Raw genomic sequence first — 55,655 nt, forward strand, 5'->3', positions numbered from 1 at the left:
GCGGATCAGCACCGCCTCGGACTCCAGGGCGATGCTGTCCGCGTAGGTCTGCGGCAGCACGTCGGCATACGCGGCCCACCAGGCGCGAAGCCCGGAGTCCAAGACCCGGGTCACCTCGGCGATGGTTCCGGCATCGGCGAGCCCGTACGAGGTGAGGAGGGTTGAGACCTCATCGGCCTTGATTTGGTACTGGCCGGTCTCGATACGGCTCATCCGCGTGTTGTCCCAGCCGAGGACGTTCCCGGCCTGGACGAGGGTCAGGCCGGACTCTCTCCGGTAGTGGCGGAGCAAGCCCCCAAGTCGCCGCCTAAGAATCGGCGGTGGTGATTGCACAGTGGCCATGTGGGGATTCTGGCACAACGTTGCGCAACCGCCGAGAGGGGTTTCGGAGAGAACGCCTGTTCCTATGGTTGCGGATTCTCGCCACAATGTTGCGGACTGCATGCAGAAGAGAGCATGGTAGGGGCAAGGTCGTTGAGTGCATCAGATCCCGGTCTGTTGATCACGCACGGCCGCATCCGGGTGTCGTCCCTCATCCCCCGTGGGGGACGCCACCCGTTGCTGACCGACTCTCCGCGAGCAGAGGCGCCGCGATGACTGCACATGCCACCCAGGAACACTCCCCAACAGGCCTCCCTCGGAGCGCAGCTGGATTACCCGGTCCGGCCGGCCACGGTGACTGGGCCCCGGATGCTGGCGGCCGGAGCGTGACCGTCAGGAACCCCGGCCCCCGTGCAGCGGTGCTATACGTGTGCGTGGAGCGTGGGACAGAGACGGAGACCGGGGCGGCGCATCTCGCGGAAACGGAGGGCCGGGGGTTCGCCGAGGCATGCGGCCTGTCGCTCGTGGAGATCGTCACGGACGCGTACGGGGAGCCGGATCCCTGCCGCCGTCAGGGATGGCGGCACATAAGGGAGTTGGCGGTATCCGCCGTGGTCGGCGTGGTGATCACGCGGTGGCCCGTGAGTATCGCTCCGAACGCCGCCCACGACCTCAGGCATCGTGAGGTCCAGTGGCTACAGGATCACGGCGTGCGGGTGCAGTACTCGTGGGCGCCTATGGCCGAGCGGGGTGAGGTCTCGTGACTGCGGGAGCCCGGGCGTCGGCCGGACTCGTCAAGTGGCTTCCGTTGCGGCTGGTGCCGCCGCACGGCCTGGGCCATCCTCTGCCCGAGGGGCCACAACCCGCCAGGCCGTGCCTGCGGACGGTGTGGACATTGCCCGGCCGCTCCGAGCGCAGCCCTCACGAGGCACGCAAGCGGATCACGCGCACATGCCGCGAGTGGCACGTGCCACCTGAGATCACGGACGACCTGGCGCTCATCATCTCCGAACTGGTCACCAACGCGGTCACCCACGCACACGGGGACACGGTGACCGTCGCCCTGGTACTCATCGGACACGAGGTGTGGGTGGCCGTCGTCGACCGGGGTCCGCGTACCCCGTTCGAGGCCCGACACGCGGGCGACGACGACGAGCATGGCCGCGGCCTGTTCCTCGTGAAGGCCCTTGCCAGCCGGTACGAGATCTGTCCCGCTGGAGCCGGCACCGCCGTCACGGTGTGTCTGAACACCTCCTGGCGCGCGGTCACCGGCCCGTGCTCGCACAGCGAGGTCACCCATTCCCACCATGAGCTCACCGAGGACGCGGATGCACCCCGTAGCCACTAGTGACGGCGCCGCCACGACTCGTCTGTCGCACCGCACACAACGCCGGTCGGCCTACCAGTACGACAGGGCCGACCCTGACTCCCCGAGCACGGCCGCTTGCAATGTCGGCGTGACGCTCGCCGGAAGTACGCTGAGTAAGTACAACCCGGATGCCGTGTGCGCGCCCTGCTCACGTACTGGCGCCGCGCCTGCAGTCCCTGACCGTGCGTGGCGGGACGAGCAGGTACAACGAGCCCTGGCCGCTTGGGATTTCGGGGAGTTGATTCACTTACTGCGTCGCCGATCGGGGTTGTCCCAGATGGGGATACGTGCACTCACCGGTCTCACACAGTCGCACATTTCGGACCTTGAGAACGGTCGCAAGCAGTTGGGCGGCCGAGACTCCATCATCGATCTACTCAACGGCCTTGGCCTCCCGTCAGACCTGCGACCGCTACTGCTGACTCCGCTCACGGACCGGGATGAGGCAGCAGTTTCGGACACACTCGACCCCGCGATGCCGTGGACAGCGGACCGTATGGTGACGTCACTGGAAGTTGCTGTCGGAGGTTCCATGAAACGTCGAAGCGTGCTGACCGCCTTGAGCGGAGCCAGCGTCGCCCAATACGTTCTGCAGTCGGCTATCACCCCCCCAAGAGGCACTGGTCGCGGACAGTAGGGACGGAACGCGGGTGACCATCCCTCTGCTTACGTCCCTACAGACCACCACAGACGCGCTGAGGCAACTGGACGCGACCAGTGGCAGCGGAACCCTAGCCAGTACAGCCAGGCAGCACCTCAAGGTCTTGCTCGGGTTGCTGAAGACCGGAACCTACGACGAGCGGACAGGCCGACACCTTGCGGCGGTGACAGCTGATACGGCCATCCAGACCGGGTGGTACACCTTCGATGGCGGCAAGCACGAAGAGGCTCAACGGTTGTTCGTAGGCGCGCTGCGCGCAGCTCACGCGTCAGCAGACTCCAGGCTCCGCGCTGGCGCCCTGTCCTTCCTGGCCATTCACGGCTACTCGGTAGGCGACCCCCGCCAAGCGGTCACTGCCGCCAGGACTGCGCGCCAGGGCATCAGCGACCAGGACGCGCCGACGTTGCAGGCCATGCTCCTTACTCGACAGGCCCGAGGCCATGCTCGGCTCCGCGAGGAACGGCACGCGCTGGCGGCCCTTGACGAAGCGGAGGCCCTGTGCGTAAACGGACCCGGCGAAGACGACCCGCACTGGTTGTACTGGATCAACTCCGGCGAGATCCTCGGCCAACGGGGTAGCTGTTTCCTCGAATTGGACCGTCCGACCGAAGCCGCCAACGCCTTCGCCAGTGCCCGGGGCGCCCTGAGCCACCAGGAAACGCGAACGAGGGCCCAGTTCCTCTCCCGCGCGGCAACAGCGCAGATGCGGGCGGGTGACGCCGACGCAGGCTGCGCCACTGCACAGGAAGTTCTCACCATGGTGGACGGAATCCAGTCCGCTCGCCTCGACGAGCACCTTCGAGCAATGCTGGGTGAGGCGCGCCTGTTCAAGCGTGCCGCACCTACCCGCCCGCTCCTCGACCGGGGCGAAGCGGTCCTCAAAGAGCGAGCTCTCACATGATCTTGGTTCTCTGGGACATCGACCGGACGCTGCTGTACGTCGGTGAGACCGACCGATTGGTGTACCGCGAAGTATTTCGCGACGTGGTCGGCCGTGAGGTGCAGCAACTCCCCGCAAGAGGGACTGGCGTCACGATGCCGCTTGCAGTGCGAGAGCTCCTTTCAGCTAACGGAGTCTCCGAGCCGGAGACCGACAACCTCGCGCGCCTGATCATTGACCGTCTGCCCGGACAGTTGTATCTGCATCGCGAGGCGTTGCGCCGCGATGGTCACCTGATGCCCGGCGCCGTCGAGGCCTTGGCAGCTGTCCGCCAGTCCCAGCTCCTCGTCCCGACGGTCGTCACAGGCAATCTCAAAGCAAGTGCAGAGATCAAACTGTCCGCGTTCTCCCTCACGAACTATGTCGACACGACGGTCGGAGGCTACGCCTCCGACGACTCCCATCGCCCCGCTCTGGTACGGATTGCCCAGACCAAAGCCAAGGCGGTGTACGGCCATACGTTCAACAGCGAGAACACAGTCATCGTCGGTGACTCGCTCCAAGACGTCAGAACCGGACAGGAGGGAGGCGCGAAAGTTGTCGGCGTTGCCTCGGGAACCACGTCGGCTGAGCGTTTGGCATCCGAAGGAGCCGATCACGTCATACCTGATCTCACAGACACAAGACGCCTGGTTGAGCTGATCCACACGACCGTCGGCAACAACTCCTGAGAATTCACCGAACGCCGCAAGCCGAGCGCGGAGCGGGGCAGCACCGTTCATTTCGGGCCAACCGCCGTCGTGTTTGCCGTGCTCGCAACCCGACCTTCCAAGAGCGACCTTGCCATCATGGAAATCGGCTGGAACAAGAGAACGGCGGGCGTTCACGAGCGATCAGGTACGCACTGCCATCGCAGCTCGTGACCTCCGGGAGGAGATCGAGGTCTACCCGCCTACTCGTCCCGCACTTCCGCGATAGCCGGAAGATAGAGTCCCGAGCATGTACCCGGTCAAGCGTTCAAGCCAGCGACTGGACCTTCGCGAACTCTCAGTCGAGGACGTGGACGCCGTGTTCGCGATCTACGGGAGTATCGAGGCCACCACGCACCTGTCGTTCGAGCCGCGCTCCCATGCTGAGGTCGGCGCCATCGTGACCAGGTCCATGGCCTCGGCCGTCGTGACGCCGCGCACGGAGTACGCACTCGCCGTCATCGAGCGGGACTCCACCGAACTGATCGGGTTCGGCCGCATCGCCACGGATCCACACCAGCAGCGCGGAGCCACATTCGGCTTCGCGCTGCGCCCGGATGCCTGGGGCGTCGGCTACGGCATTGAGACCGTGCGTCTCCTGCTTGCCCTGGGCTTCGAGGATCTCGGTTTGCACCGCATCTGGGGCGCACGATCCCCGCTGAACGTGGCTTCGGCGAAAACAATGGCGGCGGCGGGCATGGTGGAAGAAGGCACTATCCGAAGCCACATCAAGAAGGCCGGCCGATGGCGAGACTCGGTCGTGCACTCGATCATCGAGGAGGAGTGGAAGCCCTAGTGTCGGTCAGTCCAAGCCGCTTGACCCGTTTCTCGCAAGGCCCCCAAACGCTGTTCTGCTACGGCACTCTGCGGTTCACCGATGTACTCAAGGCTTTACTGGGCCGGATACCCGACAGGGCTCCGGCATCTGCTCTCGGCTATCGCGCGGCCTCACTGCAAGGTCGCCTCTACCCGGGCCTCATCGTCTCCGGCCCCGGCAACTCCGCGTCCGGACTGGTCCTGACCGATCTCAGCAGCGCCGAGTGGCTCATCCTCGATGCGTTCGAGGACGACCAATACGACCTGCGCGAAATCGCCTTGTCCACAGGCGGGTGGGGATTGGCGTATGTCTGGCCGGGTGGCGACGTCCGGCCTGACGACTGGGACGCCGAGGAGTTCCAGAGCCAGCACCTGGAGGAATACGCCGCCCGCTGCGCCCGACTTGCACCGCGCCTCGCCGCGGGCCTTCCCAAGAACGAGTAGCGCCAGCGCCGTTGTGCGCGAGCCGCGTCCTCGAATGCCCCATTAGTCGCTTCCTGCGCGAGATCCTGACCAATCAGACAGGCCTGCACCTGTGGCTACAACGGGAAGAGCAGCGCGAGCGGACCGAACTGCTGGAAATCCGAGACCTTCCGGACGGGCGGCCGGGCTCCGCTCACGATCGTCAACACACGCCGCCCAGGCATCCGGAGGGCTGGGTCACCTCAGTGGCATTCCTGGGTAGTCATATACCCCTCTGGATACCCTCGTACCCCACCTCTGACAGTCGGGTCGCTGTGCGCTCTTGGGAGCGGGAGGCCAAGATCCCCTCGTGTTGGACAATCGTTGTACGCTCGACTCATGAGTGTGGGGTTCCGGCCCACGGAGGCCGACAACGAGATCATCGACGCGCACCGCCGTCCGGGCGAGGCGACTTCCGATGTGCTGCGGCGGGCGTTGCGCGCTCTCGATCGGCAGCAGTGGGAGACGCAGGCGCGCGAGGACATGGAGCGGATCGCCGCCAGCGGTGAAGATCTTTCCGAAGAGCCCGATGACTGGGGCTATGACGATCAGGGAGAGATCGTCGATCTCCGTGGATCGCATTCGTCGTCGAGTCCTGGCCGACTCGACTCATCCACGAGCTATGCCACGTCGAGGTATCACGTTGGTGTCGTGGCAGAGGTCAAGGGGTCCCCCGTCCAGAGAGAGGTCAAGGGGCCGTCGCGTCCGCCGACCAGTGCACCGCCAGCCGGCTCTCTCATGCACACCTTCGCGGCGGCAGGTAAGGCAGCGTCCGGACCGCTGACGTCTATCAACGCAAATCTTCAGAAAGACATAAGTGGGTACTTGGAGAATCTGTACAGCGGGATCTACTCCGTTGGCCGCTTCAACTTGCAGGCCATGACACTGTATCCAGATCTCTCCTGCCTTGCGATCTCCACGCAGGACTATGCAGACCTCTACAGCGCGGCCGTGGCAGCTGCGTCGGCGAGCGCAACCCCGTCGCACGAGCGCCGTGACGTCACAAGCGCCAGGAGACTGGCACGCCTCCACGCTGCGGCTCGCCGCCGGGCCAGCAAGCGGTGATCCGGGGCTCGGCGTACTACGTCGATTTCGGAGACGCGAAGCGTGGGCATGAGCAGAGGGGTAAGCGGCTCGGCATCGTTCTCAGCGATGTTCCGGAGGACTGGTCGACGGTCGTCGTCGTGCCCACGTCAACGCGTGCTCAGGATGCGGTTTTCCGCCCACGGTTGGTAGTCGCCCGCCGGGAGACCTTGGTGCTCGCGGACCAGATCCGCACGATCGATACAAGATTCGTGATGGGTGATCGGGTCGATCACCTCACCCAGACAGACATGGCTCAGGTCGATTTCGCCGTGGGCCTGGTGTTGAAGCTTCGTGTCGAGATCGACTACTGACCGCGCGGGTAGGCTGGGCGACCAGGGCGGCAGGGTCAGGGGCGTCAGTGTTTGGGCCGCGGTCGTGGGTGGCGTTCACCTCGTACCTCGACGGGATCGAGGCGTACGACATGAGCCAGGCAGGTTGAAGAAGCCCCACCGCATCGCGGTAGTGAGGCTGCCGCTACCTCAGTGCTCGGGATTGCTGATCGTGCCGCTGACGGGCCGCGCCCTGGACGAAGGACGCCGCCAAGCCAGCCCCCAGCCCGACGCCTAGAGCCGTCGCTCCCCGGGTCTCCGCAGGGCCGGAAATCGCCAGAAAGACCGCGATCCCGACGATGCGGTACGTGATCAAGGTGACCGCGACCGGTGGGATGCCGTACCACCATGGTGTGCCTTGTCGGACGTCCACCGTTCCTCCCTCGCCGACCGTGCGTAGTGCGCGACACAGTAGTCATGCGTCTCCTGCGTACCGTCGCCGCCCCGGCCCCGGCAGGCGATCGCTCAGCCTTCACGGTGACTTCGGCGACACAGGCCATGAGCCGTCCGCGAGCGACGCCGCTACGTCGGATGTGCTGTCATGCCGGGCGGACGGGAGCGCGGGCACCGAGGTGAGCCGGGACAGCCCGCTCGCTCAGTGTCCGAGCCGAGCCGACCCGTCATGGGCGCCTGCGGCTGGCCGACGGCTGGGAGGTCGACCTGCCGCTGTGGACGGACGCCGCCGAGTGCGGCCCCTGCCACCCCGGCAACGACTCGCACTGACCGACGGGCACGTCGGGCCCCGGCCGCAGTCGCCCGGGGTCCGACGCACGTGGGGGTGAGATTCCCCGGAACCGGCTCGGCGTCGGGTCCCGCGCGCCAGGATGGTGCGGGTGACGACCACCCCCTCAGACCTCTGGCACCACTACGGGCGCACCCGCGCCGAGCACGACCGGGAGGTTCCCGACACCTTTCGCTGGATCTGGAGCCAGGACAGCGGCCCCGGCCCGGACGTGCTGGGAGGCCTGTCGGGGCAAGTCGTCGGCGACCTCGGCGCGGGCGCCGCCCGCCATGCCGCCCACCTCGTCGTCCACCACAAGGCCGCCCAGGTCGTCGCGGTCGACGCCTCGCCGGGACAGTACGAGATAGCCTCCAGCCTGTTCGGCCACCTCGCGCCACGCCTGCGCATCGTGCCGTGTGACGCCGTGGCGCATCTGAAGACGACGGCCAACACCTACGACGTGCTCTACAGCGTCTTCGGCGCCCTCGACTTCACCGACCCCCGCGAACTGCTGCCGGCGGCGGCCCTCGCCCTGCGGCCAGGCGGTCGGCTGGCGTTTTCCACCCTTGCGCACTACGTGGGCGGCGCTCCCGCGCAGCCGGACGTCGTGTCCGCGCCTGTCCCGGCCAGGACTCCCGAGGGGGAAGTGACCACGATGAGCCGGTGGGTCCTCCAGAAGCACGTCTGGGTGAAGGTCTTGGACGAGGCCGGATTCACCGGGATCAGCGTGGACATGCTGCCGTCGCCCGTCCGGGGACCGCGCACCGCGGACACACTGCTGGTGACCGCAGCACGTCGGCCTTGATCGTTCACCCGCCCCCAGGGCGGGATAGCGACACAGCCCGCCTGACTAGGCTGTAGGCGTGATCGAGTCACGCAGGCTGCCCGGAGACCCCTCCGAACTACGCCTGCGTACCTCCTACGACGACGATCTCCTCGACACTCCGCAGGGCGACACTCTAGAGCGGTGGGATGTTGCCGTCCGTCGCGGCCGTGGGCTGGCGCGCACTGTCCCGGAACCCGCAGTAGAGGATCTGCGAGGGGACGCTGTGTGCGCAGTCGCAGCCCGGGTCTGGATGAGGCGCTCGACCCTGTGGAGGGGTTAGTCGGTCAGGGCTGGTGCCAGCCGTACGGTTCCTTCGGCCACGATCACGGCCGGGCCGCTGAGGGCCATTGTGCCGTCGCTGTGGACGGTCACCTGGAGGCGTCCGCCGCTGCGGGCGGCGATGGCGGAGCGGGCCCGTGCACACGGCCGGCCGGACGCGGCCGAGAGGCTGGTCGACGTGATCCTTTTCGCCGCGTCCGGCTGCCCCCGCCGGGGTTTACAGGTGGCGGGCGGCGGCGCCTTCTACGAGTGTGACGACCTCGGCGAAGGCGTCCGCGTCGCCGCCGTAGGGAATCGACGGAGACCCGTACCGGCAGGTCCGGGAGTACCGGCAACGGCACCCGGAGGGCCATCCGGTGGCGAACCGCATCTGGACGGACGTCCAGGACGTGCCCGAGGAACTTCTTCCCACCAGGTGAGGGCCTTGGCCGCATGGAGGTTGCCTACTGCTCGTATGCCCAGGAGCGGCCGGTCTGCCGGTACTCCTCGACAGGGAGCGGATCGACGCCGGGCTGCATGCGGCTCAGGTACAGCAGTCCGTCGAGGTGGTCGATCTCGTGGGCGATGAGCCGGGCGAGTCCCCGTTCGTACACCGTGGTGGCCTGGGTGCCGTCCAGCGTCGTGGTCTCGACCGTGATGCGCAGGGGCCGGGGGACCATGCCGCGGACGTCGAAGAAGCTCAGGCATCCCTCGTACTGCTCGTCCATGTCGTGGGAGACGTCGGTGACGCGCGGGTTGAGCAGCACGATGGCGCCGGCGCCGTCGGCGGGTGGCTGGACGACGGCGACGGCACGGCCGATGCCGATCTGCGGGGCGGCGATGCCCATGCCCTTGGCGAAGGGGTGGACCTGGGCGATGCGGTCCATGGAGGTGAACAGGGCGTCGAGGGCCTGCTCGGCGGCGTCTCGCTCGGCGGGGAGGTCGAAGGGGCGGGCCGGTTCGGTCAGGATGGGGGCGCCGTGCTGGACGACGCCGAGGTTGCGCATCTGCTCGCTGGGCCGCACCTCGGTCACTTGAACTCCCCTTGATTCACGTTCTGTTCGGGCCGCGCCCGGAATCGCCATTCGAGACGATAGCGAGCGTGCTGGGCCGGGCGGGCGGTCGACCAGGTGAACAGGCGCATGGCGCCCTCCTCCCGCCTGCCGGGGGCACTGGGCAGCGGGGACGCCTCGGCGGTCATCGACGTCTCGGTTCCCCACACCACCGGGTCGAGCGCGGCGGGGAACGCGAGGGTGACTTCCAGGTGCTCGGTCGGCAGCCGTACCGCCCGCTGGAACCAGCGGCCCCACTTGGTGTCGCTAACGGTGTACGCGTACTCGATCCACACCGAGTCGCCGGGGTAGAGCGGGAAGCGGCCCTGGTGGTTGTCGAACAGGAGCCACACCTCCTTGAAGGCGTCCCGGTCGTGCTTGGCGTCCCAGCGCATCGCCTCCCCCCGGCAGGTCGCGGTGAGGGCGAGTTCGTCCCAGGTCAGCGGGTGGGCCCGGTAGTGGGCGTTGGAGCGCTCCGGGTCGCCGGGGTAGCGGTCGACGGAGATGCGGATCAGGTAGCGGGTGATCGGGGCGTCTCCGGTGTTGCGCAGCAGTCGGCGCATGGTCAGCCGGTAGAACTCGCCGTCGTAGTCGAGCCGGGCGGCGTCGTGCTCGACGACGATCGCCGAGCCGGTGGCGTAGGGCTGCTCGGTCCGCCGCGGCGCGGGCGCGGCGGACGCCGCGGTGTTCTGGCGGGCGCGGGCCGCCTCGTACTCGCACCACTTGTGCCAGATCGCCTTGCCCGCGTTCAGCGTCTCGTCCGCGCGGCGGGCGAAGTCCTCGGTCGGCTTGTGCCGGCCGGACTCCACGTGGCTGACGTAGGAGGGGTGGAAGCCCATCTGTTGGGCGAGTGTCTTCTTCGCCAGTCCGCGCACCTCGCGCCAGTAGGCGACCTCGGCGGCGAAGTTCGAGGCGGCCTGTTCCACGGTGGCGGCCTGTTCCACGGTGATCGCGTCCTGCGCGTCCATCAAAGCTCCCGCCCTGCCTGGGTGTTGAGTGCGTGAGTGAACCGTGAGTGAGGACAGTTCACCATTCTGTCGCCATGCCCGCTGCCGGTTTCCTCCCCTTTACCGGCCCGACCCTCGCGGCCGGTGAGAGGGGATGCGCGATGCGCGTGCTGTATCTGCTCAACGTCTCCAACCCGAACCGGCTGTCGGCCGACAGCGGCTTCACGTTCGCCGACCTGCTCGCCCCGGCCCTGACGGACGCCGGGGTCGAGGTGACCGTGGCGGCCCCGGTCCCTGCGGGAGACCGCAGGGTGGGGTTCGAGCCCACCGTGTCGCCGGCCACGAAGTACCGGGCCCGCTTCGACCCCGGCGTGTGCGGCCTGGCGGACCTGGTCCGGCGTACGCGGCCGGAGGTGGTGGTGGCCAATCAGATCGAGACCGCCCCTGCTGTCCGGGCGGCCCTGCTGGAGGCAGGCAGGGACGCGCTGATCGCCGGGTACTGCCACTACCTGCCGTTCTCCTTCACCGACGGCGGGCGGCTGGTGGCGGACCCGTCGCTTGACGACGGCGGGCTCGGGCACAGCGTGATGCTGGCCTTCGCCGCCGGTCTTGCGGCGTGCGACCGCGTGCTGGTGCACTCCTCGACCTCCGCGTCCTGGACGACGGCCGCCGCCGCCCGGATGGGCGTGGAGCTGGCGCAGAAGCTGCACGTCGTGCCCGCCCCCCGCGACGGGCGTCTGGTGCGTGACCCTGCCGAGGCCGCCGCCCCCGAGGGCCGGGCGAGGGCCATCTACGGCCACCGGCTCTATGCGCACTACGGCACCGACCGGTTCGCCGCCCTGGCCCGCCGCCTGGTGACCGAGGCGCCGGTGGAGCTGACCGTGCTCGACCTGTTCGGCACCCGCAGCCCGGAGCGCGTCCGTCTGGACCCGAGTCCCGAACGGCACCGCGATCAGCTCGCCGCCCTCGACGGGGTCACGATCGCCTCCGACCGCGGCGACCGCATCCGCTACCGCGACCTGCTGGCCGGCGCCCACTTCGGGATCGCCCCGTTCCGCGCGGGCTGTCCCTGGTCGATGTCCGTCATCGACTGCCAGGGCATGGGCCTGCCGGTCATCGCCCCGCGCACCGGGTGGCTCGCCGAGCACATCGATGAGGACCTCCTCTTCGACACCGCCGACCAGGCCGTGGCCATCGCGACCCGGCTCGCCACCGACAGCGAGTTCTACCGGGTGCACGCCAAGCTCGCCCACGCCGCCACCGCCGACCTCACCCCCGCCCGTGTGGCGGCCCGCTACCTGGAGGCCCTGCGATGACCGTGCCCTTCGACGCGGTGATGCTGTCCTACGACGAGCCGCGCGCCGACCAGCTGTATGACCGCCTCCAACGGGTGCTCGGCATCCGTGTGAAGCGGCTGCACGGTGTGGAGGGGATGCGCCGGGCCTACCGGCTGGCCGCCGAGGTCGTCGATCGCGAGCAGTTCCTGCTGGCCGACGGCGACTTCGTCCTCGCCTCCGAGTTCGCCCTCCGCGCGGTCGAGCCCCTGGCGGACGGGGTGTCGATGCGGGTGTGGCGGGCCCGCAACCCGCTCAACGGCCTGATCTACGGCTACGGCGGGCTCAAGCTGATCCGCCGCTCGGCGCTGCGGGAACTCGGCGAGGCGGTCGACGTCCTGGCCGCGCTGCCCGGCCGGTGCGAGTTCACCGCCGACATCGCCGGAACCACCCGGATCAACCAGTCCCCGTATCACGCATGGAAGGCGGGCTTCCGGGAGTGCGCGATGCTCTCGCGCGGCAGCGAGTACGGCATGGGCGATGCCGAGACCGCCGAGCGGATCGCCGCGTGGATCGCGGGCGGGGAAGGCGAGTTCGCCGCCTTCGCCGTCGCCGGGGCACGCGAAGGGGTCGCCTTCGCCCATGAAGCGGCCCGTGTCCCGAAGCTGTTCGACCAGCTCAACGACCCTCGATGGCTGTCCGCGCGGTTCACCGCCGTTCACGGCGAACAGGCCATCGCCGGATGAGGGCCCCGGCCGCCCTGGTGCTCATCGAGCCCGGTGCCCACCGGCCGGGCGGACACCGCGACCGGGCCCTGACCGCGCTCGCGGCCGTACACGGCAACGTGGTGGTCATCGCCCCGCACGGCGTCGCGGAGGCGACCCGGGCCGCTCTGGAGGTCGCCGGGGCCCGCGTCACCGGCCCCGCCGGGGCGGCGCCGGCGGTACTGGCAGCGGCCGGGACGTACGCCGCGGCGCTCGCGGCGGCCGGGCGTCGCGCGTTCTCCTCCCGCCGCTGGCCCCGCGCCGTGCGGCGCCTCCCGCACCAGGTCATGGCCCTGTCGCGTTGCCTGACGGAGGCCGCATGCGTCCGTACCGGCCGCCGCCTCACCGGCCCGGCGGCCACGGTGGTGGTGCTCAGCGCCAGCGAGGCCCTGCACGGTGCCGCCGGGCTCCTGGGCGGGCGGCACCTGCGGTTCGTGCACGAGCTGGTCACCACGGAGGACACCGCGCTGCGGGTCCTGGGACGCCTGGCCCGCCGTGGTGAGCGGCGGGTCGTGGTCCTCGCCCCCACCGGCGCCGTACACGACGACCTGGCCCGCCGCTTCCCCCGACTGCCGCTGAAGGTCCGGCCGTTCGCCGTCGCCGACCCGCAGGACCGGCTCACCGACACCGACCGGCAGCGGGCCCGGGAAGCCTTCGGCATCCCGCCCGACGCGGCATCCGTGTGCCTGGTCGGCGGCTGGTGGCCGTACAAGGACCCCGACGTCACCGACGCCGCCCTCGCCCGCCTCGACGCCCCCCTGCACGTGCTCGTCGCAGGGGGCCCGCCCGCTCACGCTCTCCTGAAGAGGTGGGCGGCGCTGCCGCACGTCCGACTGCACGTGTGGCCCGGACCGCTGCCCGAGACGGTGATCCGGGACGTGTACGCCGCCTCCGACGCGGCGCTGGTCGCGCGGCGGCCCGGGGTGGCCAAGGAATCGGGGCTGGTGGTCGACGCCGTACGCCTGGGTGTTCCGCTGATCGTCTCCGACCACGACCCGGTCCTCACCAAGACCCTGGCCGGCCACGGCTGGGTCCGTCTCTTCCCCGCCGGAGACGGTGCCGCCCTGGCCGACATCCTGCGTGACCTCGCCTGGTCCCCGCTGCCCCGTCCCGCCGCGTGCGCGGGCGCCGACCTCGGCGTGCCGACGGCCGCCGCCCAGGCCGTGTTCCTCACCGAGCTGAAGGAGTCGTGCTGATGCCTGACCTGCCCCCGCTGATCGCCGTCGTCGGAGCCGTCGAACCCGCCCTGCTCACCGCCTGGGTCACCCACTACCGCACGCTCGGCATCGAGCGGTTCCACCTCGCCTTCCACTTCCCCGACCACGTCACCCCCGACCAGCGCCACCAGGTGCAGGAGGCCTGCCGGGAACTGGGCATCACGACCGGCCTGGTGAGCTGCGGGCCGTGGCACGAGGACACCAACCCCCGGCTGCGGGACGCCCTGCGCGAGCGCGCCGGCGCCGGGTGGCACCTGCTCGCCGACTCCGACGAACTCCACACCTACCCCGCCCCGCTGGACGAGGTGATCGCCGCGGCGGAGGAGTCGGGGACCGGCACGGTGGGCGGGCTGATGCTCGACCGGGTGACCGCCGACGGCTCCCTGACCGGCTGGGAGCCGGATGTGGGCCTCGACACCGCGTATCCGCTCGGCGCCTTCCTCACGCACCACCTGCTGCGCGGCGACCCCCGCAAGATCGTGCTCGCGCACTCCAGCGTGGCCGTGGCGTCCGGCAACCACCGCGCCGAGAGCCACCGGCCCGCCAACCGGCCGCCCATCGTGGTGCACCACTTCAAGTGGCGCGACGGTGTCCGCCGGGATGCCGAGCGGCGCGCGCAGCACTCGGCAAACGGCACCTGGAAGACCGCCTCACCGGCCCGGCTGGCCGAGGCCCGGCGGCTCCTGGACCACCTTCAGCGCCACGGCGGGCGGATCGCCGTCGGCTCCGCACGCCTGAACTTCCGGCCCGTCTCACTGGCCACCGTGCCCGACTGGTGGACGACGGAGGCCACCCGGCTGGTCGCCACCTGGCGGCCCCCAGCGGGTCAGACCGAGCCGGGCACGACGATGTCCTCGCCCTCGTCGTGAGGGACCTCGAAGCGGGCGTAGAAGTCGTCCAGCGCCGACTCCGTGACCATCAAGGCGTTGGCGTCCTCGCGCTCGTTGCGCTCCTTCAGACGGCGCAGCAACTCACCGCGGGGCACCGGGAAGTACAGCACCCGGGGACGGCCGCCCGCCGCGATGACCAGCTTCTTCCACTCCTCGCGGTCCGAGCGCAGCCACAGCCCGTGATCCAGCACCACATCCCGCCCGGCCGCGACCAGGGCCACCAGTTCCTCGCGGACCTCGGCGACCACCGGCGCCTCCAGCTCGAAGTACCGGCGCTCGGGGTAGTCGACGCCGTAGCGGCCGTGCCGCTCGTGCACCCGCTCGTCCACCGACAGCCGCACCGCCCCGACCGGCTCCAGGTGCCGCTTCGCGTAGGTGGTCTTGCCCGACCCGGTCAGCCCGACCAGGAGATACACCACCGGCCCGGTCTCCTGACCGAGGTCGGCCGCCTCTGCGGACGCCGCCGTCTTCACCCGCGTTCCTCCTCCGTCCGCCGGAATGCTCCCGCGCTCCAGCCTGCCACCCTCTATCCCGCCGCGCGGCCGGATCGGTCACGCCCCTGCCCGGGAGGCCAGCCGTGATCCCCCCGCCCCTGCTGCACGCCCTGCGCGCGTACCTACGGCACCTGCCCGGCGGCCCCGGCACGCCCCAGCTGGCCACCCGGCTGAGCGACTACCTCAAGCACCACCCCCTCACGACGACCGCCCGCACCGTCGACGGCGCGGTCTTCCCCGTGGTGACCAGCGACGTCATCCAGCGCTACCAGTGGCTGTTCGGAGTGTGGGAACCGCACCTGACCGCCTGGATGCGCTCCCGCCTCGCCCCCGGCGACCTGCTGGTCGACGCGGGCGCGCACACCGGCTACTACACGGTGCTGGCCTCCCGCCTCGTCGGACCCGCCGGCCGCGTCGTCGCCATCGAGCCGTCCCCCGTCTTCCACCAGGCCCTGACGGCGAACATCGCCGCCAACGGGTGCGGCGGCAACGTCCGCACCGTCAACGCCGCAGTCTCCGAAACCCCGGGGCGGCTCACCTTCTACCTGGAACGCGACACCAACCTCGGCGGCACCACCGCCGTACGCCCACGCACCGTGGAAGCGACCTTCGAAGCCGACGCGGCACCGCTGCCGACCCTCCTCACAGCGGAGGAACTCGCCGCCGCCCGGCTGATCAAGATCGACGTAGAGGGCGGGGAAGCCGCCGCCGTACGCGGGCTCGTTCCCGTCCTGGACAGTCTGCGGGACGACGCCGAACTGGTCGTTGAGGTCACTCCCCGGACACTGGCCAAACAGGGCCAGACAGTCGACGACGTCCTCGAACCCCTGTGTGACCACGGCTTCCACCTCTACCGACTGGCCAACGACTACGCGGCGGCGAGCTACCCGGCTGCCCTGCGCCGACCCGCGCCGCCAGTCCGCTGGCGCATGCCCGTCACGGAGATGAGCGACCTGGTCTTCTCCCGCCTTGACGCCGAGACGTTGCCGTCGAAGCCCTGATACCAGGACCACACGGCGGCCTACAAGGGGGTCCGCTCCCGAAGCTGCGGAAGTGACAAGTAGCTCTCTGTGTCACCTCTAACCAGGGCCAGAGCAGTTCGACGCTCGGTGGCGTTCCCGGCCGGTTGGAATGCCCGCCGAGCCCGTCCAACTCGCTGACCTGCTCGTTCGTCATGTGACGCCCACCAGAAGGCAGTTCACAGACCTGATTCTCAAAAAATCTTGGAAGACGCCCCCACCGATCTGCTCGCTGGCGACTTGTCCATGGTGAAACGTCGGCCACGAGAGCGAGAGATCCAGATGGGACTGTTGGACATCGCCACGAGCTTCTTCCGTCGCGGCGGAGGATTCTGGGGATACATGACTGAGCGGAACAAGAGCCGCACGGCCATCGAGCTTGAGCGCGAGCGCAACGCCGCCACCGCGAACGTCATCCCGATGCTGAAGCCCGGTGTCGACTTCATGGAGTCCGAAGAGGGGGGGCGCACCAGGGTCATCCGCGTCGCCCCGACTCACCACGACGGTGACTCCCCCAACGGTTCCGGCCCGACCGGGACTTCGCTGGCGGGAGACAGCAACCACACCAGCACACCGGCGTCTCCGCCGGCCCTTGGCCCCGGCGCCAGCACCGGCTCCGCCGTGCTGCCGATTCACCACCTGCACGGTGATCACCCGATGGGTGAGCCACGCCAGTGAATGAGAAGGAACAGTACGACAACGAGGTCATCGACCTGTTCCGTGAGCACAGGGGCACGTTCGAGACCTTCCTCCTCCGCCGGAGGATCCCGCCCCCGGTCGCCGAGGAGATCGTCAATGACATCTTCGTCGCGCTTCGCCTGCATTGGCACCGACTGAGAAATCAAAACGTCCTGGCCTACGCCTACACGATGGCGAAGAACGAGTGCCGCGCGTGGTGGAGACAGGAGGGGAAGTACGAGCAACTCCGCGTTCACGGAGATGTCGACGTCCCTGACGACCGTGACGAATACCAGAAGATCATTAACCGGATCTACCTCGGCCAGGCACTCCAGGAACTGTCACCTCGCGAGCGCGAGGCCATTCAGATCCGCTTCATCAAACAGAAGAGCGTCAAGGAGGCCGCCGACGACATGGGGGTGTCCGGGGGTGCAGTCAAGGGCTACACACGGGACGCCCTGCGGAAGCTTCGGGAGAGGGCCGACGGACAGATCGGCAGGAGTGGGGAGGAGGAGTAGTGAACAAGGACAATGACAAGGAAGCGATTCGCTCCGAGGAAGAGCGCGTCGCGTCGTTCATGCAGGCTCTGCAGAGGATGCACGACGATCCGGCTGAGGTCGCCCGCATCGAGCTGATGATCGAGGAGGCCGAAGCGGGGCTTGCCGATGAAGTCGGAGAAGACCAACCGCTAGTCGTCCACATCCACAACGAAGGTCATCTCGACTTCACGGCTCCCCGTCACGTCGTCGAGCCGCCGCCCGTCGCTGCTGCCTCTGATGACCGATCCGAGCCTTACGCCGAGCCGACAACGAACAGGGGTCTCAGGTCCTCGGCGACTGCCGCATTCCCTCTCGCCCTGATGAGCTTCGTCGTCATCCACTCCATGCAGGAAGGGCGCGCATCTCAGTGGCTCACGGCAGTTCTGTCCGCCGTCTTCATGCTCACGGCCGCGGCTCTCACCCTCATCAGAGCGGTGACCGACCGCGAGATGCAGTCACGCCAGCGGGGCATCTGGAGGGTCCGGGGCAAGACGCGAGCACGAGAACTGAACCGTCAGTAACCGATGACCCTGGCCATGGGCCGCAGCTGAATCGCTGCGGCCCGCAGCCTTGGCCGAAGAAACTGATCATTTAGAGCCTGAACGCGGTGCCCTACCGTCGTCATCCACACCCACCAGCCGAAGGGATCTTCAGCAGACAATTCGTACGGCGTTGTCAGTGGGGGGCGCTACCCTCAGATCCAGCTCAAAAGAGTCGGGAGAGCTCACGCGAGGTGAGCGAGCACTGCTCAGCCTCCTGGACATGGCAGGAGTCTCGCCGGAGGACTTCAAGGACTCCGACCAGCACGAACGACTTCTCCGCGAGCTGGAGAACTCCGGCAACGTCATCTCGGACGAGGTCTTCGAGTACTGGTCGCAGAACACCGAGCTGGAAGTCCAGCTGAAGGTCCTGCCTCCCGAAACCGGGGCCCAGCCGCCCTTCCACGAGGGACCGATCCTCCAGGTCCGCGTCTTCAACCGCCGCCACCGCGCGTCAGTGCCCTTCGACGACCGCTCCCGCGGATTCGTCTGGTTCTTCTCCTTCCTCGCCTACTTCAACGAGCTGGAGGCGGCGGGCACCACCGACCTGATCCTCCTCCTGGACGAGCCGGGACTGTCCCTCCATGGCCGGGCCCAGGAAGACCTACTCCGACTGATCGACGAGCGGCTGGCCCCCAAGCACCAGGTCCTCTACACCACTCACTCCCCGTTCATGGTCGACCCCGACCACCTCCAGAGGGTCCGGACAGTCATCGACATGGAGCGCGGCGGCGCGAAAGTCTCCTCGGAGATCTTCAAGGCCGACGAGGACACCGCCTTCCCGCTGCTGGCGGCGATGGGCGTCGAGATGACCCAGACGCTGTTCGTGGGCGAGCACACCCTGCTCCTCGAAGGCCCAAGTGACCTGATCTACCTCGATGTCCTCACGGATGTCGCCGAGGCGAACGGGTCCACCGGACTCGACCCGCGCTGGGTCAAGACGCCCATCGGTGGCTCCGGCAAGCTGTCCACCTTTGTGACTCTCCTGGGTGCGAACAAGCTGAATGTCGCCGTCCTCGTCGACTCCAGCACCAAGGACGTCGGAGCCGTCCAGCGACTGCGGGACAACGACCAGCTCGCCAAGAACGGACTCGTCGAGATCAGCGAGTTCACCAGCACGGCCGACGCGGACATCGAGGACCTCTTCGACCGGGACTTCTACCTCGAACTCGTCAACCGGGCTTACACCTCCGAGCTCACCAAGCCGATCACGGCCTCCGAGCTCAACGCCAAGGACCCTCGCGTCGTCCGGCAGATCGAGGTGGTGTTCAAGAAGCGAAAGATCGCCAGACGCTTCAACCACTACAGGCCGGCGGGGGTTCTCCTCCGTGAGCAGGCAACCCTTGCCCCGCGCATCGACGCGGCGACGATCGCGCGCGCCGACCAGCTGTTCACGCGACTCAACTCCCTGCTCCCGAAGCGCTGAGTTGAGTCCAGCCTGAGCGTCGCCTTGCCCGGCGTTTTCTCCTCCGAGTTCAACAAGCAGAACTTGACAGGGAATCCGGAGCACAAGGGGCACACGCTGTACTGCGGGCTGACGCTGGAGCACTTCACCGACCGCCGCAAGGTCGCCCGGGCCTCCGCCGCCGGCCGCACCTACACCCGGGACGAGGCGGCTGCCGCCCTCGGGCTGCGTACCGCCGACTTCGACCACCCTCTGCGCGCGGGCCTGCTGACCCACTCGGACACCAGCGTCTCCGCCTGGCACAAGGGGGTCGTCATCCGGCTGTACCGGCAGGCCGACCTCGAGCGGGTGCTGCGCTCCTCCCGGATCGACTGGTCGACCGTCCGCGCGACACCAAAGGGCCACCAGTCCCCACTCGCCCAACTCCCCACGAAGACACAGTGACCGATGTGGCGAACATCGCGTACCTACCGGGGTAGGGCGGCTCTGGGTTTCGCGTACGGAGTCGGTACGGCGGGGGCAGTTCGTTCGTTGGGTGGCTTGTCTGGCGGCTAGCCCATCGCTGATCAAGCAGAAGCTGAGGTCGTCGGGGAAAGTCTTCTCAGTGTTTCCTGCGGCACGACCGTTCCTGCGAACGCCGCGGGTGGCCCCGGCACCGCGTGGTGCCGGGGCCACCTGTTTGGTCCGTCGGGCCACCGGAAGAGGTGCACCGAGGTCCTGAACTTGTCCTCCATGGACTTACAGAGGGTGTCACCGGTGACCAGCGAGCGGCGCAGGTCCTCGGCGAGGGTGATGCACAGCCCGTCGCCCAGGGAGAGCATCCCGCCGTAATGCTGCCGATCGCGAGTCGTGGCCGTTCCTTGTCAGCACATTCTCACCTCTTAAGAGGTGAGACTCTGGGATGAGTGCACCCCGGAGTCGCCGTGCCACGGCGCTCCTGAGGAGGTTGCCTACCGCCCGTACGCCCGAGACCGGCCGGTCTGCCGGTACCTCTCAGATGACGGGCAGGAGGTAGGCGCGGGCGAAGTGGGTGCCGATGACGGCCTCGTGGAGGTGTCCGGCGACAGCGCGGTCACCCTCGACGCCCATCACGACGTGGAGGTGGACGAAGCCGTTGCGGATCTCGCCGCCGCCGGTCATCTCGCCGGGCCGGTCGTACTTGGTGATGTTGTCCTTGAGCGCGTCGCCTTCGGGCATGGTCGAGACGGTGAAGGAATCGACGCCCCCGATCAGGGAGACGATCGCCGCGTCGGTGATGCCCAACTCAGCGGCCTGGCGGTTCAGCTCGGTAACGAGTTCACTGTCGGGGACTTCAATGACGATCACGCGGGACTCCGTCCGATCATGGGGCTCAGCTCCCGCAGCATGACCGAGGAGCACCAACGGGCGCCAGAGTCGCGGGGGTTGAGGGACTCTCTCGCGAAGCGGGTGGCGAGGAAGTCCGCGCGGTGCGCGTACGTGGCGGACGCGGTCCGCGAGAGCTACGGGGCGATGCGCGAACTGCTCGCCGAGTTGAGCTGATCAGGGCGCGTTGCGGGCGGTGCGGGGCGACCCGGACGCGGATCTGCTGGGCGAGGAGGTCGGCCCGCTGTTCCACCTCGGCGGCGTCCGGGCCGGTGACGACGAAGGCGCCCGGCCGCTCGGCGTTGACGCCTGCGGGGTTCATGAGGCCGCCGATCGCTGCACGCCAGCGTACGAATGGCACCCCCCGGCCCCGGTGTCGGGAACCCGGTCAGGGAGGTGAGGTATCCGGCGTACGGGGCACGCTGCCTGTGGTGCAGCACCTGCGCGTTGCTGCCCTCCCTCCGCTACGGTCAGCACCAGCGCGAGGAGACGACCATCGGCCGAAAGGGATCCATGACGACCGCCAGCGGGCTGCCCGCCATCCGTGAATCCGTCCAATGGGCCCTCATGGACGCGCCCGGAGGCTCCCCGGCCCTCGTCGAGCTGGCCGAATCGGCCGTGGAGCACTACGCCCTCAACTACAGCAAACACCCCCCGGCCGTCCTGTTCGACGAAGTCCGGGGCACCCGAAACCTGCTGTCCAACTCCGTCGCAGCCGCTGAGCCCGAGATCGGCCAGAGCCTCCGCCGCCAAGTCGGCTGGCTCTCCGCCCTCCTCGGAAACCTGTGCTTTCACCTGGACGACCGGCCAGGTGCGCGGGCACACCTCACCCTCGCCTCCACCTTCGGCCAGTCCACCCAGGAGCCGGCGCTGACCGCCTGGGCCAGTGGGGCGCTGTCCATGGTTGCTGCCGCGCGACAGGACTGGGACCACGCCCGCGGACACGCCGGTTACGGCCTCCAGCACGCGCCAGCGGGCCTGCGCCGCGCCCAACTCCTCGGCTGGGCCCTCCTTCCCGCACTGGCCGCTCTCGACCGGGCGTCGGAGGCCGATGACGTCATCGCGGAGAGCGACTCGATCATGGCGTCCGGCGTAGAGATGCCCGGCCGCTTCGGATACGACCTCGCAGAGCACCGTCTCCACGTCGCTGAGGCGTACCTGACGCTCGAACGAGGCGACCGGGCCGCCGATGTGGCCCGCCAGTCGGTGGCTGCGGCACCGGAGCAGACCCCCGGCTGGGTGGCTGCCACCCTCGTCCTCGCACTCGCAGAAGCCCGCGACGCCCCTGAACAGGCCGCCACCCGCGCGCTCGGAGTACTCGACCTCATCCCACCACCCCGCCTTCGCGCGACCTCCCGCCATCGCCTGGCGCGACTCGGCCGCCTGCTCGATGGCGCCACGGCCACTCCAGCAGCTGAACTCACCGAGCGCCTGCGAACTCTCCCGGAACCGATCCGCCCTGACGGGACAGCCGCGTAGCCGCCCAGGGTGGTGCAGAAGCCGCACCTCCAGTGCGGGACGCTCTGAGCGAGTTGCCACAGGCGCGGCGCACTTCTCGTGTCTGCCAGTTACGACCTCCGTCGCGCAGTGCCACTGGGTGAGCGAGCTGGCTGCCCCGAGATGACAGCGGGGTGCGCGTGCGGGTGGTCGGCGCCGGTGACGGCGCGCGAACGAGACGTCCGCGAGATGTGCGACTTCCTCTCCCGCCGAGACCAAAAACGCGGAGGGCGCGCCGGACGCACCGCCCTCGTGGCGTACCTGCGCACGGACGTCGCCGACCTTCTCAGCGGCCACTTCCCGACCGAGGACATCCGGCGCAACATGACATCGGCCGCCGCGGAACTGGCTTACCTCGCCGGTTGGACTGCCTTCGACGGGGGCGAACACCCCCTCGCACTGCGCTGGTTGACCGCCGCGACCAATCTCGCGGAAGAGGCCGGCGACGCTCCTCTGGCCGGCCACACGCTGCGCGCCATGGCCCACCAGGCGGTCGACCTCGGGAAACCACAACAGGCTGTGCGGCTCGCCGAAGCGTCGCTCTCCAGACGCCGATACGCCCAGGCCTGCTGGCGAGAACGCTCGCTACTCGGCGTCGTTTACGCCCGAGGCCTGGCCGCCAGCGGCGAGAAGAAGGCCGCTGTCGCCGCCCTGCTCCAGGCCGAACGCGACCTCAACCGCGCCAGTGCCAGCGACGACGAGCCCAACCGCGTGTTTTTCTTCGGCGAAGCCAGCCTCGCGCACGAGACCGCAGCCGCACTGCGTGACCTGGGCGATCTCCCAGGCTCCGAACGGCAGTTCCGCCACAGCGTCCGGACTCGCCGCGGTGAGTTCACCCGAACTCACGCCGTGACCCTCGGATACCTCGGGGCTGTACAGGCTCAGCAAGGCCACCTCGACCTCGCCTGCGAAACCTGGAACCAGGCACTCGATGCCATGGCCGGCGTTCAGTCCGGGCGAGCTCGCGAGACCGTCGTACAGATGCGCCGGGCCTTGTCGCCGTTCCGCGGCCGGGCAGGGAGCCGTGCCGCCGAACTCGACGCAAGGGCGCGGACAGCCCTCGGCGTAGGCTGACGCGGCCAGAACGACGATCGTGGCAGGTGCTGCGACTGCCACCCAGATCAGACGTAAGGGGCCTTCGTGTCCGACGAGTTCATCCAGGTACCGGTGATCGGCCGAGTCGTTGGCGGCCACACCGGCCGTCGCGACGACTTCAAGGGCGGAGTCGAGTCGATCATCCGCCTGAACCCGGAATTCCCCGTGGAGACCTTGAAGGGCGCCACCGAGTTCAGCCACCTTCAGATGGTGTGGCAGTTCAGCGAACGCTCGCCTGAGGACGTCGCGCTCCACGCCCGGAGCCCACGCGACAACCCGGCGTGGCCCGAGACCGGAACCTTCGTTCACCACAATCATCGGCGCCCGGCCGGCCTCGGAGTGTCCTTCCCCAGGCTGTTGCGGATCGAGGGGCTCGACGTACACGTGACCGACCTGGATGCCGATGACGGCACACCCGTCATCGACTTGGTGGTCGTGTTCCGGGAGTTCCTGCCGCGCGGACCAGTCACACAGCCGGCGTGGCCCGGCGAGATGCTCAAGGACTACTGGGCCGATCCCGAGCAGCGACCGTAACTCGAAGTCGTTCAACACGCGCTTCCGCTGGCTGACCGACCTCGACTTGGGACCGCAGGAGTCGTCGGAGGATCTGCTCGACCTGGGCAGCGCGATGCCCGCCGCCGTGTCGAGGTCCCCCAGCCAGAGGTACCGGAGGGCGTAGGCCAGGCTTCGGGCGCGCGCCGGTGGCAGGACGGCTTCGTGGACCAGGACGCCGATTAATTCGGCTGCGTCCGGTTCGAAACGCTCGTGGATGCGGTCAAGCTGCTCGACGACATCCATCGCGAGGACCTGCAGTGCGTCGACTCGGTCGTCGTCGGCTTCGCTGTGCGGGGTGACCTGGATGGGGCTGGCAGTGTTGATGCGCGTGCGCGGGGTCCGGAGCAGACCGTCCAGTGAGTGCGCGTCGTCGTTGTCCTCGCGCATGACCGGGGGGACGTCCGGTGCCGTTCGCCACAGCACGCACTCTCAGCTCGGACCCCTACTCCGCCCCCGGCTGCCAGCAGCTCCTGCACGTCGACCTCGCCGTCCCTTTCCTGCGGCTGGCTGCCCAGTCGTTGGCCCGGGCCAACGACTGGGCAGATCCTGTGCCGTATCCAGGCGGCGAGCCCGGTGCTGGCTCCGTCAGAGGGGGCACAGGCCCCCATACCGGGCCTCCGGGGACCGGTCAGTACGAGTCGGAGGGCCGGTCGGCGGCCCGACTTCCTAGCAGCGCTTGGTCGAGCCGCCGTCGTCGAGGTTGAAGTCCCAGATCCACCCGGAGAGCCCCAAGGGAACGTCCAGCCGGGCGTGTGTCCAGGTGTTGCCTGCGCTGTTCACCACATAGCAGTCGTACTGGAGTTTGCTTGCGGAGTAGACAGTGCCATTGACCGAGCAGTGGGAGCTGGGGCCCTTCCGCAGCGGGGCCGAGGGCGGCAGGGCATTACCGGTGCCGCTGTCCTTGTTCGACCATGAGTGCGTCCTGCACGAGGAGAGCGCACCAGTGGAGGCGGCGCTTGCCACGGGCGCAGTGATGAGTGCGAGGGGTCCGAGGAAGAGCGGAATCGCGATGGCGAGTACGGTCCGGTGTTTTGTGTTCATGTGTCTGTCTCCATGGGCTGGTTCTCGGTTGGTGAATTCAGAGGCGGCCAAGCTGCGGTGCGCGGCGGTGGCCACTCCTGCTCCCCGGTGTGCTGCCTGCCACGGACAGCACACCGGGGAGATTCGGGGCCCGCGCGATCAGCTGGTCGGTGGCTGTGCGAGCCGGGCGGGGCCGAGGATGGCGGGGAGGTGTGTGTGGCCGTTGGAGATGAAGCTCTCAAGGGATTCCAGGTCCCCGGGTGCGGCCAGGCGCAGGGTGGGGAAGCGGTCGAAGAGGGCGGCGAAGGCGATGCGGCCCTCGATGCGCGCGAGTTCGGCGCCGACGCACAGGTGGGGGCCGTGGCCGAAGGCGAGGTGGTCGCGTGCGGTGTCCCGGGTGACGTCGAATGCATCGGCGTTGTGGGGGTGGCGGTCTGGGGCGCGTCCTGCGGCCATGTAGTTGATGACGAGGGCGTCGCCCGGGGCGAAGGTGAGACCGGTGGGTTCGTCGACGATCTCGTGCACGGCGAAGCGCAGGGGAACCGACGCGATCGGCGCCTGGTGACGGAGGGTCTCTTCGACGACCTGTTCCCACCGGATCTCGCCTCTCGTTGCGAGCGCGAGCTGAGCAGGGTGGGTGGCGAGGTTGGTGATGCCGTGGTCGAGGAGGTTGACGGTCGTCTCGTGTCCCGCACTGATCAGGAGGAGGAGGCTGTCGGCGAGTTCCCTTTCCGTCAGCTCGCCGCTGGCGTGCTCGTCGATGAGCAGGGAGGTGACGTCGTCTCCCGGTTCCCGGCGCTTGGTGTCGATCAGCCGCGTGATGAGGCTGTAGACGCGGGCAGGGGCGGCTTCTGCTTCCTCGGGGGGCAGGTTGGTGGCGAAGAGGGCCCCGATCACCTCGCGGAAGGGGTCGTGCAGTTCCTCGGGAACGCCGAGGACGAGGCTGGCAACCCGCAGGGGCAGGAGCCAGGCGAAGTTGGCCCGCAGGTCCACGACCTGGTCCGGACCGGCCGCCTGGAGATCGTCGAGGAGGCTGTGCGGGATGGCCTCGATCTGCGGAATCAGGGCTCGGACGCGGCGTGGGCTGAACGCTGCCTGGAGGGGCCGGCGGAGCCGGTCGTGCTCGGCGCCGTACGCGGTCAGGGCGTTGACGACGCCGACCCATGTGCTCAGTGCCCAGGTGCCGGGGATCTCGCCGTTGATGTAGGGGGGCCAGTGGCGGTGGGCGTCTTTGGAGATGCCGTGGTGGACCAGCAGGCGCTGGATCAGGCCGGGGTCGGTGACCGACCAGGCGGGAACGTCGCCGGGAAGCAGGACGCGGGTGGCCGGGCCGAGGGCACGCAGGGCGGCTGCTTCGCCCTGGAGGTCCGCGCCCTTCAGGTCGAGGCGGTAGGGGCAACCGATGGGAGCGGGCGTGGTGGTCATGCGTCACCTTCCGGGTAGGCCGAGGCGAGTGGCGGGGTGGCGGGGTGGCTGAACGAGACGGGGAGGGCTGGGTACCCGGCCAGGAACGGCCCCGGCAGGGCGGGCACGGCCGCGGGGCGATGGCGGGGGCCAGCTTGGGCAGACGATGGCCGAGGGCGGGTTCGACCGCGATGTCGCCGAAGGCCCGGGCCGTGCCGGGAGCCGGGCCAGCCGCAGGAGCCACCCGCCCGGCCGTTGGAATGGGTGGCCTCTGGGACATCGGATCGCTGGGGGCGGTCACCGTGCGGGGGTGAACTGCACGGAGGCCGACCGGTGTTAGGAGGCGAGGTACTTGCTGGCCACCCAGCCCGCACGGCCCTTGAGCTGGCCGTTGAGCACGGAGACCCGCATCCAGCCGGCGGCAGCCTTGGCCTTGCACTGCACCTCCACGCCGCTGCCCTTCAGGGTCAGACCGAGGGAGGTGTAGCCGGTTCCCGGGCCGGAGCGGAGCTTGAGGTTCGTGGTCGGATATGTCCACCAGTAGCCCGACGGGTAGATCGTCCCGCAGGCGGAGGGGCCGACGACGGTCACCTTGGCCGTGGCCGCCTCGGCGGACCCGGTGAGCGCGGGAACCATCAGTGCGGCCGCGACAGCGCCGACTGCGGCCATGCGTAGGGTCCGGGTGGCCTTCGTGTGCGTAGGGGGCATCGGGGGTTCTCCTCATGGGTGTGGGTGGGGCAGAGGCCTCGCCTGTTCGGCAGGCCCCGGACCAGGCCGTGCGGCCGTGGTCAGGCCGCCGTTGTGAGCGCGCGGGCGATCACGGCGGCGGCCAAGATCAGGGGGATGAGGGCGACGTAGGAAGCCGGTCGGTGCAGGACGGGCTTGCCGAGGGGGATCTGACGCGTGCCGGGCGCGGGAACGGCGGGCTGGAGCTGGCGCAGCTTGCGGTAGGCGATCCCGTTGGACACCAGGGAGAAGGGGGCGCCGACGATCAGGGACACGAGGCTCCACCACCCCTTCCAGAGGGTTGTGGTGGTCATGTCCCGCACCAGGGCGATGCCGCAGAGACCGCAGAACGGCCCGTCGATGTGCTGCCACCTCGCCGCGAGAATGAGGCCGCGGTGCGCTCGGATCGTGACCACCGCGGCGGGCGTCACGCCGCACTGCCTGCACGCCGGCGGCTGACCCGGCCGCGGGTAGACGGAGTACCAGGGCACTGGCGGGGAGCCGGTGTCCGGGGCCTGCGAGGTGTTCTCCGCATACCAGGCCGGCGGGGTGTAGACGGGTTTGAACTCGTCATCGGGTGCGAAGCCGGATTCGGGCTGGCCGGCGGAGGTCATGCGTGGACCTCCGCCGTCGTCTCGGGTTTCACGGTCAGGCGGCGGCGCGGCGGCTGCGCCCCGGAGGTGCTGTGCCGTACGCCGGGGGCGGCCGTGGGATGGCTCGCCGGGTGGCGGGCGATGGACTGCATGGTGCGGTGTTCCTTCCTCCTGGACCGTGGCGCGTGCCGGGGGCGGCTGCGGGTCAGGCCGCGGTGCGGCGGGCGCGGCGGGCGCGGCGGATGCCGGCGGCGAAGTCCCGGGCGGCCGTCGCCGCGGCGGTTGCGGGAGCGGTGGGCTGGGACTGCATGCGGCGGATGACGGCGGATCCGACCACCACGAGGTCGGCGAAGCACGCGACGTGTGCGGCCTGGGCGGGGGTACTGATGCCGATTCCGACCGCGACCGGTCTGCCGGTCGCGGTGCGGATGCGGTGGACCTCGTGCGGCAGGTAGGGGCTGAGCGGGCCCTGGCCGCCGGTGGGGCCGGGGGCGGCGGGCGCGTAGACCATGCCGGAGGTTGCCGCGCCGATCGCGGCCAGGTGAGCGGCGGAGGCGCCTTGCGGGACCAGGGTGATCGTGTGCACGCCCGCCGCCCGGGCCGCCTGCCGCCAGCCGTCGGCGGCGGCCTGGGGCAGGTCGGGTATGAGCACAGCCGAGCCTCCGGCGTCGGAGAACGCGTGCAGGAACGCCCGCGGCCCGTAGCGCTGGATCGGGATCCAGTAGGACATGGCCACCAGCGCGGCGGGGGTGGACGCGGTCAGCTCCGCCACGGCCGTGAAGACGTCGGGCATCCGGAAGCCGCCCGCCAGGGCCTGGGCGGCGGCCTGCCGGATCACCGGACCGTCGAGCGCCGGGTCGGTGTGCGGGATACCGATCTCCAGCACATCGGCGGCCTGGCCCATCAGATGCAGCGCGTCCAGACTGCCCGACCGCGTGGGGTAGCCGACGGGCAGGTACAGGCCCAGGGCCGCCCGGTCCTGGGCCTGGCAGGCGGCCAGCGTGTGGTCCAGGCGGGAGGCGGGCCACAGCGCCGTGGCGCCCTGATGGCGGGCGCTCACGAGGAGGCCCCGCTGTAGAGTCCAGCGGCCTCGATCGAGCGGATGGCCTTGTAGTCCTGGTCGATCGAGCGGAGGTCCTGGGCGGCGAGCATCAGCCGTCCGGGAGAGGTCAGCAGGTCCGTGGTGCGCTGCACGGCCGTGCCCGGGACCAGGGCGCCGACGTACCCCCGCACCGTCGGCAGGGTCAGCAGGGTGCGCAGCAGGTTCTCGTCGAGGGTGCCGTCGTGCGGCGCGATCAGTGACACCTTGGAGACGCAGGAGCGCGGACGGTCGGGCGCCAGGTGGGCGGGCGCGCTGGCGACGACCGCGTGGACGGCGTCGCGGATGTGGTCGCTGCCGGTCGCCTCCCGCATGGCCGCAGGGTCGTAGGAGCCCTCGGGGCGGGCTCCGCTCTCGATGAGTACGGGTCCTCGCCGGGGCACGTACATCAGCTCGGTGTGGGCCGGGCCGTGGACGATGCCCAGCGCGTCGAGGCAGCGCACGGTGTACTCCGCGAGGATGCGCGGGATCAGCCGCGTGCGGTTGAGCAGGTCGAGGCGGTCGTAGACGTGGGAGTCGCCGGTACGGCGGTCGGCCCAGAATTCGGTGACCGTGTGCCGGGGTGTGCCGCCGAGGTCGGGGGCGGAGACGCTGTTGACGACGTACTGCGAGCCCTGGAGCCGCTCCTGGATGACGAGGTGGTCGTTGCTGCCGCCCATCGCGTTGGGTACTTCGTACAGCCGCGTCCAGGCCGCCCGGATCTCCTCGGGGCTGGAGCAGAAGATCACGCCGTCGGACCCGGCGGAGTCGCCCGGTTTGAGGACGACGTCCGGGGTGTCGAGCGTGTGCGCCCAGGACAGGGCGTCCTGGAGGCGGTCGGTGGACAGGCTGCGGGGAGCGTCGATGCCCGCGATGGTCAGCGAGGCTGCCATGGCCCCCTTGTCACGGCGGCGTCCTGTTGTCCGCGGGTCGTTGCCGGGCAGGCCCAGGTGGTGCGCCAGCTGTTCGGCCAGGGGCACGCCGATTTCCGTCCCGGCGACGACGGCGTTCACCCGCAGCTCGCGCAGAGCCCGCACGGTCGCGCCGACGTCCTCCTGGTGCAGGACGACGCTGTGGTAGCCGGCCGGGTCGAGGTGGCCCCGGAACAGGGCGGGCAGCGCCTCGTCCGTGGGGGTGACGGCGACGCAGTCCCATCCCCGGAGGGCGAACTCGGCCTGGTAGTGCCGGCCCGTCCCGTACGGGGCGACCACCGCGGCGCGTGCGGTGCGTGCGGGGGAAGGGGTGGTGCCGGTCGGGGTTCCGGGAAGGCTGATCGAGTCGGTGGGCATCGGGCTGCTCCAAATCTGCTCAACGCATGGGAAAAGGGGGGTGGGCGGTCGGTGTCAGCTGACGCAGGCCGTGCTGCGGCCGGCCGGCGGCCGGTCAGCCCCGGGCCGTCGGGGGACGGCGAGCGCGAGGCCGTACTCCTGGCCCGGTCCGGTGAACCAGTGCGCCAACTCCAGTCCGGCGGCGGCCAGTTCAGCGGCGAGGCCTTCGCGCCGGAACTTGGCCGAGATCTCGGTGCACAGGTCCTCGCCCGCCGAGAAGTCGACGGCCAGATCGAGAGCGCGGATCTTGACCGTCTGATCGACGAGGGATCGCAGCCGCATCTCGATCCACTCGTGAGCGGTGTCGAAGAGCGCCACGTGCTCGAACGCGTCGGGGTCGAAATCGGCGTCCAGCCTGCTGTTGATCACCCGGAGCACGTTCTTGTTGAAATCTGAAGTGAGCCCTGCGGGGTCGTCGTACGCCGCGACCAGGGCCGCTTCGTCCTTGACGAGGTCGGCGCCGAGCAGCAGGGCGTCGCCGGGGGAGAGCAAGGCGCTCAGGCAGGACAGGAACGCGGCGCGCTCGGCGGGAAGGAAATTCCCGATCGTGCTGCCGAGGAACGCCAGCAGCTTCGGTCCGGGGGTGTCGGGCAGGGCCAGGACGCTGGTGAAGTCGGCGACCAGGGCATGCACGGTGAGCCCCGGGCGCTCGACGATCAGCGCCTGCCCGGCCTGGCGCAGGGCGCTCTCGCAGACGTCGACCGGCACATAGGCGTGCAGGCCGGTGAGCGCGTCCAGCAGGTGCCGCGTCTTGGCGGAGTACGCGCCGGATCCCAGCTCGATGAGGGTGCGGGCGCCGGTCCGTAGGGCGATGGCCTCGGCGTGCTGCCGGAGCAGGCCCAGTTCCGCCCGCCACACGGGGTACTCCGGGATCTGCGTGATCGCTTCGAAGATCTCGCTGCCGCGCGCGTCGTAGAACCACGTCGGCGGCAGCGTTTTCGGTGTGCTGGTGAGGCCGTGCAGGACATCGCCGCGCAGGGCGGCGGCCGTCGCGTCGGCGGGCAGGGTGCGGGTGAGACGGAAGGCGTTCACGAAAGGCTCCCTCGGTGCTCGATCGGGTGGGTCAGGGGCGGCGGCTTGCTGCCGACGGTGGGGCGGCGGGTGCTGAGGAGGATGAGGGCCGCGCTCGCGGCGCCGAGCGGGAGCAGCGCCAGGGTCGGGGCCAGGCCTGCGGCGGCGGCGCCCCCCGCGCATCCCATGTCCAGCGCGGCCACCAGCAGCGCGTGCGCCTCGGTCGTGGTCCCGGGCGGGGCGAGATGCCCGGTCACCAGGAACGCGGAAGCGAGCAGCGGCGCCATCACCAGACCGGGCAGGGCGGTGGCGGCCAGCGCGGTGGCAGGGGTGCCCGCCCAGACGATGGGAAGCCACCCCGCGGCGGAGGCGACAGCCAGGACGCTCACGTGCCTGCTCGCCGTGCCGGGCCAGGGGCGGGACCCATAGGCCAGCCCGCCGACGACGGCGCTGGCCGACAGCACCGCCGGGAGCGCCCCCGACAGCCACGGCGCGCCGAACGCGGCTCCACGGTCCACCGAGAGAGGCGTGAGCGCGCCGATCGGGATACCGGCTCCCACCATGGCCAGGTACAGCGCCCGCAGCCGGGGGGAGCGCACCGGACCGAGCCAGTCCGCCCGGCGCTGCTCCGTGCTCCACGACCGCGACGGCGCAGCCGTGACAACCAGTGCAGTACCGGCCATGCCCAGGGCAGCTGTCGTCAGCAGGGCGGCGGACGGGGAGAGCGTCATGGAGATCCCCGCTACAAGGAGAGGACCCAGCACGTAGATCACTTCTTGACTTGCCGCGTCGAGGGCCAGCACGGTCCGCTGGTGCTCGCGGGTCGGCATGCCGTGCGCCGTCCCGAACAGAGCCCGCAGTCCGGACTCCAGCGGCGGCTTGGCCGCCCCGGCGACCGCAACCCCCGCAAGAACCCAGGGCCAGGGCAGTTGGCGGGGCCCCTCGGCCACGACGACGAGAGCTGCTCCGCTCACCATGGCGGCCGTGGCGAACGGGCGCGGCTGTCCGAACCGGTCGACCAGACGGCCGATCAACGGGCCGCCGGCCGCGCTGCCCAGCAGATACACCGCGGCCAGCGTCGCGCTGACCACCGCACCAGACCGGTCGGAGCTGACCAGCACGATCGCGAGCGGTGCCATCGCGTTGGGCATTCGCCCGATGAGCGTCCCCGCCAGCAGACGCGCCGCGCAGGGCACCCGCAGGACATCGCGGTAGCCGACAGGTACCAGGCACTTCGGCGGCTGATCCGTGGAACCGAGGACGGCCACAATGGGGTCGGACGGGGCGCCGGCGACCGGCCGTGAAGTGGGCTGCTGCACAGGTGAACTCCCGAGCGGGCCAAGACGAGGGAATGGTGGTCCGGTGGATCCGGACGGAACGGAAACGGTGAGATGGGGACCCGGCCCGGGTCGGCAGGGCGGTCTGGGGTGCCTGTGGCCAGCCCGGGCCGGGAGCAGAGGGGGCTGCCGATGGGCCCTTAGAAGGATTGATGTCAGGTGAGAAGAGACGCCTGTTTCCGTGCGCGGGCCCGGCGAAGGAACAGGCCGAGCGGTAGACACGCCGCGGCGTCCTGGGCGCCACAGGGCAAGGTGGATAGGCCCACTCCCGGGTGTGGATGGGGGTGGCGGCGCGCCGCTCGGTGGGGGGCGATCACCGAGGAGTGCCACGTGCTCGTCACGGCACGGGAGCCGGGGTGCAGGGCGGTCATGGTGATGGTCGGTCTCTGATTCGGTGATCGGGATGCGGCGGGCGCCGGGCTCGCGGGAGGGCGTCGTGAGGGGGGTCATGCGCTCGTAGTGAGGGCGGCTGCCGTGTGTGTGACGGTGGGAGGCCGGGGAAGTCGGCGGGCGAGTGAGGCCGGGTCGCCGGTGTAGTGCAGGGCCTGCAGGCCGAGTTGCTCGGCGGCTTCGACGTTGTCCAGCCGGTCGTCGACGAACAGGGTTTTCGAGGGGTCGGGCATTCCGGCGGCCTTGAGCGCTGCCTCGTAAGCCCGCTTGTGGGGTTTGTTCACTCCGATGCGGGCGGAGTAGACGGTCTGGCTGAACAAGGTGGCGCACCATTCGGCGTCGTCGAGGGTGTTGGCCAGCGGTTTGGGTGCGTTGGACAGGAGTACGAGACGCAGCCCGGTGGCGTGGGCTGTGTGCAGGAGGTCCAGCACGGCGGGGTCCGTGGCGGTCCACATGTTGGTGTCGGCGTGGCCGAGGGCGGCCAGGAGGGTGCTGCCCACAGGCGCGGTGCGTCCGCTGCGCAGCAGTCCGTTCCAGAACGCCTGGGTCTCGGTGACGCCTTGGTCGTAGAGTTCCCGCCGGTGCCAGAACGCCTGTTGGAAGGCGTGGGTCTCGTGGGGGCGCCATCCCGCGAGTTCGGCGAGCCGGGTCCACTGGGCCGGGCCGGGCTGGCGGCCGATGACCCCGTTGTAGTCGAGGATCACGGCCTCGAGGCCGGCATCGCTGGGGGTGGTGGGCTGGGAAGAGATCAACGGGACTCCAAGGCTCGGTGGGCGACGACAGCGACGGTCGAGGTCAGGACGACGAGCAGGGCCAGCGCTGTGGTCAGGCTGGTGAGCGAGGCGATCGCCCCGATGGCGGCCGGTCCGGCAAGCAGGCCGAGGTAGCCGATGGTGGCGACGGTGCCCACCGCGCGTGGTCCTCCCCGTCCGGCGGCTGTGATGAGGGTCGGCATGGCTGTGGACAGGCCGGCTCCGAGGGCCATCCAGCCGAGCAGGGCGGCCGGGGCGCTGCTGGCGATCAGTGCAGCGCCGAGTCCGGCGGCGGCCAGGGTGGCGCCGGCGCGTACCAGGGCGGGTGCTCCGTAGCGGCCGGTCAGCCGGTCACCGGCGAGCCGGCCCGCGGCCATGGCGGCGCTGTAGAGGGCGTAGGCGGCTGCCGCAGTTGCCTCGGAGCTGTGGAGGGAGTGCAAGTGAACTGCCGACCAGTCGGCGGCGGCACCCTCGGACAGCAGGCACGCAGCGGCCAGGGCACCGAGCAGCCACACCGAGGCGTGGAAGGTCTGCGCCGACTTTTCCTCGTCCGGAACCGCTTCGGGACGCTCGGGTGCGTGGTCGAGAGAGGTTGCCGTTCGTACGGCTGGAACTGCGGTGAAAGCGGCGAGCACCGTGAGGGCACCCACCATCGTGAACAGCACCTCGTGGGACATCCAGGTGGTCACGGCTGCGAGCGCGGCCCCGCACAGAGCACCGATCGAGTAGGCGGCGTGCAGCCCGGACATGATCGACCGCTGGAAGGCGATTTCGCAATGAACGGAAGAGACGTTGCAGCCGACGTCAAGCAGCCCGTGTGCGAGGCCGAAGAAGACGGCCGCCGCGATCAGAGTCGGCAGCGTGCGGCACTGGCCGAGGAGGGCCAGGGCGAGGCCGAAGACGACGGCGGGGACGACCAGCAGTCGGGAGGGACCGTGCCGGTCGGCCAGGTGCCCGCCGAGCTGGAGTCCGGCGACCACGCCTGTAGCGGCGCCGAGAAGAACGAGCGACAGATGGCCCGTCCCAAGGTTGGCCACCCTCTGCACTGAGGGCATCCTCGTGCCCCACACCGCCATGACGAGGCCCATCACGGCGAAGACACCGAGCAGCAGTCGTCGGTCGCGTGTCGGCGGTGCGGACTGCGCGGTCAGAGCGATCGCGGTCATCGACTTGCCCCCGCCGCGGGCTGGGCAGTCGCAAGGGCGAGCCAAGGCTGCGGTGATGCCCACGAGTTGGGCCACGAGGTGCTGTGTCTCATGATCGGTTCTCCGGTTCGGCGGTCAGGAAACGGCATGGACGGCGGTCGCACGGGCGGCCGTGCGGCGATGGGTGAGCCCAGCGAGCGGCAGGCACAGGGCTGCGCCCACGGCGCCGGCGGCAAGGGTGGTGAGTGCGGCGAGTACCCCGCCGCCCGAGGCCAGGGAAGCGGCCGCGAGAACCGGGGCGATGATCACGGCGACAGCGAGTGTGGCTCCCCAGATGCCTGCGTACAGACCGCGGGCGGACTCGGGCGAGATCTTGTTGAGGACGTCGGATGCGGCGATGAAGAAGGCGATCTCGCCGGGGACGGCGGCGGCGACGGCGAGGCTGTAGCCGAGAGTGCTGTCGGCGAGGCCGGCGCTGCCCATACCCGCGCCCAGGACGAGCGAGCTTGCCGCGAGGGTGCCGGTCATGGGCCGTTGTCCGCAGCAACGGCGGCTGAGCCACGGTGTGAGCAGGGGCGTGAGGGCGATCACTGTTCCGGCGTTGGCGACCTGAGTCCATCCGTAGGCACTGGCGGCCAGGCCGTCGTCCTCCATGAGCATCGGAAGCGCGGTGAACATCCCGGCGGCACATGTCAGAGCGAAGACGCTGGCCGCCCACAGCAGCCAAAGCCGCGCATCGCGGGTCACGGCCCGCACGGGCATGCGGCTGGAGGGTGTGGTGGCGAGGGGGGTGTCGGCCGGCAGACGGCGGTGTGCGATGAGGGCGCATGCCGCGCACGCGGCGGCGTTGATCCAGAACAGGATCTGGAAGCCGAAGTGCGCGGCCAGGAAGCCGCCCACCGCTCCCGTGAGGGCCGCGCCGATGTTCACGGCACCGTGACGCCATCCGTTGACCGCGGCGCGCTGCGCGTCGTCGGTGATGAGGTCGGCGATGAGGGCCGACACGACCGGGCGCGCCGCGTCGAAGACTATGCCCGCGATGAGGGACCCGGTGCACACTGCGGCGAAGTCGTGCGCCAGCGCCAGCAGCGGCAGGAGGACGGCGGTGGCCACCATCGCCGTGACGAGGGTCCGGCGTCGGCCGAGGCGGTCGGCAGCCCATCCGGTCAGCAGCTGGCCGAGGAGCCAGCCGACGCCGAAGACGGCGAGGACCTGGCCGACGGTCTCGGTGGTATAGCCCAGGTTCCTGAGGTGGTAACTGAGGAACGGGTAGGCGAAGCCGAAGCTGCGTGCCACGAGCGTGGTGAGGAGCAGAGCCCAGATTGCGGGCGGCCATGGGCGTGTGGTGGGTTGTTTAGGAACCTTGGCGGCCACAGGCAGGGTGGTGGCAGACACAGACGCTCCAGGAAAGTGGGACACAAGACGGTTCAGGCGAGGCGGCCGGCACCGACTGGTTCGGGGCCCGGACTGGATGTGTGTGGGCGTCGTCGTTGCGGACGACGCCCCGCTGAGCAGCTGGCCCGCGCCCGCGCCGGAAGGGCACAGGGGCATCGCCTCTGTGTCGTCTCTCTCGGAGCGTTGTCCCTAGCAGGCGCCGCAGCAGCCGGCTGACCTGTGGCTTCCGGGATCGGTGTCGGATCCGACACCGATCCGCCACCGGAAACGGAATCTCGACACAGCAAACGGGATCCCACAGAAGGCGAGGGGCCGGTCTGTCAGCCGGCCAGCTGGTAAAGGCCGTCGTCGCGCACCCAGCCCTTGGTGCCCTTGGGGATGCCGGACTTGGAGCGCTGGTTGAGCTGGCTGTAGTCCCAGGCGCCGCGGCTGCACAGCACGGTCAGCTTGTCCCCCCGGTACACGTAGCCGCGGCTGGCGTACGCAGTGGACGGGCCGGTGCGGAGGTTCCAGCCGTTCTTGGCAACGGTGGCGGCGAAGTTCGACCAGTTGACGGTGCACTTGCTGTTCTCGCCAGCGGCGTGCGCGGCCGGGGCGGTGGTCGCGGCCAGGCCGACGGTCACCGACAGGGCAAGCATGGCCGTGACGGCAAGCCAAGCGGGAGCACGAAGTCTCATGGGATCCCTCGAATTCATGGAGTGGGGACATGGGTGGCGGGGCGAGAGGCCCCGCCGGGCGCACGGGTCGCTGTCAGTGCGGGACGGTGTCATGGCTGTCCGAGGCGCCGGCAGTTCTATGCGGCCTTCCTCCGGCGTGTGACCGAGGCATGAGTTGTGGTCATCGCATCGCGCCGCAAGGCAATGGATGCAGCGGCGGTGGCTCCGACCTGAATGGCCTCCACGGGAATCAGGCGAAGCGAGTCTGCGTGAGACGCGGCAGTGGAGACTCGCACTCGACTCGCCGAGGAGGCATGAACGGCCGCAACCACACCGCAATCAGCAGAAGAGTCGCGCCCGAACATGTCGCCCGCCTTGCATGGAGTGGACCGAGTGCCTATCGAGATCCATTTAAACACTACTCTCAATGCCATTCAATAGGCAGTCGATTGCTACTCGATGGGCGCCGCTGTGCGGGGCATCTGCAGTACTGGCTGTGACGGCGAGGCCGACCTGGACTTCTTCGCCAAGGTGCGCCTCTTCTGGTGCCTGTCCTCGGTCCGAGGGGTGCGGAGGCTGCCGCGCCCGGGATCCGTCGTGCGTCTACGCGGCGACGGCTCAGGGCAATGTGGCTACTCGCCCGTGGGTCGCGCCGAGCGTGCCTATGATCGAGGCATGCCGTCGCCCCTTCCCACGTCTCTTGCTGTGTCCGACGCCATCACCCACTACCGCCAGCTGCGCGAGCTGACCATCGACGAACTGGCGTATGTGCTCCGGATGCTCGATCACCCGGTCTCGGCCGATGTCCTCGCGGAGATGGAGCGATGCGCTCGCCCCGTGACCGTCGACGACCTCGTCGCGATCTCCTATGCGCTCGACACGACCCCCGCGGTGCTGCTGTCGCACATTCCCATCGACATGCCGGAACCCGAGGGGCCCCTGGCTACCGGGCTCCCCGGCGACGTTGACCAGTCCGAGCTCCGCGCCTGGCTTGAGGGGAAGACCACGCTCGACCGTGCGTCGCGGGTGAGCTGGTGGAAAGAGCGGGTCGCCCGCCTCAGGGTCCGGTCGGCGCACAACGAGGAGCAGCTGCAGGGTGCGTATGCGGAGCTGCGCGAGCTGGGTGACCTGGCGCTCCAGGAGGCGGACGCCCCGCCGGTGCAGCGTCTTCAGTGGCGCATTCAGGACGGCGAGCACGCGCTCAATCAGTCCGAAGTCGCACTGGCACTGACTGAGCATCGACTCGACAACCTCCGGGAAGAGGCCTGACGGGCTGAGTTCTGGCCAGTCGAAGTCGCCTATCCATAGGTGACTTCGACTGGCTCTCTGTGGTTAGGTGGTACATCTGGTACGTCAATCTGAAGCACTGGTAGTGCTCTTGTGAATGCACTTCATAAGTGCTGATGTGCGAGAAGCTGGCTCGGAAGTCGGCCAGGTGGTCCTCAAGGGGGCCAGCTTCGGGTCCCGGGTGTGGTCGGGATCCAGGTCTCGGGGATGCAGCGTGAAACTGTGGAGCTGAGACGCTGGTTCCTGTGAAGAGGGCATCACCTGAACACGCATGACTGAACGAGAGGAAGCGGGGGGCGATCATGACTGAGGAACAACCTCAGTTACCCGAGAAGCCGACACGGGGCCATGCACCAGCTTCACCGGACGTGCCGCCACGACCGCAGGTTTCGCACGTTGTCACGGCCGAGCAGCGGGGCGCTGGGCTCCGGCAGGTGCATCACCGTGAGCCGGCGATGTCCGAGCATCAGGCCGCTGTTCATGCTCGACGGCTTCGGGACCATGGGCTCCGTCAGAGGCACCCGCTACGCCCCCGTCGGGGCGGGCGTGGTACTCCTGGCGCCGCTGTCGGCCGTGATGCTGGCTGCTGCGGTCCTCATCCGGCTGTCGCCGTGTCAGATTCCGCCGACTCCACCAGCCCAGCCTCCACAGAGCTGACCCAAACCGACTTGGGTGCGGTTCCTTTCGAGGGATAGCTGAGCTGGGAAGACGCTGATTGACGTGTGGGCGGTGCCGTCGTACTTCTACCGTGTCGAGGTGGAGGTGGGGCGCCATGGTGTCGTTGCCGGAAGAACTCCAGGCGCGGGAGGCTGCGGCTCGACAGCGAGTCGAAAACCTGCAGGCCGAGGCTGCGGAGTTGGCCGTACGACTGGAGGAGGCACGGGCTGATCTGTCGCGGTGGGAGATCACGCGGGAGACCGTCGCGCAGGTACTGGCGGAGTTGTCGGCCGCGGAGCAAGCACCGGAGGCAGGGGTGCGCGATGCGCCGGAGCCCCGGGAAGCGCCGGCGCCTCACGGCATCGGGGTGATGGCGGTGCCGCCGTGGCGGGAGGGTCTGGTCGTTCAGGTGCTGCCGGATGTGTACCGGGACATCGTGGAGATCGTTGCTGATGCTCCAGGTCCGTTGCGGGCCAAGCAGATCGTGCCGCGGATCGGGCTGGAGGCCACCACGGCGAAGATCGAGGGGACCCGGGGGAAGCTGAAGCGTCTGGTCGAGCGGGGCTGGCTGGACGAGGAGGCGCCGGGACGGTTCACCCTCGCCCGCCACGAGGGGGACGCCGACCACGTCAACTCCCGGTGACCAAGGGGCTCTTCTCCGTAGATTCGAAGGTGCCAACCGAACGAACCGCAAGAAGACCCGAAGAAGAGCCCCAGATGGAACCCTATGACGCCTTATCCCAGCCTGATGGGTATGCCGCCTCCCGTGGTGCCTTCGAACGCCTCGTCTCGACGCTGGCCGGCGCCCCAGCGCGGGGGATGGCCCACGACGAGCTGGAGGAACTGCTCGAACAGCAAGGACGGGAGCTGCTGCGGCAGTTGATGCAGGATCACCTCGACCTGCGGGCGAGGACGGAAGACGCGGCGGCCCGCATCAACGCAGGGCAGCCGGCGGTGCACGGGCCGGAAGGACAGGCGCGGACCTAGCGGGAGAGTAACCACCCCCGCTGGCTGACCTGCGTGTTCGGACCGGTGCGGGTGAACAGGATCGCCTATCGCGGCCGGGGCCTGTCCAACGTGCACCCGGCCGACGAAGCGTTATCGCTGACTGCCGGCCGGCACTCCCGCGGCCTGGCCCGGCTCGCGGTCCTGGAGGCGGTTCGCGGCTCGTTCGACCAGGCCCAGGCCGCGGTCGAACGACGCTGCGGAAGAGTGCTGGGCAAGCGTCGTCTCGAAGAGCTGGTGGTCGCCGCGGCCGTCGACATCTCCGCCTACTACGCGGTGAAGATCCCCACGCCCTGCACCCGCGAGATGCCGCTGGTCATCCAGGTCGACGGCAAGAGCGTGGTGATGCGCCCCGAAGCCCTGCGCGAGGCCACCCGCCGGGCCGCGGCCAAGAGCGCGGCGGCCGGACGGCGCGGGCGGCTGGCCCCGGGTGAGAAACCCAACCGCAAGCGCATGGCCACGGTGGCCTGTGTCTTCGACACCGCCCCGGCTCCGCGTCGGCCGCACGACATCGTGCATCCGCCCGGCGGCCGCAGCGAGAACCGGCCCGCAAGGCCGGGCCCGAGAGCACAGCACAAATGGTGCACCGCCTCAGTGATCCATCTCCCAGAACGCGTCGTCGCCGACGCCTTCGACCAGGCCGAGGCCCGCGACCCGCAGCATCTGCGGGACTGGATCGTCCTCGTCGACGGCGCCCGCCACCAACTCGACCTCATCCAAGCCGAAGCCGCCCGCCGCGGCATCCGCCTCAACGTCCTGCTCGACTTCGTCCATGTCGCCGAGTACTGCTGGACAGTCGCACACGCCTTCCACCCGCCCGGCAGCCGCGAGGCCGAGACCTGGGCCGTGGACAAACTCACCGCGATCCTCGCCGGACACGCCGACCGCGCCGCCATCGAGATGACCGCCCAGGCCGCAGCCGAACAGCTTCCCGCCACCCGCCGCGAAGCCGTCACCACCTGCCACCGCTACCTCGCCGGCCACCTCGATCAGCTCCACTACGGCATCGCCCTCGCCGCCAGCTGGCCGATCGCCACCGGCGCCGTCGAAGGCACCTGCCGCCACCTGATCGCCGACCGCCTCGACATCACCGGCGCCCGCTGGGGCCTCGACGGCGCCGAAGCCGTCCTCCAACTCCGCGCCCTGACCACGAACGGAGACTTCGACAACTACTGGACCTTCCACACGGCCCGCGAACACCAACGCCTCTACCCCAGCCCCGGCCAGCACAATTACAGCCTCACCGCTTGATCCCGACAGTCACTTCAGAGGGAGACCGATGGTGCCGGCGAACTCGTGCGTGAAGACGGACATTACGTCGTCAGTTCCGAGGTAGAAACGTCCGTCTGGTGGCCACTGCGCTGGACGGCCCGCGACAAGCCACGCTGTGGCAGCAGGTGCACGAAGCTCGACAGCGACCGGGAGTCGGAGTCCGTAGTCACCCTCGGACCAGAGGATATCGGCGCCCACGAGCGGGACCCCGATGAGCCCTGACCAGGAAGGATGGTCAGTTACAGCCACGGCTGGCGTCCCTCCGGGCTGTCCGATCATGGTCAATTGGCTGGACATGGGCTCTTGGAAGATCTCCAGGCCGTAGTAGTCGAAACTGTTGCCCCACACTGCCGAGTATCGCGCGCCGTTCTCGGCGAACAGGCCGACGCCCATCGTGGGCTGGTGCCACACGCCGAAATCCCACTCCTCGACCTCGGTGCCATCGCCACCACTGGCCAGCGGGTAGTAGGTCACTCCTACAACGCGCGTACCGCGCAGACTTTCGACAGTTCTCTCATATTCATCCACCGTGAGCTCGGGCGACCGCATCGCACCATTGTCGTGGACCTTCACCCGCCCAGGCATCCGAGATTGTTCCCTCCAAAGGATCCACACCCAACCGACTTGTCGGAACGAAGGAAGGAAGAACACCATGATTTCCACCAGGACCGCACGTGCGACGCGGACCAGGATCACCGTGTCCGCCGCGGCCCTGGCCGCAGGTGCTCAAATGCTCACTGCCTGCAGCGGGAGCAGCGGTACTGCTTCCTCACAGAGCCCCAGTAGAAGCCAGGCCTCCAGCTTCGACGGTGCCTACATCTCCATCACCGAGGGAGCGCGCGACGGCATCGCCGCCATCGACGGCCACAAGATCACTTATATCAACGTCACCGCTGGCGACCAGCAGTGCCAGCTGACCACGAAGGTTCTCGGCGACATCAAGCACGGCTCGATCGTCGAGGACGGCAAGACCGACAAGGGCCAGTACCAGGTTCTCTCTGCCGGCACGATCAACGACAGCCGGACCAGTGTGCTCTGGGACGACGTCAACGGCTCCGACCAGACAGGCACTGACCCGGGATCCGGCTCGATCTCGATGTCGAACAGCATGATGACGCTCGGGTACAGCTTCGCCTACTCGATCGACCAGGTCCAGCTCATCCCGGCCGACAGCGACCAGGCGAAGGCATTGATGGCCAAGGACTGCAATCAGCACAGCTGATTGCCGCACCACTCAGGCAGCGCAGAACCCCGTAGACATGATGTCCACGGGGTTCTGTCCTTTCTCTGATGCCTACTCCTGGAGCTGGTGCGCCCGGTAGTCCTCAATCGTCTCCGGTGGCCGGCCGTACTTCGGCGCGTGCTGTTCGACGAAATCCAGCTCAGTCCACGCTGACGGCTGCCGGATCCTCGACCAGGCGACCGCGACGAACACCGTGGCGCTGATGGCGGTGTTGAGCAGGCACCACTCAGCCAGCAATGCCATCAGCACAACAGGCAGACCGTTCTTGATCGTCATGGTGACCAGAACGACCAAGCCTGCGCTGTTGGCCAAGTAACCCCTCGATCGTGCTGGACAGGTGCGACAGAGCCCGCGGCTCGTCGCGATGGGGCACAGCGCGCATCATCTTGCCGACGATCACCACCGTGGCCACGGCGGTCGCAGTGCTCAATGCCAGTTCGCGGATCTCGGTGATCCACCATCGCGCCGAGCGATACCAGTCGCATGGGAACTCGCCGCGAAGCCTCGATCCGAGCCCCATGCATTTTCCCTTCTCCTCCAGCCGTGCCAAAGACGTCGCACCCGGCGAGGACGATCGCATGGTCGTCCTCGCCGGGTGCGTCAGCCTTCCACGCTCGCCAATCAGTCCTGTGGACTCTCGGGCCGGCTCCGGCGAGGACCATCGGCCGACCGGTGCTGAGGCTGCGGAGTCTCCGCGCTCTGAGAAGCCGGATCGGCGACCCGGCGTAGGCGGGGACGAGGGCGCGGAACCGGAGCCTGCTGCGGCGAAGGGGCCGGTGCAGGAGCCGAGGTCTGTGGAGTCTGGGCCCGCGGGGCGGGCGTCTGGCGCGGTGTCGGCGCCGCCTGGATCGAACCCGGCTGACGTGCACCAGACGCAGCCTGAGTGTGGCCCGAAACCGGAGCGGCCACGGGACGAGGCGCCGACGTTCCGGCTCCCAGCTGCCTCGGAGCCAGGGTGTCCTGAGCTGAGCGCATAGGACGCGTGCTCGGCGTGGCCGGCTGCCCGGAAGCAGGAACGGGAACAAGAGCTGGAGTCGCGTCGCCGGTGCGGCTCCGGCCTCCAGAGCTGCCACGAGAGCTCGTTGGGTCCGCGGACGAGGCCAGGACCTCGCCGGGGATGACCTTGTTGCCGTCCGAGGTGTATCCGAGAATCGACAGGCCGCCCTGGTTGCTCAGATTCTGTGCCGTCTGCTTGTCCGAGTGTGAGCTGCCCGCTCCGCCATTGGTCAGCTGCAGCGGACCGCCGTTGTCGACGGGGCCGTCACCCTGGCCGGACGCCCCCAGGGCACCAGCGGAACCGCCGCCACCGGAGCTGCCGCTGCCAGGACCACCGTCCAGCGCTGGGCTGTTCGGATCGCCTGGGCCGCCCTTGCCGCCGCTCTCCAGAGCCGGCGCCTGCTTGCCCGCGGTCACTTCCGTGGCGTCGCCGTTCGTGCCGCCGGCGTTCGTCGACGCCGTCTTGCCCGCGGGCTTGCCTGCGCCCGGAGAGGCCGGGCCTGTGGTCTTGCTGTTGAACCCGTTGGCGAGCTTGTTGCCCATGGCCATGCCCGCGCCGGCTCCCGCACCTGCGGCAAGAGCGGGCATCAGCCCGCCCTTGTCCGGCTTCGGCGCGGTGCTGGTCTCCAGGAACTTGTCTACGAGCTTGGTGACCACCTCGTCCATCGCCTGCAACACGGTCTTGCGGACCCGCAGCAGGGCGAAGGTGACACCCATGATCAGCAGCGACGAGATGAGCGTCAGGATGTATACGATGATCCCGCCGAGCGCAGCGCTGCCCCACAGGCCGCCCGGGCTCATGAAGCTCGACACCGGACCTGCCATGATGTCCGGGGCCGAGATCAGGAACTCGGAGACGAACTGGTAGATGAACAGCGTGACGATGACCTCCAGGATCATCGCCATGGAGTAGACAATCACCTTGGCGATCGCGGCCATCGCGCCCAGCGTCGCGAACGGCACGGCCGCTACGAGGCCGAAAATCCGTTTGACCGAGCCAGCCAGCATGCCGAGGGCATACCAGAAGCCGAGCAGGACGACGGAACCCAGGACCGTGGCTGCGTTGGACCAGTACATGAACTTCCCCGGCCCCGTGCCCACCTGGCTGACGGCCATGTGGTTCTCGCGGGTGAACCCGCTGGTGGCGTTGTTCGAGCTGTACATGTTCAGCGAGCTGGGACTGAACCCGGTGTTGAGGTAGTTGTACGCCGCCAGGGGGGACAGGTTGCACGAGGAAGGCGTCTTGCCCACCGTGAAGCCGCAGTTGCTCTTCGTCCCGGTCGTTGTGAAGACCGTTGTGCCCTTGCCGGGACGAGAAGAGGTCAGGCCCGTGCCGTCGGTCGAGATCACCGGGTGATCGACCGGCTTCGGCCCCTTCTTCTCACCGAACCCCTCCACGTCGCCGTAGCTGTCCTTGTCGACGAACCAGCTCTTCTTGGCATCCGCGCTCTCGTCCAGCTGCGTAATCGAGCTCTTGATCCCCGACTCGAAGTCGGAGGCTGCGATCTCATTGCCGGCGATGTACTTGCCGATGATCCCGAAGGTCGCGAACACAGCCTTGAAGTCGTCTGACGCGCCGGTGCCGACGGAGACGGTGCCGTCCTTCCAGGCAGACTCGGCGTCGTTCGATTTCGTGCCGATGCTGATTCCGTTGAACGTCGCTCCGTGGGACTGTTTGTTGATCGCCAGCGCGCTCGTGCGCACCGACATCATCGCGTCAGAGCTGGCCTGGTCACCGTCCCACGAGACAGTGGCCTGGTCCGGGATTCCGAGGCGGTCGTTCATCATCCACGCCTCGAAGTCGACGTAGGTGCTCAGCACGACGCGCGTCGGACCGGCATGCTGGCCGAGAACCGAGTTGTCGAATTTGTCGAGCACGCTGGTGTACATCGATCCGATGAGCGGCAGGCCGACGCCGATGAAGACGACGCGCACGATCAGCTTCTTGATCGCCGAACCCCGGTCCATCTTCTTGAACATGACCAGGCCGATGAGCAGCAAACCGATGAAGATCGGCACCAGCGCCTGCCACGAGATATCGACGAGCAGGCCGTACCAGCCGCTGATCCAGTGCTGCAGACCCGAGAGCGCGCCGCCTCCGGTGTCACCTCCCGTCATACCCTCGGCCAGAGTCGGGTTGACCGCCGCGACCGCGCTGTAGAACCACATGAAGGGATTGATGAGCTTCAGGAACTGGAGAATGACGTAGAACAGCGTGCCGACCGCCAGCGCCAGGGCGTAGAGGACCCAGATGAGCGATCCTCCGATCACGCTCACGATCTGGCCGCCGATGCCCGAGGACATCGTGTCCAGGCCAAGGTCATTGTTGGCCGCCCCGAAATGCGCGTAGTCGAGCATGCCCGAGTACTTCGCATTGCCCTTGTCGTCTTTTGCTGCCAGGGTCTCGTACGTGACGGTCTGCGAGGACCCCGACACCTCGGCGAAGAACCAGCCCACGATGCTGCCCAGGCTGAAATCCGGGTCAGCGTAGCCAAGCATGGAACCGCCTGAAGCAGGGCTGCCCACGACCGGCTTCCAGTTCTCGTGCATGCCCTTGTCGGTCGACGGCGAGTTCTGCTCGCTGAAGTACGAGCTCGCATTCGAAGCCAGCTGGTAGAGGCTGTAGTTGTCGCGCTCCTTCTGGTCGGCCGCGGACGCACGGGATGAAGTCGCCATCATGAAGACCGGCACGAACAACGCGGCCAGAAGCACGAGTGCGAGCCCCCGCGCGAGCCCGCCATGGCCGGCCCAGGAACGCAGCCGCGCCACCGCCGTGATCGTCCCGTTCATCGTTTCTCCCCTACTCCTCGCCTTCGTATCAGTGCTGATCCCGCTCATGCCTTGACCAGCTTCTTCGGCTGGGGCTTCCTCGCCGGCTGCGTCGCTCCGTCCTCGGGCTGCTGCAGGCTCTTCTTGCCGTCGCGGCGCTTGCCCCTGTCGATCTGACCCGCGGCAGCCTCGCCGTCGCCGCCCTCGCTGTGTTTCCGGATGCTGGTGAGGTTCGCGCCCGGTGCCGGCTTGTCGTGCATGATCGCGCCCATCCGCGCCGCATCTTCGGCCCTGGCCGCCTCCAGGCGGACCTGCCTGCGCTGGGCCTCGCGGTAGGGGTTGATCCCCAGTGCCAGGTCCAGGTGGAAGACCACGTTGGAGACGCCCCGGCGCAGGTACGTGAGGTTCTCGCCCTTGGTCGTGATGAGCTGGGCGAGATCCGGCGGAATCCGCTGGTGCAGCTGCTTCTGGTACTCCGCCACCGTGCCGTCGCGCATCGGTCCGAAGAGCGTGTAGTCCGCGGCGTCGAACGTGTTGAAGTCGCTGTCGGCCAGCATCTTGTCGACGTCGTTGTAGCTGTAGACCACCCGGCCGCCGCGCTCGTGCATGTGGTCGAACTGGTCCTTGATGTACTCCTTCACCCGGTCGTCGATGTGCTCGGTGCCGTGGATGATCACCGTGTCGCCGAGCCCCAGCTTGCCGACGGCGAAGCCGACGATATTCACCAGCTGTGCCATCGCCACGCCCTTGCCGCGGGGCACGAGCCCGGAGAAGTCGTAGACCACGCGCCGCGAATCCCGGACCCCGTCCACCGCCGAGGCCGTGTGGTTGTTGAACAGGTCGCCATTGGTGCTCAGCATCGCGTTGGCGATGCCCCTGAGCACGTTGTAGGCGCGCAGCTGGTCCGGGTCGGTCCTGCTGGAGTTCAGCAGCGCCTTGTGCGCGGTCGCCACGTAGGAGACGAACATCTGAAGACGCGGCACCTGGGTGTGCGGGATGTTCACCACGCGCAGGCGGTGACGCTGCTCCTTGGCGTTGTGCCGCCACATGCCCTGCTCGACGTAGAAGTCGGTCGCGGTGTCTTCGAGGGCGCTGCGGATGATCGAGCCGATCGCTCCGTCGCTGGTCTCGTAGAGCTGCTCGAACATCAGCTTGAGCTTCTCCATCTGGGCGGAGAAGACCGTCAGCTCGTCCACCGCCTCGCCGAACATCTCGAACATGTTCACGTCGCCCTGATTCAGGTCGATGCGCGAGGTGAGCCGCTCGAACTTCGGGCCGAGCTTGTCGAGGTTCGCTCCGTCGAGGACGAGGTGGACGACCCGGCCGTTGTTCAGCAGCGCCGCCTGCGAGATCTTTGAGCACCACATGTTGGCCACCCGCTGGCGGTTCAGGTACTCGCTGAGCGTGGCGTCGGCGACGATCACGTGGTGGTCGTATGCGTTGACGTCCATGAGCACGGCGCTGTTGTTGACGTCGCCGACCATGTAGCCGACGTACTCGCCGCCACGGTCGTTGAGGCCATTGGTCACCAGCGAGTACGAGCCGGCCAGCTCGGTCGAGGTGAAGTGGAAGCCTTTGCCCTTCTTCTTCTCGTTGTTCCTCCACAGGCCCGAGAGCTCCTGACGCTGCTCGCCGGCGTAGGGCGCAGCCTTCAGCGTGCCGAACCGGTCGATGTACAGACGCGTGACCCGGTCGATCGTGTCGTCCAGGGTTGCCAGATCGGGGGCCTTGAGGAAGAGCCGGTTGTGCACCGAGAGGTAGCTCGCACCATCCTGGATCTCGCCGATCGTGATCCCGAGGTCACCGGAGATCTTCGCGGCCTTGCGCCTGGAGGAGGTCGTGCCCGTCTCCTCCTGCTCGTTCGCATCCAGCCGGTCCAGCTTCTCCGCCTGCTTGGTGTACGAGTCGATCCACTTCTCATCCATCCGCTTGACCTGCTCGAGCACGACGGCAGTGACCCGTTCGTCCAGACCGTCCGGGATCCGGTCGATACCCCAGAAGGCGGCGAAGTTGTCGTGCGCGGCGTCGTCGTGGAAGTACGCCAGGATGCAGGCGACCGAGCCGTCGACCTCGAAGTAGTCGGAGCGGAAGAGGTACTTCTCCTTCGGCTTCAGCGCGAGCAGGTGAGGGTAGGCGCCGAACGTGCCCTGCAGGTGCTTCATCTCCCGGCGGCGCTGCCACCAGTTCTTCCTCGGCTCGGCGGCCTCATCGGCTGCGCCGGCGGACGGCGCGGTGTCCTGTACGCCCTCAGCCTGAGCAGCACCGTCCGCGCGCGGATCACCGACCACAGGCTCCGCGGTCTCATTCGTCTCGTCAGGCTTCTTTCCCGGAATGCCGAGCTGCGCCCGGACTTTCGTCATCAGCGCCATGGTGTCCTTCGTTCGTTCCTCGTCGTGGTGGCCGGCCTGGCGCTGGTCAGTTCAGCGACGCCTTGAGATCGAGCAGTTCGTCGTCGACGCCCTGATAGAAGACCCGGAGCATCGGCAGGGCCTCCTCACGGTCGAGCCTCGTGGCTTCCTTGATCATCAGAGTCGAGCCGCCGACCTCGGCCTGGAAGACCTGGTGCCCCTTGCGCAGTGCGTCGGCGTTCTTGCCCTTGAGCAGCAGGTACTGGTGGATCGAGGTGAACTTCCCGCCCACATGCTGCGTGAGAATGTCGTACTGCTCGTTCTGCAGCTCGATCAGATCGGGATCGCGGACCCGCAGGGCCTGGTTTCGCCGTTCCAGGTTCGCCACCTGGCGGTAGATCCGCTGCGGCTCCTTCGTCGTGATGAAGCTGTGCTCGCAGGCCGTCTCGACCTTGCGCCAGAAGGAGTCGACTCGGTCGAGAATCCCGACCCGGTCCTCGTCGAAGAGCAGGTAGCTCGCCGAGCCGACGACCAGGTAGACCTGGCCTTCACCGCCGTCGGAGAAGTGGATCAGCCCGTCCTCGTCGATCCCGTCGATGCCGACGATCGAGTAGAAGTCCGTGGGGTTCGAGCTGCGGCGCGTAAAGACGTGACGCGCTGTCCGGGGCAGATAGCCCAGGAGGGCCGGCACCCGCATGATGCGCAGCTCCTTCGTCTTCATCAGCCCGCCGAAGTAGGCGATCGCCGACAGCCCCCAGAGAACGAAGAACGTGATGGAGACTGGGCCCGAGCTCGCGACGAACGTCGACGTGCTGAACCACAGCAGGGCGAGGATGCCGCCGCCGAAGAAGAGCAGCTGCTTGATCGGGGAGGGCTTGGCCGCCCAGCCTCCCTTGCTCAGCGTGATCTCGTGGTCGAGGAAGCTCCTGTTCAGCGAACTCGGCACCTTATAAGACGGTTTCGCCATGGATCCCTCATCCCCCCTGCGGTCGCAATGGTCATTGCTCGACCTATCAAAAAGAGTTCATGCGCAAGGTGTGTGCGGGTGACATCCTATCTTAGATAGGCTATTCGAATCGAGAATGGAAGGGGCTTGAATGGCGACTGCTGGTGACTCGGACGCAGTAGTCCGAGTCATTGGACGTCGTCTGAGCGGCTGACAGGTCGGTCGCGCCGCGGGAGTAGAGGTGCTCGGCCCATCGCTACCGCCTCAAAGCGCGGAACGTCGTCGCCCAGGTCGAGCACGCCCAGCGCATCGGCTGAGCTGTCCCGGTCGAGAATTTCCTGACGGACCGGCATCCCAACGAGCACTGCCTGCTCCGAGTGCCGGAAGTGGTAGTGCCCGGCGACGCACAGCGTCTCCTTGGCCGGACCGAGCACCGAGAGCACCCGCACGGTGTGCACCTGCTGCGCCTCGCGCGCGTAGCCAGATCGGCGGGGCGCCAGCCGTGGTTGTCGCCGAGCCGCTGGATCAACCCTGGGAGCGCCAGGGGGTCGTGAGCGAGCGCAACATCAGGGCCTGCCCCGGCGTCCAGAAGACCCGCTGCCTGCTCGTCCGTGGGCAGCTCAGCCTCCCACCGCGTCAGGCCCGGCATCCGCACGCACCGGTCGATCCTCGCGGCCCTTGCCAACTAGCCGACGGAGTGCTGGCCAGCGCGCACGAGACTGGAGTGGGGGAGGAGCGCCAGATGCGGTCCCATCCAGAGGACCTGGAGCCGTTGCGCGACAGCGTGTCGATTACGTGGTCGTTCTCGTGGTTGTCCAACACGACGTACAGGCGCACGCTCAGTAGGGCGAGCTGCTTGTTCAAAGCCTCAAGGGCCCCGTGAACGGTCCGGATTGGATCGCGCTGCGCGTGCCGCGCCAGATCATCCCGAAGTCGCCCGTCTGCACAAACGAGTTGCAGCCTCTCGACGTCGGCGTCACCACTGCGTCGTGCCGGAACCGGGTGTCGCCATGGACATCGCCGATCAGGCCCACCTGATCTCCAGCTGCACGATGTCGTTCATCGTCCTCATCGCATCCCTTCTGTTGTCGCTGTCGTGCAGAGGCGGCAGTGGGTCCCGCGGTCCGGGACCCACTGCTGTTCGTCAGTGCCTGTCCGGGCATCAGCCGAACGACGGCACGATCTTCTTCTTGCCGCCCTCTTCCTTCCAGGCGACCTTCGCGTCAAAGGTCTTACCCTTGGCCGAGACGAAGCCCTTGCCCTGGATGGTCTTGCCGGCTGCCAGGTCACGCCTTTGCGCATCGGTAAAAGTCACTTGGCACCAGGACCGCGGCGGCTCGTCGGCAGAGCCGAAATCGGGGACGATTTTCTTCGCCTTCGCGTCCCAGCTGACCTTGCAGGCGAAGGTCTTGCCGGTCCGCGCGCTGACAAAGCCGTCGGTCTCCAGCGCTTGGCCCGCCAGGAGCGCAGTGACCTCCGCCGGCGTAAACGTCCGGCCGGACCACTTCGTCGGCCTGTCCGGCACATCCAACTGGAATCCGACGAACTTGCGGCCCTTGTAGTTGCCGACGTCAAGCGCTCCGGTGGCCGTGTAGGGCTTGCCCGCCTTGTTCGTGGCCTCCAACGAGATCGTCTCGCCCGCCAGTAGCCTCGCCACCTCGTCATCGCTGAACTCGTGGCCCGACCAGATCTTCTTGAAGGCGATTTCCTTCGGCCCGCCCGGAGCGGCTTCCCACACACCCTCGGCGCGCGTAGCGGCCACCTGCTCCTTCAGGCCCAGCTTGTCGCGCATGGGCGCAGCGTTCTTCGTCATCGTGACGATGTCCTCGCGCACCCAGTCGGCGACGACTGCCAGGCGCTCCTCGGCCGTCGCCGTCCCGGCGGCGATGTCGCGCATGTCGGCGTAGACCTTCTCGGTGAGCCCGAGATCGCCGATGCGCGTGCCCGGCAGGAGCCGCCAGCTCATCTCGCCGGCCCGCGCGAGCCTGAGCTTCCGGCCCTTCTCCGTCAGCAGCGGATACTTCGCCTTGTCGTTGGTGACCTCCGAGTACGTCGAGGTGCGGGTCGCGCCCGTGCCCACGTCGCGCTTCTCCAACTGCTTCATCAGCCACTTCATCGTCGGATGCTCGGGGCGTTTGTTCGCGCCCTCGAAGATGAACGGCTCCGCGGTCTGGCCCAGGCCCTTGCCGGACTCGTTCTCGTCGCCTTCAGCCGTGTCGTCGCCGGCGTCCGGATCGAACACGGCCCGCCAGCCGGGGCTCTTGGGCACATTGGCGATGCCGACGAAGTCCGGGTACTTCTCCACGTGGCCCTTCTGCTGCTCGTAGAGGTAGTCCTCGGCGAGCATGGCCAGGTAGTTCTTCGCGAGCATCTCGTAGATGAGCCGTCCGGCCTTGCCGTACTTGTGCTCAACCTCGTCCAGCGAGGAGGGCACCTTCGGTCCCGGACGATTCGCGCCGTGCGCGCCCCGGGGCTTCACGTGTGTGGACCGGGGCTGGCGGTGCGTCAGAAGCCCGGCGTCGACGCCGACCACAGCGGCGATCTTGTCGACCAGTGTGGTGAGGTCCTTGAACTGCTCGGGCGTGATCGTCTTGTCCTCCGTGCGCGGGTAGGAGACGACCTGGTCCTCGTACATCTTCTGGTAGGTCGAGAGCGTCAGGTTCGCCTTCACACCCTTACTGACGAGCATCGAGGACAAGGAAGCGAGGTCGAGCAGCTTCGGCGGCGCGGTCTTCTTGCCCGCCTTGCTGTCCAGGACGACAGGGGAGGGGTCGTACTGCTGAGGCACCTGGCCCTTCTGGTCGAACCGCGGTTCATCAGGGTTCGTGTACATGACGTCGTTCTCGTCGCGGAAGCGGTTCTGGAAGAACGGCTTCTTGATGTACGCGTCGTAAGCTTTCTGCTGGTCGCCGACGAGAGAGACCATCGCCGACTTCAGCCGGCCCTGGCGCAGCACGAGGTCCTGGCCGTACTGGCGGCCCATCGCCGTGGCGATACGCGTGAACTGCATGGACAGGAAGTCCCACTGGGAGCGGTACATCGCCTTGCGGTAGTCGCCCTCGTTCTGCATGGACTTCACCGGCCGGCGCTGTTCGAACGCCTTCTGGATCGAGGCCTTCGACTCGTCGGTGAACTCCATGCGGCTGAACCGCTTGCCGTGAAAGCCGAGTTCGTCGATCGCTTCCCAGAAGAGCAGATCACCCTCACCGGACGGATCCAGATCCGTGGCGATGACGATTTCGTCGCCGCGGCTGAGCGCAGAACGCAGAGTCTTGATGACGTCCGCGACGTTCTTCTTCGGCTCGCGCTTCCACGTCAGGTCATCCAGGTCCCAGGGCAGATTGCTCAGGTCCCACTTCTGATAGGCGTCCGCGAGCGAGGAGTCCACCATCGCGTGCGGCTGGGCGAACTCGTAGAGATGGCCCCTCAGGCTCGCCACCTCGAAGACCGTGCCCTTGTAGCTGCCCTTCGTCCCGCCGAGGGCGCTGGCCATGTTCCTCGCTGCGCTCGGCTTCTCTGCGACCACGATCGCGACCATGCCGACTCCTTCTCGTCATTGACTTGGAGACGACTATGAGCCTACTCGAAAGGGGTGGGTGAGTGGCGATTGAAAGGGAGTCGAAAGGGATTTCAATGGGGTGTGGGGGTCATGTAACCAAGCCCGGCGCTGGCGTGCTGTTCGAGCAGTCGCCGCTCGTGGAAAAGAGAAGTCCCCGAGAAGCTGTGCTTCTCAGGGGCGTCATCTGTCGAGCGCTGTCACCGCCCAGCCCGGAACGCCACGCCGAGGCCGTCAGTGAGGAGTTCGTCGGACGTACCGAGGAACTGGTCGGCCTGGCGCTCGTCGCCGAGGGTGGTGGCGGATAGCGCGAAAGCGTGCTCCTGGGGGCGGCGCGCTGCTTCTCGTCGCGCCCAAACGCTCGGCCGAATCCGATAGTCGAGCGAGGTGTTGGTCAAGGCGGGGATGTCGCGTAGCCCGGCGGCGAAGCCGTAGGTGCAGCGTCCGGTCTGCGGTGGCGGGTCGTACGGCCGGTCAAGGGCCTGAGGCGCCGTGCGCTCTGACAGCTTCGCCGCGGCTTCGGAGCTGTTGTGCCACGGGACTACTCGGGAGGCAGAGCAGGCGGACGGACATGTCCTGGACGGCCGAGTGAACTTTGACGGAGCGGACGCCTTCGGCGCAGTCGAGGAAGGAGGACCACGTCGAGAGAGCGCCGTCCGCACCTCCTTGGACCGCAGCTTCGTCAGCGAGCTCGTCTGCGGCCCTCTCTGCCGCGATCGCTCCCGCCTCACCTGGCACCAGGCACTCGAACCCGCCGACCTCGTCACCACCCGCGACGGCATCTTCCTCCACCTCACCACCCCCGCAGTCATCGTGCACAGCCGTCTCAAGGCCCGCGACGGTCAGGCACCCGATCTGGAAGCGATCGCCGAACTGTCCCACGCCTACCAGCGCGTCTTCCGGCTCCTGGAGAGCCATGCGACGGTTGTCACCTACGAGACTGCGCCAGAAGCCGGCTGCCGCCCCACCGGCTGACTCCTGTCCCGTTCTTGCCTCTCCGGCGCCTGAGCCTCGCTACTGTTCCCCGAGAACGCCCGCACTGCACCGTCAAGGGGATCTGCCGTGGACATCGCCGAGGCACAGAAACTCGCCTGGGAGAACAAACTCGCCAAGGGCTTCAACACCACCGACATCCCTCTGGAATTCGGGCTGCTCACGGCCGAGGTCGGCGAGGCATTCACGGCGTGGCGCAAAGGCCTGCCCGACCACGGTGAAGAACTCGCCGACGTCTTCCTTTACCTGACGGCGATCGCTGAGATGCAGGGCGTCAACCTCGCCGATGCGGTCAGGCAAAAGATCGCGAAGAACACGCGTCGCGAGTACGCCCCCGGCTCCAACGGCGCACTGGTGCGTACCAGTCAGGAATGACCTGCATGCGGCGCTGACCGCCTTCGAGTTGGACGCGCTGGTGAGCCAACGACTACGGGGATCGTTGTCGGCCCGGGACGCGGGTTGCACGTGCACCTCCAGATGCGCCCTATGGCCTCCTATTGGACTTGATGCAGCGGGCTCACCTCGTGCACAGACGGCTCCGCCGGGTCCCGCGCGTGACCTGTCCCGCCCTGCTGCCGTTGGACGGTGCATGTAGACGGGACCACCTCCCGCATGAACGTCTGCCCGCCGAGGACCGGCAGCGGAGGCAGCCCGCAGACCTCGGCCGCCAGGAGCTCGGCGATGTCCGCAGCCTGCCGGGGCAGCGTCCTCCTGTACTCGACGAGGCCTTCAAGCGGGCTGAACAGATCCTCGTCCCTGATCACCGCAGCCACCCACCTGGACCTGTGCTCGTCCCACACACCCAGCCCCCACTTCTGGACGGCCTCGTCCTGAACGTCCGCGAAGAACGCCCGTAGGACGCCCCACCATTCGTCCTCGCTCAACTCGCCGGGAGCCACGCCCGCGAGCTGCCGCTGACGGTGCCGCTCCGCCCAGCCGGCTGCGGCCTCGGGCCACTGTTCCGGATGCCGCGCCAGGCCCTCGGCATCAAGGAAGGCGATGAAATCGGTCTGCCAGGCATCGAGGTCGACACCGGGCTGCGGCCCGTCCACGCCGGCCGGTGCCTCCCCGTCCTCCACGTCCTTCCTGCGCTCCTCGCCCTCGTCGCGGTCGGGGGAGACCCAGTACAGGACGTGGTCGAAGTCGCCCCACCACTCCTGTACTTCCCCCGAGTCGGACGCGTCGTACACGTCCTTCTCCCCGTCTCCGGCCCGTGCGGCCACGTACATGCCGAACATCAGGTCGAGGAAGGTCATCAGCGCATCGAGGCGACTGCCGAGGCCCCCTGGCGCATGCACAGGCCGTCCGCCGTGCCCTGCGGCAGCAGGGCGGGCGCGAAGGCCGTGCCTGTCGAGGGCTCGGTGACGGACACGTAAGCGTCCGTCCTCACCGTAAATGCCTATATCCGCCTCTATAAGCCTTGGTTGATGAGGTATCGGTCATACCTCTTTCGCGCTATGGTCGGCTTGCCGTTGTCGACCACAACAGGGGGCGTTGTGACGGGGGTTGAGGTGGCAGTCGGATACCTATGTGCCTGGCTGGTCCGAAAGGGCCGGCGAGTCGCGGGGCGTGCGGATGCAGAGATTGACCGAGGCCTGGATGCAGGCATGGACCGGCTGCACACTTTGGTCAGCAGCACGCTAGGTGATCACCCGGCGCTTGCACGCGTGCGCACGGAAGCCGCGAGTGACGAAGGCGAACCCTCCGGACCTGCGCGGCAGCTCCTGGCGGCTGCGCTGGCGAACGCGGTCGCGAGCGACCACTCGTTCGCCGACAGGCTCGATACGCTGATCGAGGAGATCCGAGGCGCGGAGAACCCGGCCGCCGGCGGAACCACGATCACGATGAGCGGCACCTTCCACGGTCAGACGGTCGGGCAGGGAACTATCAACGTGACATCAGCAGACCTCTCTGACACACCTGACCCCGGATCACAGCGCAAGCCGCAACCGTAGATGAAA

58 protein-coding genes and 3 pseudogenes (1 of these 61 running past the window's edge) are annotated in these 55,655 nt (G+C 68.4%); 32 read left to right on the forward strand and 29 right to left on the reverse strand.

The features are described from left to right. Positions 1–444 carry the start of a helix-turn-helix domain-containing protein gene (locus tag ACIQPR_RS09635; protein WP_403644499.1) on the reverse strand. The gene continues 528 nt to the left of window position 1, outside the view, so 444 of the gene's 972 nt are visible here — the first part of the coding sequence; the start codon lies at positions 442–444; the stop codon falls past the left edge of the window. 263 nt (positions 445–707) lie between these two features. Here ACIQPR_RS09635 and ACIQPR_RS09640 point away from each other — a divergent pair, with 263 nt between their 5' ends. The 11 genes and pseudogenes from ACIQPR_RS09640 to ACIQPR_RS09690 all read left to right on the forward strand — a co-directional run. Continuing rightward, positions 708–1,085, forward strand: coding sequence for a hypothetical protein (locus ACIQPR_RS09640; RefSeq protein WP_403644502.1), 378 nt, complete (start codon positions 708–710; stop codon positions 1,083–1,085). Between the two features lie 122 nt (positions 1,086–1,207). Continuing rightward, positions 1,208–1,669 (forward strand): ATP-binding protein, encoded by a 462-nt coding sequence (locus ACIQPR_RS09645; protein WP_403644793.1) that lies wholly within the window; start codon positions 1,208–1,210, stop codon positions 1,667–1,669. A gap of 298 nt (positions 1,670–1,967) precedes the next feature. Then, the gene (locus ACIQPR_RS09650; RefSeq protein ID WP_403644504.1) at positions 1,968–2,327 is read left to right on the forward strand and encodes a hypothetical protein; all 360 of its coding nucleotides are present in this window, start codon (positions 1,968–1,970) and stop codon (positions 2,325–2,327) included. Between the two features lie 13 nt (positions 2,328–2,340). Then, positions 2,341–3,252, forward strand: a complete 912-nt coding sequence (locus ACIQPR_RS09655) for a hypothetical protein (RefSeq protein WP_403644507.1) — start codon at positions 2,341–2,343, stop codon at positions 3,250–3,252. Continuing rightward, on the forward strand, positions 3,249–3,962 hold the full coding sequence (locus ACIQPR_RS09660; protein WP_403644509.1) for an HAD family hydrolase: 714 nt from the start codon (positions 3,249–3,251) through the stop codon (positions 3,960–3,962). The genes ACIQPR_RS09655 and ACIQPR_RS09660 overlap by 4 nt, the downstream gene beginning before the upstream one ends. A gap of 268 nt (positions 3,963–4,230) precedes the next feature. Then, entirely contained in the window at positions 4,231–4,776 is a 546-nt protein-coding gene (locus ACIQPR_RS09665) for a GNAT family N-acetyltransferase (RefSeq protein ID WP_403644512.1), read from the forward strand. A gap of 20 nt (positions 4,777–4,796) precedes the next feature. After that, positions 4,797–5,240 carry a gamma-glutamylcyclotransferase family protein gene (locus tag ACIQPR_RS09670; RefSeq protein ID WP_403644514.1) on the forward strand — a complete coding sequence of 148 codons (444 nt, stop codon included), beginning with the start codon at positions 4,797–4,799 and terminating at the stop codon, positions 5,238–5,240. 357 nt (positions 5,241–5,597) lie between these two features. Next, the gene (locus ACIQPR_RS09675; RefSeq protein WP_403644516.1) at positions 5,598–6,323 is read left to right on the forward strand and encodes a hypothetical protein; all 726 of its coding nucleotides are present in this window, start codon (positions 5,598–5,600) and stop codon (positions 6,321–6,323) included. Further along, positions 6,320–6,655 (forward strand): type II toxin-antitoxin system PemK/MazF family toxin, encoded by a 336-nt coding sequence (locus ACIQPR_RS09680; RefSeq protein ID WP_403644519.1) that lies wholly within the window; start codon positions 6,320–6,322, stop codon positions 6,653–6,655. Before ACIQPR_RS09675 ends, ACIQPR_RS09680 begins: the two co-directional genes overlap by 4 nt. Before the next feature lie 842 nt (positions 6,656–7,497). After that, entirely contained in the window at positions 7,498–8,199 is a 702-nt protein-coding gene (locus ACIQPR_RS09685) for a methyltransferase domain-containing protein (RefSeq protein ID WP_403644522.1), read from the forward strand. Between the two features lie 343 nt (positions 8,200–8,542). Continuing rightward, a pseudogene (locus ACIQPR_RS09690) lies at positions 8,543–8,701 on the forward strand (UDP-N-acetylglucosamine--N-acetylmuramyl-(pentapeptide) pyrophosphoryl-undecaprenol N-acetylglucosamine transferase); the annotation flags it as partial. Between the two features lie 241 nt (positions 8,702–8,942). Here ACIQPR_RS09690 and ACIQPR_RS09695 read toward each other — a convergent pair. Both ACIQPR_RS09695 and ACIQPR_RS09700 read right to left on the reverse strand, forming a co-directional pair. Next, positions 8,943–9,512 carry a peptide deformylase gene (locus tag ACIQPR_RS09695; protein ID WP_403644525.1) on the reverse strand — a complete coding sequence of 190 codons (570 nt, stop codon included), beginning with the start codon at positions 9,510–9,512 and terminating at the stop codon, positions 8,943–8,945. Further along, a complete protein-coding gene (locus ACIQPR_RS09700) occupies positions 9,509–10,498 on the reverse strand; it encodes a multiprotein-bridging factor 1 family protein (protein WP_403644528.1) in 990 nt (329 codons plus the stop codon). Before ACIQPR_RS09700 ends, ACIQPR_RS09695 begins: the two co-directional genes overlap by 4 nt. Before the next feature lie 74 nt (positions 10,499–10,572). Here ACIQPR_RS09700 and ACIQPR_RS09705 point away from each other — a divergent pair, with 74 nt between their 5' ends. The 4 genes from ACIQPR_RS09705 to ACIQPR_RS09720 are packed head-to-tail and all read left to right on the forward strand — an operon-like array spanning position 10,573 to position 14,601. Then, on the forward strand, positions 10,573–11,793 hold the full coding sequence (locus ACIQPR_RS09705; protein ID WP_403644531.1) for a glycosyltransferase family 1 protein: 1,221 nt from the start codon (positions 10,573–10,575) through the stop codon (positions 11,791–11,793). Next, entirely contained in the window at positions 11,790–12,497 is a 708-nt protein-coding gene (locus ACIQPR_RS09710) for a hypothetical protein (RefSeq protein WP_403644534.1), read from the forward strand. Before ACIQPR_RS09705 ends, ACIQPR_RS09710 begins: the two co-directional genes overlap by 4 nt. After that, positions 12,494–13,711: a hypothetical protein gene (locus ACIQPR_RS09715; protein ID WP_403644537.1), complete on the forward strand. Its 1,218-nt coding sequence runs from the start codon at positions 12,494–12,496 to the stop codon at positions 13,709–13,711. The genes ACIQPR_RS09710 and ACIQPR_RS09715 overlap by 4 nt, the downstream gene beginning before the upstream one ends. Next, the gene (locus ACIQPR_RS09720; protein ID WP_403644540.1) at positions 13,711–14,601 is read left to right on the forward strand and encodes a hypothetical protein; all 891 of its coding nucleotides are present in this window, start codon (positions 13,711–13,713) and stop codon (positions 14,599–14,601) included. The genes ACIQPR_RS09715 and ACIQPR_RS09720 overlap by 1 nt, the downstream gene beginning before the upstream one ends. On the opposite strand, the gene ACIQPR_RS09725 is transcribed toward ACIQPR_RS09720, so the two are convergent. Further along, positions 14,559–15,095 (reverse strand): ATP-binding protein, encoded by a 537-nt coding sequence (locus ACIQPR_RS09725; RefSeq protein ID WP_403644542.1) that lies wholly within the window; start codon positions 15,093–15,095, stop codon positions 14,559–14,561. The genes ACIQPR_RS09720 and ACIQPR_RS09725 overlap by 43 nt on opposite strands. 104 nt (positions 15,096–15,199) lie before the next feature. On the opposite strand from ACIQPR_RS09725, the gene ACIQPR_RS09730 reads away from it, so the two are divergent. The 6 genes from ACIQPR_RS09730 (at position 15,200) to ACIQPR_RS09755 (ending at position 19,740) form a co-directional block, all read left to right on the forward strand. Further along, positions 15,200–16,117: an FkbM family methyltransferase gene (locus ACIQPR_RS09730; RefSeq protein WP_403644545.1), complete on the forward strand. Its 918-nt coding sequence runs from the start codon at positions 15,200–15,202 to the stop codon at positions 16,115–16,117. Positions 16,118–16,339: 222 nt separating this feature from the next. Next, positions 16,340–16,813, forward strand: coding sequence for a hypothetical protein (locus ACIQPR_RS09735; RefSeq protein WP_403644548.1), 474 nt, complete (start codon positions 16,340–16,342; stop codon positions 16,811–16,813). Further along, complete coding sequence (locus ACIQPR_RS09740) at positions 16,810–17,331, forward strand: RNA polymerase sigma factor (protein ID WP_403644551.1); 522 nt, start codon at positions 16,810–16,812, stop codon at positions 17,329–17,331. Before ACIQPR_RS09735 ends, ACIQPR_RS09740 begins: the two co-directional genes overlap by 4 nt. Beyond that, the gene (locus tag ACIQPR_RS09745) at positions 17,331–17,873 is read left to right on the forward strand and encodes a hypothetical protein (RefSeq protein ID WP_403644554.1); all 543 of its coding nucleotides are present in this window, start codon (positions 17,331–17,333) and stop codon (positions 17,871–17,873) included. The genes ACIQPR_RS09740 and ACIQPR_RS09745 overlap by 1 nt, the downstream gene beginning before the upstream one ends. A 241-nt stretch (positions 17,874–18,114) precedes the next feature. Then, entirely contained in the window at positions 18,115–19,317 is a 1,203-nt protein-coding gene (locus tag ACIQPR_RS09750; protein WP_403644557.1) for an ATP-dependent nuclease, read from the forward strand. A gap of 63 nt (positions 19,318–19,380) precedes the next feature. Next, positions 19,381–19,740, forward strand: a complete 360-nt coding sequence (locus ACIQPR_RS09755) for a hypothetical protein (RefSeq protein ID WP_403644559.1) — start codon at positions 19,381–19,383, stop codon at positions 19,738–19,740. Between the two features lie 549 nt (positions 19,741–20,289). On the opposite strand, the gene ACIQPR_RS09760 is transcribed toward ACIQPR_RS09755, so the two are convergent. Both ACIQPR_RS09760 and ACIQPR_RS09765 read right to left on the reverse strand, forming a co-directional pair. Continuing rightward, positions 20,290–20,622, reverse strand: a complete 333-nt coding sequence (locus ACIQPR_RS09760; RefSeq protein ID WP_403644562.1) for a PCC domain-containing protein — start codon at positions 20,620–20,622, stop codon at positions 20,290–20,292. 235 nt (positions 20,623–20,857) lie between these two features. After that, positions 20,858–21,001, reverse strand: a pseudogene (locus ACIQPR_RS09765) (hypothetical protein); the annotation flags it as partial. A gap of 152 nt (positions 21,002–21,153) precedes the next feature. Here ACIQPR_RS09765 and ACIQPR_RS09770 point away from each other — a divergent pair. From ACIQPR_RS09770 to ACIQPR_RS09785, 4 genes are all read left to right on the forward strand, one after another. Then, positions 21,154–22,119 carry a Twin-arginine translocation pathway signal gene (locus tag ACIQPR_RS09770; RefSeq protein ID WP_403644565.1) on the forward strand — a complete coding sequence of 322 codons (966 nt, stop codon included), beginning with the start codon at positions 21,154–21,156 and terminating at the stop codon, positions 22,117–22,119. A gap of 177 nt (positions 22,120–22,296) precedes the next feature. Further along, a complete protein-coding gene (locus ACIQPR_RS09775) occupies positions 22,297–23,211 on the forward strand; it encodes a Tat pathway signal protein (RefSeq protein ID WP_403644567.1) in 915 nt (304 codons plus the stop codon). Positions 23,212–23,277: 66 nt separating this feature from the next. Continuing rightward, complete coding sequence (locus tag ACIQPR_RS09780) at positions 23,278–23,766, forward strand: TrmO family methyltransferase (protein ID WP_403644570.1); 489 nt, start codon at positions 23,278–23,280, stop codon at positions 23,764–23,766. Positions 23,767–23,997: 231 nt separating this feature from the next. After that, a complete protein-coding gene (locus tag ACIQPR_RS09785) occupies positions 23,998–24,147 on the forward strand; it encodes a hypothetical protein (protein ID WP_403644573.1) in 150 nt (49 codons plus the stop codon). 306 nt (positions 24,148–24,453) lie between these two features. Here ACIQPR_RS09785 and ACIQPR_RS09790 read toward each other — a convergent pair whose 3' ends face one another. From ACIQPR_RS09790 to ACIQPR_RS09850, 13 genes are all read right to left on the reverse strand, one after another. Next, positions 24,454–24,828, reverse strand: a complete 375-nt coding sequence (locus ACIQPR_RS09790; RefSeq protein ID WP_403644576.1) for an SH3 domain-containing protein — start codon at positions 24,826–24,828, stop codon at positions 24,454–24,456. 138 nt (positions 24,829–24,966) lie between these two features. Beyond that, positions 24,967–26,232, reverse strand: coding sequence for a cytochrome P450 (locus tag ACIQPR_RS09795; RefSeq protein WP_403644579.1), 1,266 nt, complete (start codon positions 26,230–26,232; stop codon positions 24,967–24,969). A 315-nt stretch (positions 26,233–26,547) separates the two neighbouring features. Then, positions 26,548–26,880, reverse strand: a complete 333-nt coding sequence (locus ACIQPR_RS09800) for an SH3 domain-containing protein (RefSeq protein ID WP_403644581.1) — start codon at positions 26,878–26,880, stop codon at positions 26,548–26,550. A 119-nt stretch (positions 26,881–26,999) separates the two neighbouring features. Further along, a complete protein-coding gene (locus tag ACIQPR_RS09805; protein WP_403644584.1) occupies positions 27,000–27,551 on the reverse strand; it encodes a hypothetical protein in 552 nt (183 codons plus the stop codon). Then, a complete protein-coding gene (locus ACIQPR_RS09810; protein WP_403644586.1) occupies positions 27,548–27,682 on the reverse strand; it encodes a hypothetical protein in 135 nt (44 codons plus the stop codon). Before ACIQPR_RS09810 ends, ACIQPR_RS09805 begins: the two co-directional genes overlap by 4 nt. Positions 27,683–27,735: 53 nt before the next feature. After that, positions 27,736–28,590 (reverse strand): tryptophan synthase subunit alpha, encoded by an 855-nt coding sequence (gene trpA / locus ACIQPR_RS09815; protein ID WP_403644588.1) that lies wholly within the window; start codon positions 28,588–28,590, stop codon positions 27,736–27,738. Then, a complete protein-coding gene (locus tag ACIQPR_RS09820; RefSeq protein WP_403644591.1) occupies positions 28,587–29,897 on the reverse strand; it encodes a hypothetical protein in 1,311 nt (436 codons plus the stop codon). Before ACIQPR_RS09820 ends, trpA begins: the two co-directional genes overlap by 4 nt. A gap of 54 nt (positions 29,898–29,951) precedes the next feature. Then, a complete protein-coding gene (gene egtD, locus ACIQPR_RS09825; protein ID WP_403644594.1) occupies positions 29,952–30,968 on the reverse strand; it encodes an L-histidine N(alpha)-methyltransferase in 1,017 nt (338 codons plus the stop codon). Continuing rightward, positions 30,965–32,266: an MFS transporter gene (locus ACIQPR_RS09830; protein ID WP_403644597.1), complete on the reverse strand. Its 1,302-nt coding sequence runs from the start codon at positions 32,264–32,266 to the stop codon at positions 30,965–30,967. Before ACIQPR_RS09830 ends, egtD begins: the two co-directional genes overlap by 4 nt. Positions 32,267–32,730: 464 nt before the next feature. Beyond that, positions 32,731–33,426: an HAD family hydrolase gene (locus ACIQPR_RS09835; protein ID WP_403644600.1), complete on the reverse strand. Its 696-nt coding sequence runs from the start codon at positions 33,424–33,426 to the stop codon at positions 32,731–32,733. Beyond that, on the reverse strand, positions 33,423–34,592 hold the full coding sequence (locus tag ACIQPR_RS09840; protein WP_403644602.1) for an MFS transporter: 1,170 nt from the start codon (positions 34,590–34,592) through the stop codon (positions 33,423–33,425). The genes ACIQPR_RS09835 and ACIQPR_RS09840 overlap by 4 nt, the downstream gene beginning before the upstream one ends. Before the next feature lie 114 nt (positions 34,593–34,706). After that, positions 34,707–35,990: an MFS transporter gene (locus ACIQPR_RS09845; RefSeq protein WP_403644604.1), complete on the reverse strand. Its 1,284-nt coding sequence runs from the start codon at positions 35,988–35,990 to the stop codon at positions 34,707–34,709. Between the two features lie 296 nt (positions 35,991–36,286). After that, positions 36,287–36,604 carry an SH3 domain-containing protein gene (locus tag ACIQPR_RS09850; RefSeq protein ID WP_403644606.1) on the reverse strand — a complete coding sequence of 106 codons (318 nt, stop codon included), beginning with the start codon at positions 36,602–36,604 and terminating at the stop codon, positions 36,287–36,289. Between the two features lie 693 nt (positions 36,605–37,297). Between ACIQPR_RS09850 and ACIQPR_RS09855 the strand changes: the two genes are divergently transcribed. The 3 genes and pseudogenes from ACIQPR_RS09855 to ACIQPR_RS09865 all read left to right on the forward strand — a co-directional run bounded on the left by ACIQPR_RS09855 (position 37,298) and on the right by ACIQPR_RS09865 (position 40,822). Beyond that, a complete protein-coding gene (locus ACIQPR_RS09855) occupies positions 37,298–37,891 on the forward strand; it encodes a DNA-binding protein (RefSeq protein WP_403644608.1) in 594 nt (197 codons plus the stop codon). 790 nt (positions 37,892–38,681) lie between these two features. After that, positions 38,682–39,209: a hypothetical protein gene (locus ACIQPR_RS09860; RefSeq protein WP_403644611.1), complete on the forward strand. Its 528-nt coding sequence runs from the start codon at positions 38,682–38,684 to the stop codon at positions 39,207–39,209. A 74-nt stretch (positions 39,210–39,283) separates the two neighbouring features. Then, positions 39,284–40,822, forward strand: a pseudogene (locus tag ACIQPR_RS09865) (ISKra4 family transposase). A 9-nt stretch (positions 40,823–40,831) separates the two neighbouring features. Here the strand turns inward: ACIQPR_RS09865 and ACIQPR_RS09870 are convergent. After that, on the reverse strand, positions 40,832–41,392 hold the full coding sequence (locus ACIQPR_RS09870) for a hypothetical protein (RefSeq protein ID WP_403644614.1): 561 nt from the start codon (positions 41,390–41,392) through the stop codon (positions 40,832–40,834). A 103-nt stretch (positions 41,393–41,495) separates the two neighbouring features. Between ACIQPR_RS09870 and ACIQPR_RS09875 the strand changes: the two genes are divergently transcribed. Beyond that, on the forward strand, positions 41,496–42,065 hold the full coding sequence (locus ACIQPR_RS09875) for a hypothetical protein (RefSeq protein WP_403644617.1): 570 nt from the start codon (positions 41,496–41,498) through the stop codon (positions 42,063–42,065). 72 nt (positions 42,066–42,137) lie between these two features. Here ACIQPR_RS09875 and ACIQPR_RS09880 read toward each other — a convergent pair whose 3' ends face one another. From ACIQPR_RS09880 to ACIQPR_RS09910, 7 genes are all read right to left on the reverse strand, one after another. Then, the gene (locus tag ACIQPR_RS09880; RefSeq protein WP_403644620.1) at positions 42,138–42,362 is read right to left on the reverse strand and encodes a hypothetical protein; all 225 of its coding nucleotides are present in this window, start codon (positions 42,360–42,362) and stop codon (positions 42,138–42,140) included. Positions 42,363–42,707: 345 nt separating this feature from the next. Next, positions 42,708–45,872: a hypothetical protein gene (locus ACIQPR_RS09885; RefSeq protein WP_403644623.1), complete on the reverse strand. Its 3,165-nt coding sequence runs from the start codon at positions 45,870–45,872 to the stop codon at positions 42,708–42,710. Positions 45,873–45,916: 44 nt separating this feature from the next. Further along, positions 45,917–48,211: a hypothetical protein gene (locus ACIQPR_RS09890; RefSeq protein ID WP_403644626.1), complete on the reverse strand. Its 2,295-nt coding sequence runs from the start codon at positions 48,209–48,211 to the stop codon at positions 45,917–45,919. A 55-nt stretch (positions 48,212–48,266) separates the two neighbouring features. Further along, positions 48,267–49,145, reverse strand: a complete 879-nt coding sequence (locus tag ACIQPR_RS09895; RefSeq protein ID WP_403644629.1) for a hypothetical protein — start codon at positions 49,143–49,145, stop codon at positions 48,267–48,269. Positions 49,146–49,333: 188 nt separating this feature from the next. Continuing rightward, positions 49,334–49,594: a hypothetical protein gene (locus ACIQPR_RS09900; RefSeq protein WP_403644632.1), complete on the reverse strand. Its 261-nt coding sequence runs from the start codon at positions 49,592–49,594 to the stop codon at positions 49,334–49,336. Positions 49,595–50,307: 713 nt separating this feature from the next. After that, positions 50,308–52,683 carry a DNA topoisomerase gene (locus ACIQPR_RS09905; protein ID WP_403644635.1) on the reverse strand — a complete coding sequence of 792 codons (2,376 nt, stop codon included), beginning with the start codon at positions 52,681–52,683 and terminating at the stop codon, positions 50,308–50,310. A gap of 218 nt (positions 52,684–52,901) precedes the next feature. Then, the gene (locus ACIQPR_RS09910; RefSeq protein WP_403644639.1) at positions 52,902–53,099 is read right to left on the reverse strand and encodes a hypothetical protein; all 198 of its coding nucleotides are present in this window, start codon (positions 53,097–53,099) and stop codon (positions 52,902–52,904) included. Positions 53,100–53,289: 190 nt separating this feature from the next. Between ACIQPR_RS09910 and ACIQPR_RS09915 the strand changes: the two genes are divergently transcribed. Next, complete coding sequence (locus ACIQPR_RS09915; RefSeq protein WP_403644642.1) at positions 53,290–53,676, forward strand: hypothetical protein; 387 nt, start codon at positions 53,290–53,292, stop codon at positions 53,674–53,676. Between the two features lie 87 nt (positions 53,677–53,763). Beyond that, positions 53,764–54,069: a MazG nucleotide pyrophosphohydrolase domain-containing protein gene (locus tag ACIQPR_RS09920; protein ID WP_403644645.1), complete on the forward strand. Its 306-nt coding sequence runs from the start codon at positions 53,764–53,766 to the stop codon at positions 54,067–54,069. A 119-nt stretch (positions 54,070–54,188) separates the two neighbouring features. Here the strand turns inward: ACIQPR_RS09920 and ACIQPR_RS09925 are convergent, their stop codons facing one another. Together ACIQPR_RS09925 and ACIQPR_RS09930 are read right to left on the reverse strand one after the other, a co-directional pair. Continuing rightward, complete coding sequence (locus ACIQPR_RS09925; protein ID WP_403644648.1) at positions 54,189–54,950, reverse strand: hypothetical protein; 762 nt, start codon at positions 54,948–54,950, stop codon at positions 54,189–54,191. After that, on the reverse strand, positions 54,950–55,084 hold the full coding sequence (locus ACIQPR_RS09930; RefSeq protein ID WP_403644651.1) for a hypothetical protein: 135 nt from the start codon (positions 55,082–55,084) through the stop codon (positions 54,950–54,952). Before ACIQPR_RS09930 ends, ACIQPR_RS09925 begins: the two co-directional genes overlap by 1 nt. Positions 55,085–55,301: 217 nt before the next feature. Between ACIQPR_RS09930 and ACIQPR_RS09935 the strand changes: the two genes are divergently transcribed. Then, positions 55,302–55,649: a hypothetical protein gene (locus ACIQPR_RS09935; protein WP_403644654.1), complete on the forward strand. Its 348-nt coding sequence runs from the start codon at positions 55,302–55,304 to the stop codon at positions 55,647–55,649. Positions 55,650–55,655: the final 6 nt, after the last annotated feature.

It is taken from the genome of Streptomyces sp. NPDC091280 (assembly GCF_044768565.1).
Lineage (GTDB): Bacteria > Actinomycetota > Actinomycetes > Streptomycetales > Streptomycetaceae > Streptomyces.

Bases quoted from the DNA above. Each gene is read 5' to 3' on its own strand.
- ACIQPR_RS09650 (WP_403644504.1), top strand. From the start codon at position 1,968: ATGGGGATACGTGCACTCACCGGTCTCACACAGTCGCACATTTCGGAC.
- ACIQPR_RS09660 (WP_403644509.1), top strand. From the start codon at position 3,249: ATGATCTTGGTTCTCTGGGACATCGACCGGACGCTGCTGTACGTCGGT.
- ACIQPR_RS09665 (WP_403644512.1), top strand. From the start codon at position 4,231: ATGTACCCGGTCAAGCGTTCAAGCCAGCGACTGGACCTTCGCGAACTC.
- ACIQPR_RS09675 (WP_403644516.1), top strand. From the start codon at position 5,598: ATGAGTGTGGGGTTCCGGCCCACGGAGGCCGACAACGAGATCATCGAC.
- ACIQPR_RS09685 (WP_403644522.1), top strand. From the start codon at position 7,498: ATGGTGCGGGTGACGACCACCCCCTCAGACCTCTGGCACCACTACGGG.
- ACIQPR_RS09700 (WP_403644528.1), bottom strand. From the start codon at position 10,498: ATGGACGCGCAGGACGCGATCACCGTGGAACAGGCCGCCACCGTGGAA.
- ACIQPR_RS09705 (WP_403644531.1), top strand. From the start codon at position 10,573: ATGCCCGCTGCCGGTTTCCTCCCCTTTACCGGCCCGACCCTCGCGGCC.
- ACIQPR_RS09710 (WP_403644534.1), top strand. From the start codon at position 11,790: ATGACCGTGCCCTTCGACGCGGTGATGCTGTCCTACGACGAGCCGCGC.
- ACIQPR_RS09715 (WP_403644537.1), top strand. From the start codon at position 12,494: ATGAGGGCCCCGGCCGCCCTGGTGCTCATCGAGCCCGGTGCCCACCGG.
- ACIQPR_RS09720 (WP_403644540.1), top strand. From the start codon at position 13,711: ATGCCTGACCTGCCCCCGCTGATCGCCGTCGTCGGAGCCGTCGAACCC.
- ACIQPR_RS09750 (WP_403644557.1), top strand. From the start codon at position 18,115: ATGGCAGGAGTCTCGCCGGAGGACTTCAAGGACTCCGACCAGCACGAA.
- ACIQPR_RS09770 (WP_403644565.1), top strand. From the start codon at position 21,154: ATGACGACCGCCAGCGGGCTGCCCGCCATCCGTGAATCCGTCCAATGG.
- ACIQPR_RS09790 (WP_403644576.1), bottom strand. From the start codon at position 24,828: ATGAACACAAAACACCGGACCGTACTCGCCATCGCGATTCCGCTCTTC.
- ACIQPR_RS09795 (WP_403644579.1), bottom strand. From the start codon at position 26,232: ATGACCACCACGCCCGCTCCCATCGGTTGCCCCTACCGCCTCGACCTG.
- ACIQPR_RS09800 (WP_403644581.1), bottom strand. From the start codon at position 26,880: ATGGCCGCAGTCGGCGCTGTCGCGGCCGCACTGATGGTTCCCGCGCTC.
- ACIQPR_RS09805 (WP_403644584.1), bottom strand. From the start codon at position 27,551: ATGACCTCCGCCGGCCAGCCCGAATCCGGCTTCGCACCCGATGACGAG.
- ACIQPR_RS09810 (WP_403644586.1), bottom strand. From the start codon at position 27,682: ATGCAGTCCATCGCCCGCCACCCGGCGAGCCATCCCACGGCCGCCCCC.
- ACIQPR_RS09820 (WP_403644591.1), bottom strand. From the start codon at position 29,897: ATGCCCACCGACTCGATCAGCCTTCCCGGAACCCCGACCGGCACCACC.
- ACIQPR_RS09840 (WP_403644602.1), bottom strand. From the start codon at position 34,592: ATGACCGCGATCGCTCTGACCGCGCAGTCCGCACCGCCGACACGCGAC.
- ACIQPR_RS09850 (WP_403644606.1), bottom strand. From the start codon at position 36,604: ATGCTTGCCCTGTCGGTGACCGTCGGCCTGGCCGCGACCACCGCCCCG.
- ACIQPR_RS09855 (WP_403644608.1), top strand. From the start codon at position 37,298: ATGCCGTCGCCCCTTCCCACGTCTCTTGCTGTGTCCGACGCCATCACC.
- ACIQPR_RS09860 (WP_403644611.1), top strand. From the start codon at position 38,682: ATGGTGTCGTTGCCGGAAGAACTCCAGGCGCGGGAGGCTGCGGCTCGA.
- ACIQPR_RS09870 (WP_403644614.1), bottom strand. From the start codon at position 41,392: ATGCGGTCGCCCGAGCTCACGGTGGATGAATATGAGAGAACTGTCGAA.
- ACIQPR_RS09875 (WP_403644617.1), top strand. From the start codon at position 41,496: ATGATTTCCACCAGGACCGCACGTGCGACGCGGACCAGGATCACCGTG.
- ACIQPR_RS09880 (WP_403644620.1), bottom strand. From the start codon at position 42,362: ATGACGATCAAGAACGGTCTGCCTGTTGTGCTGATGGCATTGCTGGCT.
- ACIQPR_RS09885 (WP_403644623.1), bottom strand. From the start codon at position 45,872: ATGAACGGGACGATCACGGCGGTGGCGCGGCTGCGTTCCTGGGCCGGC.
- ACIQPR_RS09890 (WP_403644626.1), bottom strand. From the start codon at position 48,211: ATGACGAAAGTCCGGGCGCAGCTCGGCATTCCGGGAAAGAAGCCTGAC.
- ACIQPR_RS09905 (WP_403644635.1), bottom strand. From the start codon at position 52,683: ATGGTCGCGATCGTGGTCGCAGAGAAGCCGAGCGCAGCGAGGAACATG.
- ACIQPR_RS09925 (WP_403644648.1), bottom strand. From the start codon at position 54,950: ATGACCTTCCTCGACCTGATGTTCGGCATGTACGTGGCCGCACGGGCC.
- ACIQPR_RS09935 (WP_403644654.1), top strand. From the start codon at position 55,302: ATGGACCGGCTGCACACTTTGGTCAGCAGCACGCTAGGTGATCACCCG.